This window comes from Rhodanobacter koreensis (assembly GCF_054782855.1).
Genome location: NZ_BAAGRR010000001.1, coordinates 1 through 55,268 on the forward strand (window position 1 = coordinate 1; position 55,268 = coordinate 55,268).

Below are 55,268 nucleotides of genomic sequence, written 5' to 3' on the forward strand. Positions count from 1 at the left end.
ACCTTCGTCAGCGCCGCCGTCAGCGTCGTCTTGCCGTGATCCACGTGACCAATCGTGCCGACGTTGACGTGCGGCTTGGTGCGTTCGAATTTACCCTTTGCCATGCGCGCTAAACCCCGATGGAGTCAATGAATTGAAAGGAACCCGCCCTTTTCGGGGCTGGCCGTGACCGGCCGTAACGAAATGGTGCTCATAACAGGAATCGAACCTGTGACCTCTTCCTTACCAAGGAAGTGCTCTACCGACTGAGCTACATGAGCAAAGTTTTAGCCATCCTCCATGATGGCAAAGAACAAACCAGCATCCATGCTGGACAATTCAAAAGCGTCGATCTATGCAGCAGTTGCTTCGATCAACAGCACCTGACACTTGCAGCGCAATGGAGCGGAAGGCGGGAATCGAACCCGCGTAATCAGTTTGGAAAACTGATGTTCTACCATTGAACTACTCCCGCCCTGCGCGGAACTCTTGCTGGTGGAGGGAGGTGGATTACTCCGGGCATCCTGCCCTCCGCCCCTCCGGGGCCGCGCCGCTTTCGCGTCGCGTTCAAAATCGCTCCCTGCGATTTTGTCGAACCACATCGGCGGATCTCATCCACCTCCATGGCCCTGCATGTCAGATCTCCGAAACTTGACTACCGACGGCACTCAAGCTGGTGGAGGGAGGTGGATTCGAACCACCGAAGGCGTAAGCCAGCAGATTTACAGTCTGCCCCCGTTGGCCGCTTGGGTATCCCTCCAACAAAGAACGCGTATTGTGTGGATCAGGCCCCAAACTGTCAACACCTTGGGGGGCCAAATCCGCATGTAAACGGCAACTAATGGTGGATTTACCGCATCAGCTTCAGCCCACCGATGCGGCGCGCAGGTCAACCAGCTTCTCCATTCCCTTGGACAGCTCCAGCAGCTGCCTTGCCTGTGCCTGCAGTTGGCGCTCGCTGTCGTTGCGCGGCTCCCAATGCGGCACCGGAGTGGGCTTGCCATCCGGGCGGTCCAGCGCCACGAACACCATCACACAACTGGTGGCCAGCCGGTGCTCGTCCTTGCGCAGGTCACGCGCCAGCACGTCGACCGCCATGTGCATGCTGCTGGTGCCGGTATGGATCAGCCGCGCGCGCACCGTGACCAGGTCGCCGATCAGGATGGGGGCCACGAACTGGATGCCGCTGACCGAAGCGGTGACGCAATATGCCCCGCTCCAGCCCACCGCACAGGCATAACCCGCCTGGTCGATCCACTTCATCACCATGCCGCCATGCACCTTGCCACCGAAATTGACATCGGTTGGCTCGGCAAGAAAGCGGAACGTCACTTCACTCTGCTGACCTGGCATCAGTCTGCTGCCGTCTGGGGACAAGGTCCGGGAGCATGATTATGCCTCGACCTACAGCCACACCCCAGTCACCACACACCGCCTTGCGGCCGACATCGCTTCATGGCTAGATGCAGGACAGGATGGGGGAAGCCGCATGGTCTTGCGCAGCATTGCATCGCGAATGGCGCTATGGGTCCTCACTGGCTCGACCGTTGTGCTCGCTGCCGTTGGCATCCTGTTGCTCAGCCTTACCCGTACGCAGATCTTGCAGCATACCCATCACGAAGCCGCCGCCCTGGCTGCCGGTGCCGGTAGCGAGATCCAGGCCCGGATCGACCGCGTCGCCACCTCGGCACAGATGCTCGCGACGATCATTGCCACGCGCCAGGAAAGTGCCGAGCCGCTCTTGCGCGACACCTTGCAGGCCAATCACGACATGGACGGACTGGCTGCCGTCTTCAGACCCTCGCCTGACCCGCTCGACGCTCGCCCTTACTCGCCCTTCGTGAGCCGACTGGACAACGGGACGTTGGCCAGTCGCGACCTGTCCAGCGATGCCAAGCCTTATTGGAACAGCAACTGGTTCCTGGGTGGTCTGAGCTGTTCGGCTGGCTGCTGGCAGCGTCCGTTCTTGTCATTGTCACGGCAGCGGCAGTTGATCAACTACTCGGTCGCCATCAACCGTGAGGGGCACCCTGTCGGCATCATCAACGCCGACGTCACGCTCGACTGGCTGCACCAGATCCTCGGACACCTGGACAAGCCGGAAGGCGCCTATGCCTTCGTGCTGGACAGTGACGGCGACTACCTGGCGCACGACAATCCCGCCCTGGTGGGCAAGCGTGGCACGCCGGCGCTGCTCGACGTGCTGGCCAGCGACCGGGCCGAATCGGTACGCCTGTCGGCATCGCAGAACCCGCGGGTGCACGGCGCGGTATGGGTCTATTCCGCACCGATCGAAGGCACCCATTGGCGACTCGGACTGGTGATACCGGAGGTCCGGATCTACGCCAGCGTACGACGCATTTTCCTGTGGGGTCTTGCGCTCGGCATGCTGGCGCTGCTGGGCGTGGCCCTGATCACCTTGCTGACCGTCCGCCGCACCATGGCACCGCTGGGCGTGCTGGCCGACCGTGCCGAGCATGTCGCCCGCGGCGAACTGGATTTCGAGCTGCCGTCGACCAGTCGCCATGACGAAGTGGGACGTCTCACCCAGTCGTTCGACCAGATGCGCCACGAACTCGCGCTGCATCTGCAGGACCTCGCGCGGGTGGCACGGGAAAAACAGCGGCTGGCCAGTGAGCTGGAAATCGCCCACCAGATCCAGGTCGGCCTGCTGCCGAGCGAGCACTACCTCGACGCCGTCTGCGCCAACTTCGAACTGCACGCGGCGCTGCGCCCGGCACGGGCGGTCGGCGGTGACCTCTACAGCTACTTCATGCTCGACCCGCAACGCTTCTTCGTGATGGTCGGCGACGTCTCCGACAAGGGCATCCCGGCCGCCCTGTTCATGGCACAGACCATTACCCTGGCCAAGGCGCTGGCGCCTCGCGCACAGACTCCACAGCATCTCCTGCGGCTGCTCAATCTTGAACTTTGCCGGGGCAACGACAGTTGCATGTTCGTCACCCTGCTGTGCGGCTTGCTCGACACGAACAGCGGCGACCTGGTGCTGGCCAGCGCCGGGCACGAACCCCCTGTCCTGTGTGGCCATGGCGCGCCACGGCTGCTGGATTTCGCTACCGGTGCCGTGCTGGGGCTTTACGAGGATTCGGACTATCCGGAACATCTTCAGCGTCTGCGCCAGGGCGAGACCCTGCTGATGTATACCGACGGCATCACCGAAGCCAGCGACCATCAGCAGCAGATGTACGGCATCGAACGCACCGTGGCATGCCTTGCACAGGTGCCCGCAGCCGCCCCCACCGCGGGCTATATCGAACGGCTGCTGGGTGATGTTGATCGCTTCGTGGCCGGCGCCGCACAGGCCGATGACATCACCCTGCTGGCGCTGACCTGGCATGGCGCCGCGCAGTCGCATACCGAGGTATGCATCGCCAGCCGGCTGGAGGATGTATTCGCCGGGCTGGATCGCTGCGAGCACCTGCTGCAGGAAGCCGACGTCACATTCTCGTTGCGCTGCGACGTGCGTCTGGTATTGGAGGAACTCCTGGTCAACACGGTCGAGTACGGCTATCCCGACGGTCGTTCTGGCCAGATCCGCGTCCTGCTGCATCCCGGGCCGGATACCGTCACGGTCGAGTTGATCGATGACGGCATTGCCTTCGACCCGCTGCAGTCCGCCCTTCCGAGCCTCCCGGGCGACCTTGCCGATCGCGAGCAGATCGGCGGCCTCGGCATTCACCTCGCACGCTCCGTGACCAGCGAAATGCGCTATACACGGAACGCGCATGGCAACCACCTGCTGCTTCGCTTCATCCACCCGAACCAGGACGGATCTTCATCATGACGCTCAGTCTGCACAGTGAATTCCCGGCACCCGATCGTGTCATCGTGCAAGTCGGCGGTCGTCTCGACGCGATGACCTTCGGCGAACTCGACGAGGCCATGCCGGCCCTGCTCCGGCGGCTCGACGATGGCGGTACCGTGGTGATCGACCTGGCCGGACTCGAATATGTCAGCAGCGCCGGGCTGCGCAGTTTTGCCAAGATCCGCAAGAGCATGCGTGCCCGCGGCGGCCACACCTTGCTGCTGAACCCGCAGCCGCAGGTGCGCAAGGTGTTCGACATCGTCAAGGCGGTACCGGTGAGCGAGGTTTTCACCAGCACGCAGGAGCTCGACGCCTACCTGGACCGCATGCAGCGCCAGATCATCGAAGGCGACAGCGACGCCTGAGCAGCCTGGCTCCTGCCGTCAGCGCGACGCCGGTGGCAGCACCAGCGGATCACTGCTGTAGATCGCCACATGCGGCACGCCGTCGGCACCGATCCAGCCGCGGTACATGCCCTCGGTGTTGAACGGCATCGACACGCTGCCGTCGGCGCCCAGGATGATCGCCCCGCCATCGCCGCCCATCTGCGGAATCTCGTCGTTGATCACCGCCTTGCCGGCCCGCTCCGCGGATTCGTTCAACTCGGTCATGCGCAGGCAGATCTCGCGGGCCGCGGAAACGCGAATGTAATACTCGCCCCAACCCGTGCCGGATACCGCGCAGGCAGCGTTGGCGTAGGTACCCGCGCCGATGATCGGTGAATCGCCCACGCGGCCGTATCGCTTGTCGGTCATGCCACCGGTCGAGGTGCCGGCAGCCAGACGGCCTTCGTCGTCACGGGCAAGCGCACCGACCGTGCCGAAGTGCTTGAGCGCCAGCAGCCGTTCGGTCAGCGATATGCCGGCCGCATCGTCCTTCAACGCCTTCTGCAACTCCTGCCAGCGTCGGTCGGTGCGGAAGTACGACGGATCGACCAGCTTGAATCCCTGTTCCGTGGCGAAAGTCTCCGCGCCGTCGCCAACCATCATCACGTGCGGCGAATGATCCATCACCGCACGCGCCAGCAGGATCGGATTCCTGACCCGATGCACTCCCGCCACCGCACCGGCGGCCAGCGTCGAACCGTCCATGATCGAGGCATCCAGCTCGTTCTTGCCGTCATGGGTGAACACGGCGCCCCTGCCGGCGTTGAACAGCGGATCGTCTTCCAGCACGGTGATCGCCGCAGTCACCGCATCGGTCGCAGTCTTGCCGGCCTTCAGCTCGGCGTAGCCCCTGCGCAAGGCCAGTTCCAGCGCCGCACGCGCGCCGGCTTCGATCTGCGGTGTCATGCTTGCGCGTTCCACGCCCGCGCCACCATGAATCACCAGCAGCGGTGCGTGTTCGCCGTGCAGGGTCAGCTCGCCGTCGCGGACATCGGCGATCGCCTCGAACACCGGACGGCTGACCTTGAAATCCTTCAGGTCGATACGGCTTTGCGTACCCACGCCGGTGACATGCGTGCCGCGGTAGTCGAGCGGCTTGCCGGCCTCGATCCGATCAGGCGCACCCTTCGGCTGCACCAGCCAGGCGAACCCGTTGTCGATGGTGAAGAGCCGGCCGATGCCGTCGCCGTCGACGCACAGCGCCGCATCCTGGTCCACACCCAGACCGACGAGATCGGCGTGCCCGGCATGCCGCAGGTTGGCGACGAACGAGATCAGTCGCCCCAACCGGTCGCGCTTGTGGAAGTGCGTGTCGGTGACCACGTGCTGCATGTTCGGCAGGTGCATGAAATCGCCGACGAGAGTCATCGCCTTGCCAAGCGGATCGTGCATCGCCTCCTTCGAGGTGATGCTGCCGCCATCCATCGCTCCATAGGCGTAGGCGCCGAGGATGGCCAGTCCGGCGCTGGTGCCGCCGATCGGCTTGCCGTGCGCCACGTGCTCGTTCAGCACCACGTTCAGCGGCGTGCCTTTCCAGAAGTTCACGTAGTTGGACTGGTCGCCGCCGGCGATGAAGATGCCGTCGGCATGCCGCACGATGTCCAGCACCTTCGGATCACTGGCTGCTTCGCGATTGTGGAAAACGAGGGTCTGCACCGAAGCCACACCGCCGACCTCGGTGTAGAGCTCCTTCTGCATGTCGTCTTCGCCGGAGGCGCGGAGGATCACGAAATGACCGTGCCCACCCATCGCCGCGAACCAGGCGAATGCCTTGTGCGGCCACTTGCCCCCACCCATCAACATCAGGGCCGCCTCGGTGTGCCCTGGCGTCGGCGTTTTCAGATCGCCGATCTGGTAGTACTCGTAGCCCTGACGGACCGCTGCAGGATCCGGCGACACCGCTGCCGCTGCGCTGCAGGCCATCAGCAGACACAGGGAAAGCACCAGCGAAAAGCCGGTGCGGAAAAAGCGCTGCGAATGGCTGGGCGAAGTCATCGGTCAATGGTCCGTCGGGAGGAAGGCGAGTGGTTTTTCAAACGATGGCGCAACGCGAGCGATCGCGCGCAATGCATTGGTCGGGACGAACGAGCGACACATATCCCCCACCCGATGCACGTATCGCATGCCATCTGACCGGACCGGTGTCATAACGCTGTCATTGGCGCGTGGATTGGCGTTACTGTCGGCGGCGTGGACGACTCACTCGACAACTGGTTCATACGCGAAATCCTTGTGCACGAGCGCGCGCTGATGCGCTATCTGCTGCGCAGCTGGTACCGACGCGACGAAATTCACGACCTGCGCCAGGACATCTACGTGCGCGTCTACGAGGCCGCTGCGAAAGCGCGCCCGGCGATGCCAAAATCTTTCATGTTCACCACCGCGCGTCACCTGATGACCGACCGGCTGCGTCGCGCGCGCGTCGTCTCGATTGATGCCGTGGGTGATTTGGACGCGCTGAACGTCTTGGTAGATGAGATTTCACCGGAGCGCCGGTTGAGCGGGCGGCAGGAGCTGAAACAGCTGACCGACGCTTTCGACCGTCTGCCCGATCGCTGCCGCGAAGTGGTGTGGCTGCGCCGGGTCGAGGAACTACCGCAAAAGGAAGTGGCGCTGCGCATGGGCATCGGCGAGAAGACGGTCGAAAAGCAGATCGCCAAGGGCATGCGGTTGATCGCGGAATACTTTTACGGCGGTGGCCACACGCAGCACTGTTCGCGGCAACGCGTGGCAGCGGATGCCGAGCATGGAGATGGTCATGGCCAGCAGCAGGCAGATTGAACTGATCGCCTCCGCGTGGCTGGCCAGGCGCGACGGGGACAAGTGGTCCGCGCACGACCAGCTGCAGCTGGACGCGTGGCTGCGGGAATCCACCGCACACCGCGTGGCGTATCTGCGCCTGGACGCCGCGTGGCGTCAAAGCAATCGCCTGAAGGCACTCGGCGCCGGCATGCCTGCGGGCAGCGTGCCCGAGCGTGGAGTATGGGGACTGACCTCGCTTCCCGAATCGCGCGCGACACGATCCGAATCCGGAAGCGACGGTGAACCGTCCGCCCCGGCGAGAGTCGCTGCGGCGCATCGCTCCGGTGCTTCGCCACGCGCTGCTCACACGTTGCCGAAGAGCCGGCCGCGCCGACGACTGCTTCGCTACGCCACGGCCGGCTTCGCACTGATCGTACTGGCATCGCTGGCATTGGGCTGGCGGCACTACGCGGCAGTGGACCAGGCGTCGTATCGCACGGCCATCGGCGGTCTGCAGGATGTGCCGTTGCCTGACGGTTCGGTGATCACGCTGAGCAGCGACAGCCGCGTCCTGGTCACGCTTTCCCGCAATGAGCGCCACATCGACCTGCAGCAGGGCGAGGCGTTCTTCAAGGTCGCCAAGGATCCCAACCGTCCGTTCGTGGTCAGCGCCGGTGACCGCCGCGCGATCGCCGTCGGCACGCGCTACGACGTTCGCCGCGACGCGGCCGATCTGCGCGTCATCGTGACTCAGGGCGTGGTGCGCCTGGAGTCGGACAACGGGCCGGGCGGTCGCCGCTTGCCGACCACCCTGTTGCCGGCAGGCAGCATCGCGCTGGCCAGCGATGCCGGCGTGGTGGTGAGTTCGGGTTCGGTGCAGCAGGCTGAGGAATTCCTCAGCTGGCGCAGCGGCTTCCTCTCCTTCCACGACACGCCACTGGCTTCGGCCGCTGCGGAATTCAACCGCTACAACACCCGCAAGATCGTCATCGGCGACGCCTCGATCGGCGCCCTGCGGATCGGCGGCAATTTCCGCTGGTCCAATGCCGAGACGTTCGTACGGCTGCTGGAGCTGGGTTTCCCGGTACGCGCCGTGCACAGCAGGGACACCATCGTGCTGAAGAGCCGCTAGCGAACCTCGGACTTCACCGGCGACTTCGGAGCGTTGCGCGAACGAAGATAGTAACGGGCGGGATTTGCATCGCACGTTCGTCACGCTAATCAATCGGCGCCATCGTGCGCGCCGCCCTGGGGAGAGGGTGACCATGATCCGTTCGTTCCGCACCACCGTGCTTGCCTTGGCCTGCTCGCTATCCGTCGCTGCTTACGCGCAGACCAACGCTGTCCGGCCCGTCAGCATTCCCGCCGGGGATCTCGTCACGGCGCTCGACAGTCTGGCCCGGCAGTCCGGTGCACAGTTCATCTATCAGGCGGATCAATTGCGTGGCCTGCACACGCGCGGAGTCAGCGGCTCGCTGTCCACCGACGATGCGCTGAAGCGCCTGCTGGCCGGCAGCGGATTCGTGGTGCACCACGACGCGTCCGGCGCCATGGTCATCGTCAAGGGCAGCGACCCGCGCACGCCGCCGCCGGCACCTCGCCCGACGCGCGCTGCAGCACCCGCTACCGGTGCCAATCCCCAGGCCGCGACGAAGCTCCAGGCGGTCGTGGTCACGGGTTCGCGCATTCCACGCACGGAGATCGAGGGTCCGTCGCCAGTGACGATCATCGCCGCGCAGGACATCCACGACCGCGGCTTCGCCACCGTACCCGACATCATGAGTTCGCTCACCCAGAACCTCGGCGCACTCGACAACAACCAGAGCACCGACGGTTTCTCGCCAGGTGCGCAGGCGGTCGATCTGCGTGGCCTCGGCCCCAACCACACGCTGGTGCTGGTGAACGGGCGGCGCATCGCCGACTATCCGCAGGCCTATGGCGGCAACAGCAACTTCACCGATATTTCCAATCTGCCAACCTCGCTGATTGATCGCGTGGAGGTCCTCAGCGGCAGCGCCTCGGCGATCTACGGTTCCGACGCGATGTCGGGCGTGATCAACTTCATCCTGAAGAAGAAGGCCGATGGCACCACCATCGACTATCGCGTCGGCGATACACAGCACGGCGGTGGCAGTTCGCAACGGCTGCAGATCACCAGCGGTTATTCGTCCGGCAAGTTCGATTCGGTATTCGGCCTGGAACTCTACGAGGCCCAACCGATCTGGGATTACCAGCGCAGCTTCACCGACTCGCGCCTGGACAGCCCGGCCGATCGTTCCGATCTCGTGGCCGGCCAGGCCTTCGTTCGACAGGACGTCAACGGCAATTACATCGACCCGGGCAAGGCCACCTGCGACAGCCTGTCCCATCTGGATCAGGGCTCGATCTTCTACGCCTCGCGCAACGGGTATGCGCCCGACAACAACGGCGGTCCCGGCTACTACTGCGGGACCTACAAGGACGTCGGCTACGGCACGCTGGAGAACGGACGCAAGTCCGCCAACTTCTTCGGCTCGGCCACGTACCACTTCACCGACCACCTGGATCTGTTCCTCGATGTGCTGGCCGGCACCTCGCACCAGGACAGCTACAACACACCGCTGAAATGGGAGAACTGCGAAAAACTCAACGGCGACTGCGCCAACACGCCGTTCTACAACGCGGCCACCGGTCAGATCGAGCAGTGGCAACGCAACTATTTCACCATCGAGGAAAACGGCGGCCAGGGGCCGGGCGAAATCCGCAACATCAACAACACGCTGTCGCTGACCACCGGCCTGAAAGGCACCTTCGGCAGTGACGACCAATGGAATTACGAGGGCTCGTTCGGCCATTCGCAGAACCAGCTCAAAAGCAAATGGCCGGCACTGATCGCGGCCAAGGCGCAGGCACTGTATCTGGGCCCCTCGCTGGGCGTGGATCCGGACAGCGGTTATCAGATCTACAACGCGCCACCGAGCCGCCTTTACACGCCATTGACCGTGGCGCAGTTCCGCTCGATCACCCAGGACTCGATCGACACTGACAAGAGCCGTTCGGAAGACTGGTCTTTCACGGTCAGCAACACCGAGCTGTTTCGTCTGCCGGCGGGGCCGGTCGGTTTTGCCGGCGTGGCCGAATACGGCAACCAGTATTTCGGCTTGAAGCCCGATCCACTCTCGCTTGACGGCAGCTATTACGGTCTGCACAACGCTGTGGCGGTCGGTTCGCGCGACCATTCCGGTCTCGGCGTGGAATTCAGCGTGCCGGTATTCTCGCAGTTGCTGGTCACCGCAGCGGGCCGCTACGACAAATACGAGTACGGCTCCAACTCGTCGGGCAAAGGGACCTATGCGCTGGGCTTCGAGTATCGCCCGTTCAAGACGTTGTTGCTGCGCGGCTCGCTGGCCACCGGCTTTCGCGCGCCGGATCTTTCGTATCTCTATGCCGGCGACAGCGGCTCCAGCTCCAGCGGCACCGACTATTACCTGTGCCGTCGCGACGAACCCGGAAGCGGCCCCGACTACAACAACAACTGCACCAACGGCAATGTCGACTTCAACGGCCGCAGCCACGGCAGCACCACGCTGAAGGACGAAACCAGCAAATCCTTCACCTATGGCTTCGTGTACTCGCCGATCCCCAACCTGGACTTCAGCGCCGACTACTACAACATCAAGATCAACAACGAGGTCGAATACCAGGACAGTGACATGATCCTGCGCGAGGAGGCGGATTGCCGCCTGGGCGTGAACGTCAACGGCGCCCCGGTGGATGGCAATTCGTCGCTCTGCAAGCAGGTCGAGAGCCAGGTCGTGCGTAATTCACCGACCGCCGCTTTCAACCCGAGCGGCATCACTTCGGTAATCGTGCTGCCGATCAACGCCGCGATAGATCACACATCGGGCGTCGATTTTGACTCACACTACCGCCTGAGCACCGACCGCTTCGGCCGTTTCGATTTCAGCGTCGGCGCCACCTACGTGATCATGCACCGGACGCAGCTCTCGCCCGATTCGCCGGTCGACAACGAAATGACCGATCTCTACTACTACCTGATCCCGCGCACCAAGGCCAACGCGTCGGTGACCTGGACCTACCACGATTTCAGAGCCACGCTGTATGGCTCGCGCCTGGGTGGCATACCGAACTACGACGGTACGCTGCGCCTTGCTCCGACCTTCAACTACAACCTGACCCTCGGCTACAACATCACCAAGAACTTCAACGTATCGATGGTCGTCGACAACCTGTTCGACGCCAAGCCACGGCGCGACCCTACCTGGACCAGCTACCCGTACTACTACATTCCCTGGAACAACCCGATCGGCCGCGCCTTCTTCCTCGAGGCGAACATGAAGCTGGGTAGCCATAGTGAGTGAAGCGGAACTTGCACGAGATGGCCTTGAACGGCACCTCGCACAGCGACCAGCCACGCGATCCGCACGACATGTTTTGCTCTGGATGGTCTTTGCCATGGCGTATCCCGCAGGAGCGGTGGCAACGGCGCCGGTTTTCCAGCTAAGCGACCTGCAGAAGATCGTGGCCCTCCACGATCCGCAGATTTCCCCGGACGGGAAACAGATCGCCGTCGTCGTCTCCACGCCAAACTGGAAAACCGACAAAGCCAGCAACGAGATCGACCTGGTCGATGTCGCGCACGGCGCACGCCGCACGCTCATCAAGAATCGCGAAAGCCTGTCCTCCCCGCGCTGGTCGCCGGACGGTACGCGGCTGGCATTTTTCGCCAAGGATCCGAAGACCAAGCAGACCCAGATCTTCGTGATGTCGATGAATGGCGGCGGCACGCAGCGCGCGACCGACAATAAGCAGGGCGTGGATGACTACGCGTGGAGTCCGGACAGCAAACGCTTCGCCTTCATCGCGCAGGATCCGCCGCTCGACGCGGACGCCATCAAGGCGCACAACAAGGTGTTTCAGGTCACCAACGGTCATTTTCTGCTGACCAAGAACGTGGCGCCCTGGCACTTGTGGGTGGTGCCGGCCGCAGGCGGCAGAGCGATGCAGCTGACCAAAGGTGATTTCAGTCTCGGCACCGATCAGGGCGGCACCACCGCGCCGGCCTGGAGCCCCGACGGCAAGCGCATCGCCTTCACCAGGATTCCGGGCGTGCATTGGGCGTCGGGGTTTCGCTCCGTCATCGCCGAAGTGGATGTCGCAAGCGGTGATATTCGGACGCTGGTTTCCGCGCAGGGCTCGGACCATCCCGAATTTTCTCCGGTGGGCAACGCCTATGCGTTCTCGCGGCCGCGCAATGGCGACCAGAACAACGGCGACGCGGTGTACGTGAATCTCGACGGCAAGACCGACGATGCGACCGCGACGCTGGCGCGGCATTTCACTACTTACCGGTGGATGCCGGACGGCCGCGTGCTGATTGCCGCCGGCGGGCTTGGAACGCATACGGTGCTGTGGGAGCAACCGCTGTCGGGCCAAGCCCGGCTGCTCGATCTCGGTGAGGTGGAAGCAAACGACGGCCTCGGCACGACGACCAGCAACGACACCACCAGCATGAGTGTCTCCAGCACCGGCGCCATCGCTTTCATCGGCACCACCGCCAATCACCCCAGCGAGTTGTACGTGCTGGATTCGGTGAATGCCAAGCCGCGCCGGCTCAGCAACGTCAATGCTTTTATCGACAGCCTGGACCTGGGCCGCACGGAATCCATCGAATGGAATGGACCGGACGGCTTTCACGAGGATGGCGTACTCGTCTACCCCGTCGGTTATCAGCCGGGCCGCAAATATCCGCTGGTGCTGGTGATTCACGGCGGCCCCACGATCGCCACCAACGCTGGTTTCCAGCGGCTGGCGCAACTGCTGGCGGCCAAGGGTTTCCTGGTATTCCAACCGAACTATCGCGGCAGCCCGAATCTGGGTGACGCCTATCAGCACGGCATTTATCGCAACACCGGCGACGGCCCAGGCAAGGATGTCATGGCAGGGCTCGCCGCGGTGGAGAAACTCGGCATGGTGGACGAGAGCCGCATCGGCGTGTCCGGCTGGTCATATGGTGGCTACATGACCGCGTGGCTCACCAGTCATTACGATGTGTGGAAAGCTGCCGTCGCGGGTGCCCCGGTCACCGACTGGCTGATGGACAACAGCATCTCCTATTACCAGGAGGGCGACGCCTATCTGTTCGGCTCATCGCCGTGGACGGACGAGGGCTGGGACATATGGCGCGCGCAGTCGCCGATCACCTATGTGCGCAACGTCAAGGCACCGACCCTGATCCTGGGCGACGTGATGGATACGAACGTGCCGATCGTGAATGCCGAGGAGTGGTATCACGGGCTGCGCGACAACGGCGTCGCCGTCGAGTTCTACGCCTACCCTGAAACATCGCACTTGCCGCACGACATCGTGCAGGTCAGCGACGTCTATCGCCGCTGGGTGGGCTGGATGGAGAAATACCTCAAGTAACGGCCGCGGAACCGGAACCCGCGGCGCGACGACTCTTCAGACGTTGAAGCGGAAGTGCAGCACGTCGCCTTCCTTGACCAGATAGTCCTTGCCTTCCAGCCGCAGGCGGCCGGCTTCCTTGGCACCGCCCTCACCCTTGTACTTGATGAAATCGTCGAACGCGACCGTCTCGGCGCGGATGAAGCCGCGCTCGAAGTCGGTGTGGATCACCCCGGCCGCCTGCGGTGCTGTGGAACCGCCCTTCACCTGCCAGGCGCGTACTTCCTTCTCGCCGGCAGTGAAGTACGTCTGCAGACCGAGCAGCTTGTAGCCGGCGCGAATCACCCGGTTCAGGCCCGGCTCGTCCAGGCCCATGTCCTTCAGGAATTCGTCGCGATCGGCATCTTCCAGCTGCGCCATTTCCTCCTCGATCGCCGCACACACCGGCACGACTTCCGCACCTTCGGTGGTCGCGCGCGCGCGTACCGCATCGAGCAGCGGATTGTTCTCGAAGCCGTCGTCGCTGACGTTGGCGATGTACATCAGAGGTTTCAGCGTGAGCAGGAACATATCGCGCACCAGCGCCTTCTCTTCGGCATCGAGGCCGATCGAGCGCGCGGAGCGGCCGTCGTTGAGCGCAGCGAACAGTTTCTGCAGCACCGGCTTCTTCGCCAGCGCCTCCTTGTCGTTGGCCTTGGCGGCGCGCTCGACCTTGTTCAGCGCCTTCTCCACCGATTCGAGATCGGCCAGCGCCAGCTCGGTGTCGATCGTCTCGATGTCGGAGATCGGGTCGACCTTGCCGGCGACGTGGATCACGTCGCCCTCGAAACAGCGCACCACATGCGCAATCGCGTCGACCTCGCGGATGTGCGCGAGAAACTTGTTGCCGAGGCCTTCGCCCTTCGACGCACCGGCAACGAGGCCGGCGATGTCGACGAATTCCATCGTGGTCGGGATGATCTTCTGCGGCTTGACGATCTCCGACAGCTGGTTCAGCCGCGGATCGGGCACCGGCACGATGCCGACGTTCGGCTCGATCGTGCAGAACGGAAAGTTCGCTGCCGCGATACCCGCCTTCGTCAGCGCGTTGAACAGGGTGGACTTGCCGACGTTAGGCAGGCCAACGATGCCGCATTTGATGCCCATGATGATTCCGGTTGGGAAACGGTAGACGCAAGGCGGATCGAAGGTTCCGGCTTGCGTCTCGCGTCTGCTGCTCAAAAAGGTGGAATTACTTGCGTCCGGTGTCTGCCGGTGTATGCAACTGCTGCATGGCTTTCTCGAACTGGCCATCGACCGCGAGCGGCAGCACGTCCAGCGCACGGGCAATGCCGTCGAGGATCGCATCCTCGTCCTGCACCGATGGCCGGCCCAGCACCCACGGCGTGACCTGGTCGCGATGGCCGGGATGACCGATGCCCACGCGCAGGCGATGGAACTTGCCGTGACCCAGATGCTCCATGAGGTCGCGCAGGCCGTTCTGGCCGCCATGGCCGCCGTCGAACTTCATGCGCACGGTGCCGGTGGGCAGATCCAGATCGTCATGCGCAACCAGACACTGTTCCGGCTCGATCTTGTAATAACGCAGCGCCGAGATCACGGCGATGCCGCTCTTGTTCATGAAGGTGGACGGTTTGAGCAGCCAGACCGGCTCGCCCCCGATGCGCACCCTGCAGGTTTCGCCGTGCAGCTTGCCGTCGAAACCGAAACGCTCGCCTTGTCCACTGGCCAGGGCGTCAACAAACCAGAACCCGGCGTTGTGCCGGGTTCGGAGATATTCGGCACCGGGATTGCCCAGCCCGACGATGAGTCGCAAACCAGCCATGCGGACCAGCAGCCGTGACGACCCGCGCCCCGGTGGAGCGCGGGTCGACGCAGCTTACTTCTTGTCGTCCTTCTTGGCCGGTGCAGCGGGGGCAGCAGCCGCTGCCGGAGCAGCCTCACCCTCGGCAGGAGCTTCGTCGACTTCTTCCTGCACGGTATTCGCCGTGACCACGGCGATATCGTGGCTCTCGCCCAGGTGCAGCGCGACGATCTCGACATTCGCCGGCAGCTTCAGCTCCGACAGGTGAACGATGTCGCCCGGATTCAGCCCGCCCAGGTCCAGTTCGATGAACTCGGGCAGATCCTTCGGCAGGCAGGAGATTTCCACTTCGGTCAGATTGTGCGAAATCACCACGCCGGAGGTCTTGCCGGCGTTCGACTTCTCCTGGTTCAGGAAGTGCAGCGGCACGCTGACGCGGATCGCCTCGTTCTCGTTCACGCGCAGGAAGTCCATGTGCATCATCAACTGCTTGAACGGATGCTTCTGCCAGTCGCGCACCAGCACCTTCTGCACGTTGCCGTCGACGTTCAGGTCGAGCACCGAGGAGAAGAACCACTCGTGCTTGGCGGCGAGCAGGATGGTGTTGTGCTCGATCTGGATGCTCTGCGGAGCCTGACCGGCGCCGTAGACAACGGCAGGCACGAAGCTCGCATGACGCAGGCGGCGGCTCGCACCTTTCCCCTCGTCCTTGCGGCTCTGTGCCTTGATTTCATGAGTCTTGATCATTTCAGTACTGCCTTAAGTTGGTAGTAACCGCTTCGCAGCGGTCGAATGACTTTCCCGCGACCAGAAAAGTCCGTTACTTCCACGCGGCATCCATGCCGCGAAAAGCTGAACATCAAAACCGCCCGTCCTGGGCGGCCTTTCAAACCTCAATCCACGTACAGCGAACTCACCGATTCGCCGAAGGCGATCCGGCGGATGGTTTCCGCCAGCAGCTCGGCGACGGAGAGCTGGCGAATTTTCGCACAGGCCAACGCTTCCGGCCGCAACGGCAAGGTGTTGGTGACCACCAGCTGGTCGAGCTGGGAGCCTTCGATATTGCTGATCGCCGCGCCCGACAACACCGGGTGCACGCAGTAGGCGACCACCTTGCGCGCGCCGCGTTCCTTCAGCGCCGCCGCCGCCGCACACAACGTACCGGCGGTGTCGACGATGTCGTCGACCATCACGCAGGTCTTGCCGTCCACGTCACCGATGATGTTCATCACGGTGGACACGTTCGCCCGCGGCCGGCGCTTGTCGATGATCGCCAGATCGGCGTCATCCAACCGCTTGGCGATCGCCCGCGCACGCACCACGCCACCCACGTCCGGACTCACCACGATCAGGTCGTCCATGCTGTGATTGCGCCAGATGTCGGCCAGCAGCACCGGCGAGGCGTACACGTTGTCCACCGGCAGATCGAAGAAACCCTGGATCTGGTCGGCATGCAGGTCGACCGTCAGCACCCGGTCGACGCCCGCGGCGCCGATCATCCTGGCAGCCAGCTTGGCGGTGATCGGCACGCGCGCCGAACGCGGACGACGATCCTGACGGGCATAGCCGAAGTACGGGATCACCGCCGTGACGCTGGCCGCCGAGGCGCGCCTGAGTGCGTCGGTCAGGGCCAGCAGCTCGAACAGGTTGACCGCACTCGGCGCGCCGGTCGGCTGCAGCACGAAAACTTCCTGCCTGCGGACGTTTTCCTCGATCTCGATCTGTACTTCGCCGTCGCTGAACGTGCCGACCAGCGCCTTGCCGAGCGGCACGCCCAGGCGGTGGGCGACATCCTCGGCCAGGGCGCGATGGGCGTTACCGGTAAACAGCATCATCGGGGTGGACGTGTCCACGGTTGTTTCCTCGAATCCAACGACCATCATGAGTGGCTGGGGCGGCAGGATTCGAACCTGCGAATGCGGGAATCAAAATCCCGTGCCTTAACCAGCTTGGCGACGCCCCAGTATCTTGTTCGCTTGTACGTGTATCTGCCGACCGCTGCCATGTAACCAGCAGCTGTCGTTTTTCAGTATGCCGTCCGTATTGCCCGATTCATGCCGTGTGGCGCGCCAGTGCGTCCTGCAAGGGTGAAACATCGACACCCGCGGCGGTCCATGCCGTGAATGCGGTCGGACATTGTGCGGCTATCGCCACTGCCCGATCGAATGATTTCGCTTCCAGAAACACGCAGCCACCGCTGCCGGACAACCGCGCCTCACCGAACCGGCCCAACCAGTCCAGCGCAGCGGCCACCCGCGGATGCCGCGCGCGCACTACAGGTGCAAAGGCGTTTTCCGTCGTTTCGCCGGAAGCAAAGGATGAAATTGTCGCCCGCGGCGCATTTCGTGTCAATTCAGGGGCTTGAAAAAGCGCAGCGGTAGGTACTGCCTCGTGGGGATCAAGCACCACGTAATGGCGCCGCGGCAGACCCATCGGCGTGAGCTGCTCGCCGATACCCTCAGCCCAGGCCGAGCGACCACGCACGAACACCGGCACATCGGCACCCAGCTGGCGCCCGAGTTCGGCCAGCACATCCTCGGCCAGATTCAGCTGCCACAGCCAGTTCAGTGCCACCAGCACGGTCGCCGCATCGGAACTGCCACCGCCGAGGCCACCACCCATCGGGATGCGTTTTTCCGCTTCGATCTCGGCACCGGCTGCGACACCCGTTTGCGCCTGCAACAGGCGCGCCGCCCGCACCACCAGGTCGCTGGATTCGGGCACACCGGGCACATCGCGCGTACGCCTGATTTCACCGTCGTCGCGTATGCGCAAACGGATCTCGTCACCCCAGTCGAGCAGGCGGAAAACGGTCTGCAGCTCGTGATAGCCGTCCGGCCGTCGCCCGATGATGCGCAGGAACAGGTTCAGCTTCGCCGGTGCCGGCCACACCGTCCATTCGCCACGGGTCGGCGGCGACAGCGGTCGGCTCATGAACACCCGCAGGTCGTCGGGAAAACCATTCTCGCGGTCGCGCTGACGTGCAAACGCAAACATCGGCTCGTTCTTGTCGACCACCGCAAAGCCATGCCGTGCGTAGAACGGCGCATTCCACGGCACCTCCGCCAACGTGCCCAGGTCGACGCGCCGGTAACCGGCTGCTCGCGCCCAGCTGCAGGCATGTTCCAGCAGCGCGGCGCCGATGCCGCGCCGGCCGTACTCCGGCAACACGTCGATCTCGGCAATGCCGATGCCACCGTCGCCTACATCGGTATCAAGCCATACGAAACCGACCGGCATGCGTGTCGCGTCCAGTGCCAGCCAGACCAGTCCCCGGCTGATCGCCCGTTGCAGCAACTCCGGCGGAATCGATACCGCGGCGTAGGACGCCCATGCCGGATGACCGCGAAACAGCTGCACCGCGGCTCGCTCGATCGCACACACCGCCTCGGCTTGGGCCGGGTGCGCACGTTCAATGGAAAACGTCATGGGCCCGGGTCAGTTGAAATGCCATGACTCGACCGACAGGCGCACCGAATACGGTGGCTTGCCGGCGAACACCACCTTCGGCAACGGTGGCTGGCGTGCCTCGTCCCACCGACGATAGTCCACCGTCCAGCCGTCCTGCTGCAGCAGCGACGGCAACCGGTTCGTACCGAAACTCAGCTCGGCCGGACCGCTGTCGGCACGCAGCCCGAGCACCCATGCACGCAGGTCGCGCAACGGCACGTTCCAGCCCATCGCCCGCTGCATCAGCTCCTCGGCATCGGAACCATGCAGCGGACCGCCATCCACCCCTTCGAGCAGGGCGCCATCCGGACCGCCGCTCAGACGGAACAGGCTCTTGCCGGTGATCGGCGCACGCACCACGAAGTCGTAATGATCGCCATCCTGGGTCCAGGTGAGACTGCCGCTGCCACCACCACGGCCGTCGGAAACACCCAACTGGCCCTCCAGGGTCCAGTGGTTGGCACCAGCCAGCTGATGCTCCCGCGCCTGTTGCTGGCCGAGCAGGGCCGCATCGCCCTTCATGCGCACGGCTTGCGGCACACAGGCGGCCAGCAGCAGCGGCAGCGCCACCGCGAGAATGCATTGAGCAAATTTCATGGATTGAGCCGTTTGAGGGTGTTCTGCAGGCTGGTGCTGTGCGGATCGAGCTTGCGCACCTCGTCGAAGATCCGCTGCGCATCCTGCCGGTGGCCCTGCTTCCACAGCACTTCACCCAGGTGCACGCCGACATCGGCGTCCTTGCCAGCCAGCCACGCGCCCCGGAGAGTTTGCACCGCCTGGTCCAAGTGGCCCAGGCGATACTGCAGCCAGCCCCAGGAGTCGGCAATCGCCGGATCGCTGGGTTTGGCACTGCGGGCAACCTGCAGAAGTTTTTCGGCCTCGGGCAGGTCACGGTCGGCATCGGCCAGGGTGAAACCGAGTGCGTTGCTGGCATCGACATCGCCCGGCTTGATCTTCAGCAGGTGCTGGAAATCCTGCACCGCCTGATCGATCTGGCCCGCCTCGGCGTAGGCCAGGCCGCGGCTGTACAGCAGTCCAGGATCGTCCGGCACGACCTGCAGCGCACGGCTGAATGCCTGCTCGGCCTGCGCATACTTCTGCTCGCGCAGGTACAGCTCGGCATCGACCTGGTAGGCCTGCCGCAGCTGTTCGGGCTGATCGAGATAATCCATCTGCAGCTGGTCCAGCAACTGATGGGCGTCAGCCACTTTGCCTTGCGTATGCAAGATCAGCGCGCTGCGCAGATCCGCGTCGAACGCATGCGGATCACTGTCTCCGACCTGGCCATACCAGCTCAGCGCCTCGGCGTCGCGATGCTGCATCTCGGCCAGCTGGCCAAGCAGGTAGACGCTCTGTTCACGCACTTCCTGCGGCGCCTGCTGCAACTGCTGATACAGCGCCGTCAGTGCCTTCTCATCGTTGTTACGCGCAGCCAGCGCCGCACGCAGGGAGTAGATGTCGGCATTCTGCGGACCTTGCTCAAGCACCTTGGCAGCACCGGCATAGTCACCGGCCTGACTGAGCATGCTGGCGTAGGTCAGGCGCAACTGGGCATTCTGCGGCGCCTTGACGAGCGCTTTCCGCAATAGCGCACGGGCGCCGTCGTGATCGCCGTCGTTGAACTTCATCTGCGCCGCCCAGGCGTAGGTCTCGACACTCTTGAAGCGCTGCATCGCCGCTTCGGCGATCTGCATGGCGTAGGCGTGTCGGCCGAACTTGTCACCCAGCTCACTCATCGCCAGCCACGCCTGGGCATCGGCGGGCAGGCGTTGCGGGGTCGCCAGTGCTTCCAGCAAACGGGCCGCCTGCGCCTGATCGCGCGCGCCTACCAGTACGCGGCCGAACTGGCGCCACGCATCCTTGTCGCCGCTGCCGATCAGCAACTCCAGCTGGCGGCGGGCCTCGTCGGCATCGCCATGATCCAGCGCCAGCTCGGCACGCGCCTCGGCCATCCCTGCCGGCTTCGCGCCCAACGCCTGCCAGCGATCGAGTGCGCGTTGGGCGGCGGCGCTGTCGTGCACCGCAATGGCCAGTCTGGCCGCACGCTCGGCCACCTGCGGATCGTTGCTGAGTTGCATCGCCTTGTCGTAATAACCGGACGCCGCCTTCAGATCGGTATGGCCGAGCGCCATCTCGCCGGCCAGCAACTGCGCCAGCACGTCGTGATCGGCATCCGGAGTCACCACCACCAACCGCGCCAGTGGCTGTGCGGAGGCCGTGCCGGCCTGCCCCTGGTGCGAGGGCGCACTGGCGCACGCAGCCAGACCCAGCGCCAACGCCGTGACTGCCGTAAAATGCCGCAGTTGCTTGAACTTGGCCGCCCTGCTCCGCACACTACTCTCCAAATCTGTTTGCCTGTTTCGGCGCTGCCGGTCATCACGCCGGACGCTTCATCAAGCTTAGCCTACGCCGCCGACTACTGCCGCCGGGATGTTCTTTCTTACGCCATGCCGCTGATCGCCCTCGGGCTCAATCACCTCACCGCGCCTGTCAGCCTGCGCGAGCAAGTGGCGTTCGATGCGGACGCCGCCGGCACGGCCCTGCACGAACTGACCAGCGAACCGGGCGTCGAGGAGGCGATGATCCTCTCCACCTGCAACCGCACCGAGCTGTATGTCGGGGTGAGCGCCGGTGCCGAGGACATCCCGCAGGCATGGCTCAGTCGTCATCATCATCTGACCCCCGGCAAGCTGGACGAGTTCCTGTACCGGCACGACGAGCAGGACGCCGTGCGCCACATGTTCCGCGTCGCCACCGGACTGGACTCGATGGTGCTGGGCGAGCCGCAGATTCTCGGCCAGGTCAAGGACGCCTACCAGCAGGCGCGCGAGGCCCAGGCGCTGAAAGCACCGCTGGACCGCCTGCTGCAGCACACCTTCGCGGTCGCCAAGCGCGTGCGCACGGATACCCGCATCGGCGCGCATACGGTCTCCGTCGCCTACACCGCGGTACGGCTGGCCGAACAGGTGTTCGCCGATATCCAGCAGGCCTGCGTCCTGTTGATCGGCGCCGGCGACACGATCGAACTGGCTGCGCGGCACCTGGCCGAAAAACAGGTACGCCGGCTGATCGTCGCCAACCGCACACCGGAAGCCGCGCAGGAACTGGCGGGCCGCTACGGCGGCTACGCGATCGCGCTGGCCGATCTGCCGCAGCACCTGGCCGAAGCCGACATCGTGATCTCATCCACCGCCGCGCGGCAGCCGATCGTGACCCGCAGCATGGTCGAACAGGCGATGGCGTCGCGCCGGCGCAAGCCGATGTTCATGGTCGACATCGCGGTGCCACGCGACATCGAGTCCAGTGTCGGCGAACTGCCCGATGTATATCTTTACGGCATCGACGACCTGCGCCAGGTGATCGACGACAACCGCCGTTCGCGCGCAGCAGCCGCCCACGAAGCCGAGGCAATCATCGACCTGCAGGTGGATCGCTACATGGCCTGGCGCCGTGCGCTCACCCTGAAGAATCCCGCGCTGGACATGCGCCAGCATGCGGAACTCTATCGCGACGAGGTGCTGGACAAGGCCCGCGCGATGATCGCCCGCGGCAAACCGGCGGACGAGGCGCTGGCCTTCCTCGCCAATACGCTGACCAACAAGCTGCTGCACCACCCCAGTGCACGCCTGCGCGAGGCCGCCCTGAGCGGCGACCTGGACCTGCTCCACGCCGCCGGTCGGCTGTACGGGCTGGATGAAGAGCCAGGGTCGAGAGACGAGCCACGCGACTGGGACAGGTCCCGAAACAGGGATAAATCCCAAGACGGGGACAGGTAGCGAGGGCGGCTGGCTGCCGCTCACTCCACGTTGTCCGCAACGATGAAGGCCACCTGGCCTCATTGCCTGTCCCCCGCCATCCAGTCCTGCCACCATGACCCCATCGATCCGACGCAAGCTCGAAGCACTGGCCGAGCGCCACGAGGAAATCGGCCTGCTGCTGTCGCAGCCCGACGTGCTCGCCGACAACGCACGCTTTCGCGAACTCTCGCAGGAGTATGCCCAGCTCGAACCGATTGCCGCCTCGTTGCGCGAACACGATCAGGCCGGGCGCGAACTGGCCGAAACACGCGTCATGCTCGACGATCCCGAACTGCGCGAGATGGCCGCCGACGACGTGCAGCGGCTGGAGCAACGCCTGCTCGACCTGGATGGTGAACTGCAGTTGCTGCTGTTGCCGAAGGATCCGCGCGACGAGGCGAATCTCTATCTCGAAGTGCGCGCAGGTACCGGTGGCGACGAAGCAGCGATCTTCGCCGGCGACCTGTTCCGCATGTACCTGCGCTACGCGGAAAATCGCCGCTGGCACGTCGAGGTACTCAGCGAGCACGCCGGCGAGCATGGTGGCTACAAGGAAATCGTGGCCCGCGTCGAGGGCAAGGGCGCGTATTCGAAGCTGAAGTTCGAGTCCGGTACCCATCGCGTGCAACGCGTGCCGGAGACCGAATCGCAAGGCCGCATCCACACGTCGGCGGCGACCGTGGCGATCCTGCCGGAGCTGGACGAGATCGACGAGATCGAGATCAACCCGGCCGACCTGAAGGTCGACACCTTTCGCGCCTCCGGTGCCGGCGGCCAGCACGTCAACAAGACCGACTCGGCGATCCGCATCACCCACCTGCCCACCGGCACCGTGGTGGAATGCCAGGAAGAGCGCAGCCAGCACAAGAACCGCGCCCGCGCGATGAGCCTGCTCAAGGCGCGCCTGCTCGACGAGGCACAGGGCAAACAGGCCGCTGCGCAGGCACAGGAACGCCGTCTGCAGGTGGGCTCCGGCGACCGCAGCCAGCGCATCCGCACCTACAATTTCCCGCAGGGCCGGATCACCGACCATCGCGTCAACCTCACCCTGTACCGCCTGCCCGATGTGCTGCAGGGCGACCTTGAAGAGCTGATCGACACGCTCACGCGCGAACATCAGGCGGACGAACTGAAGTCCCTTGCCACAACCTGAGATTGGCAGGCACGGCAACGTCGGTTAGTTTCTGCGGATGAATACCGCCTCCACTTTCGAAATCAACACCGTACTGGATCAGCTGACCGAGCTGCTGCAGCACGACGCCAATGCCGACGCCGTGACCCTTGCCATCCAGGCACGCGCGCAGTTCCCGCACGAGCACGAGCTGGCCCGCCTGCACGGTATCGCCCTGCTTCGCTCGGGGCTGCGCAGCGAAGCACGGTCCACCCTGAAACAGGCAGAGGCGTTGTCGCCCGGCAGTATCGAGGTGCAATGCAACCTGGCCAGCATCGAAGTGGAGAGCGATGAAGCCGACGCCGCGATCGAGCGCCTGCGTACTGCATTGCGCCGTGCACCGGGTCACCCTGCGATCCTGCACGGCCTCGGCATCGCCCTGATGGCCGCCGCGCGCTACGCACAGGCACGCGAGTCCTTTGCGATGGCCACGCATGGCATGCCGGAGCACCCAGGCCTGCGCCTGAACCTTGCCGCAGCGGAACTGGAGCTGGGCCATGCGGAACAAGCCGAGGCGCATATACACGAAGCCCTGCAACTGATGCCGTCATTCGATGCTGCCTACGCCTTGCTTGGTCATGTGCGATATGCACAGGGTCAGCCGCGCGAAGCCGCACAGGCATGGCTGCATGCCGAAAAAATGGCGCCGGCAAACGTGCAATATACCTATCAGGCCGGCCTCATGCTTGACGAGGCCGGCGACCTTGCCAACGCTGCCGATGCTTATGAGCGTGCCCTGGCGTTGGATGCCGACTCCGGCCCGGCCTTGAGCCAGCTGCTGTTTGCCAGGCGTCGCCTGTGCGACTGGCGCGGGATGGATGAATTAAGCGGGCGCCTGCAACACGCGGTAACGGAACAAAGGCCCGGCATCAGCCCCTTCTCCTTTCTCGCCGAGGATGGCGACGCCGCTGCACAACGACTCTGCGCCACCACGTTTGCTGCAATGATCGATAAGCAGATGGCGCCATTGCGGCGACAGCTGGCGATCACCCATGTAACGCCGTCGCCGGACAGGCCGATTCGCGTGGGCTTCGTCGCCGATGGCTTTGGCGAACATGCCACCGGGCTGCTGGTGGTGGCGCTGCTCGAAGCGATGAGTGATAGCGGACTGGAGCTGCATCTGTTCGCCACCACGCCCGATGACGGCGGCAATATCCGGCAGCGGCTTGGTGTGGCAACCACGCTGCACGATGTCTCCGCGCTCAATCATGCGCAGACCGCGTTGCGCATCCACGAAACCGGTATCGAAATCCTGTTCGACCTCAACGGCTATTGCGGCAAGGACAACTCCAGACTGTTCGCACTATGTCCGGCACCGGTACAAGTGAATTGGCTGGCTTATCCCGGCACATCCGGAGCGCCATGGATGGATTACCTGCTGGCGGATGCCGTGGTGCTGCCCGATGAGCTGCGCAGCCATGTCAGCGAGAAACTGCTGAGGCTGCCACGCTGCTATCAGCCGAACGACACCACCCGCGTTCCCGCGCCGGCGCCTTCACGTACTGATTGCGGTCTACCCGAAAACGGTACGGTGTTCGCCTGCTTCAACAACGATTACAAACTGAATCCGGCAGCATTCGCGCGCCTCATGCTGATCCTGCAGCAGGTGCCTGACAGCGTATTGTGGTTGCTGGCCGGCCCGGAGGGTGCCGGAGAGCGGCTGCGCACCGCCGCCAGCGCACTCGACATCGCGCCGCAGCGACTGATCTTCATGCCACGCCTGCCACACGTCGATTATCTGGCGCGTTATGCCCACGTCGACCTGTTCCTCGACACGCTACCGTACAACGCCCACACCACGGCGTCCGATGCGTTGTGGGCCGGCTGTCCGCTGCTCACCTGCAGCGGCCGCACCTTCCCCGGCCGCGTCGCTGCCAGTCTGCTGCATCATGTCGGCCTGCCGGAACTGGTGACCCATGATGAAGACGCCTTCGTTGCAATGGCCACGCAGCTGGGCAACAACCATGAGGCACTCGTCACCTTGCGTCAGCATCTGGCCCGGCAACATGCGCACAGCCCGCTATTCGACATGCAGGGTTTCGCTGCGGACTTTCAGCGCGCCGTACAGGCCATGAGCGCCCGTTACCGTATCGGTCGCCCACCGGCCGATATCGATTTCTGAAACCGGGAGTACCGCCATGCCCAAGCAGGACAAGCACTACCGCAAGGCGATGGAAGAACTGCAACTGGAGCTGGTACGCCTGCAGCACTTCCTGAAAAGCAGTGGCAAGCGACTGCTGGTGATTTTTGAAGGGCGCGACGCCGCCGGCAAGGGCGGCACCATCAAGCACATCACCGAAATGCTGGATACACGCAGCTACCGTATCGTCGCGCTCGGAAAACCCAGCGAGGTCGAAACCACGCAGTGGTACTTCCAGCGCTATGTGGCGCACCTGCCGTCAGCTGGCGAGTTCGTGCTGTTCGACCGCAGCTGGTACAACCGCGCCGTGGTGGAACCGGCGATGGGCTTCTGCAGTACGGCGCAGTACGAAGCGTTTCTCGACGCCGTGCCGCCGTTCGAGAAACTGCTCACCGACGACGGCATCATCCTGCTCAAGTACTGGCTCGCGGTGGATCAGGCCGAGCAGGAGGAGCGTTTCAGCGAGCGCGCCGACAACCCGCTCAAGCGCTGGAAGCTGTCGCCGGTCGATCTGGAGGCACGCCAGAAATATGTCGAGATCGGCAAGCTGCGCGACACGATGATCAGACGCACGCACAGCAAGAAAGCACCGTGGTTCGTGGTCGACTTCAACGACCAGAAGCGTGGGCGGATCAACCTGATCCGGCACCTGCTGCAACAACTGCCGCTGCAGGATCAGCCGATCGCCAAGGTGAAATTGCCCAGGCTCAAGGGCGAGCCGAAGCTCGAGCATGTCACCGGCAAGGCGTTGTGGGTGCCGGATACGTTGTAGCGCTCAACCGGCATGGAATCCACGCAGGTTCTGCTCGGGCAGATCCTCACGGCTTACCGTATCCACCCGGGCTGCCGGTGGCCCTCGCCGCAACCAGTGCTCCAGGGCATCCAGCGCGTCCGTCGAGCCGCTGGCCAGCACTTCGACCCGACCGTCCGGCAGATTCCTCGCATGGCCTGCCAGAGCCAGTGCCAGCGCCTGTTCGCGGGTGCTGGCACGATAGAACACGCCCTGCACCCGGCCGCTGACGATGAACCGTACCGTTGGCATCACCGCATGCTCATCACGGCTGGCCGATGGCCGCACTCAGCGAAGCCGTAGTGACCGGGCCGACGAACGGTTTGGCCACCGTCCCGTCCGGGCGGATCAGGTACGTGGTGGGCAGGCCGCGCGGCTCGTCGAAATCCTTCGGCGGCTTGTCCAGCGTGACCTGTGCGATCGGATACACCACCGGATGCTTGGCGACGAAGGCCTTGATGTCAGCCAGTTCGCTGTCGTCGTACGCCAGTCCGATCGCGGTGACATTCTTGTGGGTGGCGACGAAGTGCGAGATATCCGGCATCTCCTTGATGCACGGCACACACCAGGTCGCCCAGAAATTGATGATCACCCAATGCCCGCGCTGCGCGGCAAGGTCGAAGGTCTTGCCGTCAAGCGTGGTGACCTTGAGCGAAGGATGCGCCGGCATCGCGGCATGCGCAGGCGCGGCAAGAGCCAGCACGAAGGCCAGCACAGCGAACGGTTTGAACAGAGTCATGCAGTTTCCTCGGATTCGTCGGTTGTCGGCGCCGGAAACGCCAGATGGAGCCGCATGCCCAACTGGGCGCGCAGTGTACCGGCTGCCTGGGCAAGCAGGTCGATCAGTTCGGCAGGAAGATCGAGGCCCAGCTGCACCGCTTCCTCGGCAGGCTGCAGCGGTAGACGGTAACCGGCATGGGCGTAGACACGCAGCAGATCGGTACTGTCGAGACTGCGGCAGAGCAGCCAGCCACAACCCTCGCCGCGGCGGATCAGTTCGGCACGCTGCAAGTCGTCGAAGTAGGCGGCAATCAGGCTGCTGCGCAGATACGGGTCGTGTACACGCACATTGGCCGGATCGACGCTGGTACCGGCGCGCTGGGCTTCGACGAAATGCCGCAGCACCACCATCAGGCCGAGGAACTCCGAACCTTCCGGCAAGGTCCGGTTCGGCGCCTGGTATTCGAAGGATGAGATCGACGCGGCAATGGACGCACAAAGGATCACGATAATCCACGACAGGTAGATCCACAGCAGGAAAATCGGCAGCGCCGCCAGTGCACCATAGATCTGCTTGTAGGTATGCGCGCTGTGCACGAACCAGCGAAACCCCCAACGCGCGATCTCGAACAACACCGCGCCGAGCAGCGCCCCGATCGTGGCGTCCCGTCGTGATACGTGCCGGTTCGGCACCACCGCGTACAGCAGCCACAACGTGATGAAAGTAGCCACGAAGGGCAGCACCCGCAGCAGGCGTCCCCCCAGCCCGAGTTGCACGGCAGTGCCCTGCAGCATCGGCAAGGCGGTGATGTAGGAACTCACCGCCAGGCCACCCACCACCAGGATCGGCCCCAGGGTCAGCGCCGCCCAGTACAGCAGCAAGCGCGAGACCCAGCCACGCGGCCGTTGCACACGCCAGATACGGTTCAGGCGGTCCTCGATGCTGACCATCATCGCGATGGCGCTGAACAGCATCACCAGAATGCTGATGCCGGTCAGCCCACTGGCGTTCTTGGCAAAATCCTGCAATGCCGCCTGTACATGATGGCCGGCCGCCGGCACGAAGTTGTGGAACACGAAATCGAGCAAGGTATCGCGGGCGCTTGCGAACACCGGAAACACCGAGAACATCGCCAGCGCCGCCACCATCAGCGGCACCAGCGAGACCAAGGTGGTGTACGACAGCGCACCGGCCGTCTCGAAACACTTGTCGTCGACGAAGCGCTGCCAGAGAAAACGGCTGAAGCTCGATGTGCGGTCGCGGTCGTAACGCAAGGCCATGAATATCCCTCGTGGATCGCCGTCGCACCGATGGCGTGACGGCAACATCGGCGGCATCACTCGTTACACTAGCGCATCGCCACTGAATGCCCCAAATGCATGGACATCCTCGTTCTGTACTACAGCCGCAGTGGTCATACTGCCCAGCTGGCGCGCCTGATCGCCCGCGGCATCGAGGAAGTGCCCGGCATGCGCGCACGCCTGCGCCAGGTGCCGCCGGTAGCGCCGGTGACCGAAGTGGCACAACCGCCCGAGCCCGAGGACGGCGCACCCTACGTGCAGAAGCAGGACCTGCTCGACTGCGTGGGCCTCGCCATGGGCAGCCCCACCCGTTTCGGCAACATGGCCGCACCGCTGAAACACTTCCTCGATTCGACCGGCGCCGAATGGGCCAGTGGCGCACTGGTCGGCAAGCCGGCGGCGCTGTTCACCTCGACCAGCACCATGCACGGCGGCCAGGAATCCACCCTGCTGACGATGGCGCTGCCACTGTTGCATCACGGCATGCTGCTGCTCGGCGTGCCGTATACCGAGCCGGCACTGACCACCACGCAGAGCGGCGGCACGCCGTACGGCGCGAGCCATGTCGCCGGTGCCAAGGGCAACAACCCGATCAGCGAACACGAACGCGAACTGGCCCGTGCACTGGGTCGTCGACTCGCCGATACCGCACGCAAGCTGACGGCCGGCTCATGAGTAAACGCCTCCCGCTGCCGACGGAGCAACGGCTCGGCTTGCTCGCCTGGACCGCACTGGTCGTGCTGCAGTTGGTCTGGCATGCGTGGCTGTTCCCACCGCAGCTCATGCCGGTATGGCTGGTGTTGGCGATCACGGTCATTCCGCTGCTGCTGCCGCTGCTGGCGATCCGCGATCCACGCCGTGCCTTGCTGTGGGTCGGCATCCTCAGCCTGTTCTATTTCTGCCACGGCATCGCCGAAGGCTGGAGCTCGTCCAGCGAACGCTGGCTGGCTTTCACTGAAATCGTGCTCACCCTGCTGCTGATCGGGACACTGGGTGCTGGCGTCAAGCGCAAACAGCACGATGGAAATCCGATCTGACGCTTGAATCAGGGGCGCCGGTACACGAGACAACCATCCTCACCCAAACACCACCATGCTCTGCCGGCTCAAGGCCACCGGCTCGCCGCGCGGTCCCCACAGCATCACGCTCTGGTTGGTGTAGCCGTCGCGGGCGGCGATGAGTTCGGCGTCGACGCGCCAGTTGTCCATGCCCAGGTCGTCGTAGCGGTCGCGCAGCAGTTCGATCATCCAGGTGAGCGAGCTGCCGGGCGTCGGCACGTCGAACATCGACAGTGCGATCGGCGGGATGAAATCGGCGAAGGCGAGTACGTGGGTTTCGTCGACCCGGCCTTCGTCGCGCAATGAAAGCAGCACCACGTTTTCGCGCTGACGGCCGCCGTCGAATGGCAGATCGCCGCGCAGCCAGCGTGCGCCGAAGTGCTGGGTGAAAGCCGGCATGCGGCCTTCGACGTAGCGCAGCTCCTGCGCTGTCGCATTCGCCACGGGCAGCTGCCCGGGCTGGAAATCGAGTACCGACGGCCGCGCGCTGCCGAACACGCCGATCAGCCGGCAAAGCGTCTGCTCGCCGTCACACAGGCTGGCTTCGACCTGGGTCACGTTGCGGCCTTCGCGCAGGCGCTGCGCGCGAATGGCCACCACACCGGCCGGTACCGGCGCCACGAAGGTGGTCTGCAGGCTGCGCAAGGGCATGTCCGCGGGCACCAGTTCGCGCATGGCACGCACGGCCAGTGCCGCCTGCAGGCCGCCGAAGGCGCTGCGCCCCTGCAGCCAGTCCTCGCTCACTGTCGCCTGCCAGTGGTCGTCGCGGCGTGTCACCGTCTGCATTGCCTTGGAGAACTGCATAGGTTGCGCCTGCCTTGTGTGACGGGCCCCTGATGATGCCAGCACAACGCTCCATCTGTGCATGTCTATACTCGGCCCATCGACTCTGGACGGAGCGCGCCATGGCCTTCCTGCAGGATCCACCACGACTTCCACATCCGTATCGCAACGACCGCTCGCTGCTGGCCCTGCTCGACCGCGCCCTGCCAGCCGACCGGCGTGCGCTGCTGGATGCCGACCTGGATGCACTGGGCGACCATGCGCAACAGGCATGGCAACGCGCCTGCACGACGGCACGCCGCAAACCCGTACTGACGCAGTGGGATGCATGGGGGCGGCGCGTCGATCGCATCGAGCTGACGACGGCCTGGCAGGAAGGTCCGCAACTCATCGCACGTCATGCCGTGCTCGCCGCCGGCCATGCCGACAGCGAACATGCGCGGCTGGAGGAGTTCGCCCGCGTCTACCTGTATCACGTCGCCAGCGAGTTCTATACCTGCCCGCTGGCGATGACCGATGGCGCCGCCACTGCGTTGAAAGCCTCCGGCAACCATGCATTGATCGAACGCGCCTTGCCGCATTTCCTCAGCCGCGACCCTGCATCACTCTGGCTCAGCGGCCAGTGGATGACCGAGAACGCCGGTGGTTCCGACGTGGGCCATACCGAAACGATCGCCCGACAGGATGCCGATGGCCGGTGGCGGCTATACGGCCGCAAGTGGTTCAGCTCCGCCGTGGTTGGCGAGGCCGCGCTGGCGCTGGCACGGCCGGAAGGCGCAGGAACGGGTACCGCGGCGCTCGCGCTGTTCTATGTCGAGACGATGGATGGCGAACGGCGCAAGCCCGAACTCGTCATCGATCGCCTGAAGGACAAGCTCGGCACGCACGAACTGCCTACTGCGGAAATCCATCTCGACGGCCTGCCCGCCTGGCCGTTGGGCGAACTCGCCCACGGCGTGCGCCAGGTGGCGCCGATGCTCAACGTCACGCGCACCTGGAATGCGATCTGCGCGATCGCCAGCATGTCGCGCGCGATCAGTCTGGCGCGCGATTACGCCACGCGCCGGCAGGCGTTCGGCCGTCCCTTGATCGAGCAGCCGCTGCATGCGCAGACGCTGGCCGACATGCAGGCCGAGTTCGAGGGTGCGTTCGCGCTGGCGTTCGAAGTCGCACATCTGCTCGGCCGGGTCGAGCACGGCGCGGCGGCACCACACGAGGCAGCTGTGCTGCGCCTGCTCACGCCGCTGGCCAAGCTGTGGACCGGCAAGCTGGCGGTGCAACTGTGTTCGGAGGCACTGGAGTGCTTTGGTGGCGCCGGCTACATCGAGGACACCGGCCTGCCGCAACTGCTGCGCGATGCGCAGGTGTATGCGATCTGGGAGGGCACGACCAACGTGCTGTCGCTGGACAGCCTGCGCGCGCTGGCCGGCGACAACCTTGTCGCCTTGCGCACGGCGACCGACGGCTGGCTGGATGGCAACGACGACATGCACGCCGCCAGCGCGATCCGGCTGACCCTGGGCGCGGCCTCACGCTGGCTCGAGCAGCACGCAGCCGCCCGCGATACCCTGGAAGCCGGTGCTCGCGGCCTCGCCTTCACGCTGGCGCGTTGCGCCGCTGCGGCATTGCTGGCACGTCAGGCCAGCTGGTCGAACCGGGGCAGCGATCCACGCCCGGCCGCAGCGCTGCACCGCTTCGTCGGCCATGGCCTCGACCGGCTGGTGGCACCGGATGCGGACAACACCGCATTGCTGCTGGGCTGAAGCCGCTCCCGCAGAGAGTCGACGCAACCGGCGAACACCCACACGGGCTAAAATGCCGCGTCTTCACTTCCCTGGCTCACCGACATGCAGCACCTGACCATCGTCACCACCGGCGGCACCATCGACAAGATCTACTTCGACGACAAGTCGGACTACAAGATCGGCGCGCCGCAGATCGGCGAGATCCTCGGCCAGCTCGGCGTGGCGTTCCAGTTCGACGTCATCCCGATCCTGCGCAAGGACAGCCTGCACATGGGCGCCGAGGACCGTGCGCTGGTGCGTTCCACGATCGAGGCACAGCCGCATCGCCACGTGCTGGTCACCCACGGCACCGACACCATGGTCGAGACCGCGCGCGAGCTGTCGAACATCAAGGGCAAGGTGATCGTGCTGACCGGCGCGCTGAACCCGGCACGTTTCCAGGGCTCCGACGCGGTGTTCAACATCGGCTGTGCGGTGGCCGCGGTGCAGACCCTGCCTGATGGTGTCTACATCGCGATGAACGGCCGAGTGTGGGATCCGGCGAAAGTGCGCAAGAACCGTGATGCCAACCGCTTCGAGGAAGCGACCGGCTGAGAACTCTCGCGAGATTGTTCCTTCACCCTGGCCCTCTCTCCGGCGGGGAGAGGGAGAAAACTCACAACATGCCGGTTTCCAGCTTGGCCGCGTCGGACATCATCGAGTGGCTCCACGGCGGATCGAACACCAGGTCCACGTCCGCCTCGGTGACCGTGGGGATCATCTCCAGCTTGGTGCGGGCATCGTCCACCAGGATGTCGCCCATGCCGCAGCCGGGCGCGGTCAGCGTCAGTTTCACGTAGACCTTGCGCTCGCCGGTGGCGGTCTGCTCCAGGCTGAGGTCGTAGACCAGCCCCAGCTCGACCACGTTGACCGGGATCTCCGGATCGAACACGGTGCGCAACTGGTCCCACGCCAGTTTTTCCACATCCGCGTCGGTGGCGTCGGCGGCCACCTCGATCGGCGCCGGCGGCTCCTTGCCCAAGGCATCGGCATCCTTGCCAGCGATGCGGAACAGATTGCCCTCCACATACACGGTGAAGCTGCCGCCCAGCGCCTGGGTTATGTAGCCGATCTGGCCCGCCGGCAGGCTCACCACGTCGCCCTGCGGCACCATCACCGCGGCGCAGTCGCGCAGCAGGGTGAAGGGTTCGCTGCTCAGACTGAAACCACTCATGCCACTTGCCAATCCCGTATCTGCGGGCACGACCGTGTGTCGAACCCAAGTTGTCTATTATGCCGCCCGCTGACCGGGCTCGCTTGTTCCAGATCAGGCCGGAACCCTCGAACTCAAGGGTTCGCAGCGTCGGCACCCGGCTGCTGCGGGCCGATGGCACGCTATGATGGCCGCTTTGCCCATGGACAAACGCATGTTTCCAGCTGTCCCGTCGTACGGTCGCCGATGAGCGCGCGCACCGTGTTGCTGTTCGTGTTCGCCCTGTTCAGTACCGTCATGCTGGGGCTCGCTGCCGGTGCATGCTGGATGGTCGTGACGCTGTACCTGGGTCACCCGCTGCCGTGGCTGGCGCTGTTGTTCGGCGCCCTGCTGGCCTGGGCGATACGCCATGGCGTGCGTCCACCGGGCCCCGGCGCCGCCATGCTGGCGGCGCTGGCCACCGCGCTGGCGGCGGTCTACGTCAGCATGCTGATCGCCGCCGTGCAGATCGCCGGCAACATGGGCATGGGTCTGATCGATGCGTTGCGCACGGCCGGTTTCCGCATGCTGTGGCAACTGGCACGGCTGGCATTGTCGCCAGCGGATATCGGCTGGGCCACGTTGGCCGTGCTGCTGGCCGCATGGCTGGGCTGGCGTTCGCCGCGAAAGCGCGCGCCGACCTTCGCTGCCGGCAAATGACTCAGGTATCCAGCGTCTTCAGCTCGGTCACCAGCTGCCCGGCCGCGGCCTGCCCGTCGCCGTAAAGCATGCGGGTGTTGTCCGCATAGAACAGCGCGTTCTCGATGCCGGCGAAACCGGTGCCCTTGCCGCGCTTGACCACGATCACATGCCTGGCCGCGCTCACGTCGAGGATCGGCATGCCGTAGATCGGCGAGGCCGGATCGGTCTTTGCCAGCGGATTGACCACGTCGTTCGCACCGATCACCAGCGCCACATCGGTGGTCGGGAACTCGGGATTGATGTCGTCCATGTCGGCAATCAGGTCGTACGGCACGCCAGCCTCGGCCAGCAGCACGTTCATGTGCCCAGGCATGCGGCCGGCCACCGGATGGATCGCGAACTTCACCTTCACCCCGCGCTTGATGAGCAACTGGGCGAATTCCCACACCTTGTGCTGCGCCTGTGCCACCGCCATGCCGTAGCCGGGCACGATCACCACACGCTCGGCGTAGGCCATCATCACCGCCGCGTCGCTGGCCTCGATCGGTTTCTGTGCGCCCTCGATCGCCTGCGCTTCGCCACCACCGGCACCGAAGCTGCCGAACAGCACGTTGCCGATCGAACGGTTCATCGCCTTGGCCATCAGCTGGGTCAGCAAGGTACCCGCCGCACCGACCACGGTGCCGGCGATGATCATCGCCTCGTTGCCCAGCACGAAACCCTCGAACGCCACCGCCAGGCCGGTGAAGGCGTTGTACAGCGAGATCACCACCGGCATGTCGGCGCCGCCGATCGGCAAGGTCATCATCAGCCCGAACAGCAGTGCCAGGGCGAAGAACGCCACGATCAGCGGCAGGCTGGCATGGCCGCTGGCCAATGCGATGCCCGCCACCACCGCCGCTGCCAGCAACAGCATGTTGACCACGCGCTGCCCAGGAAACACGAAGCGCTTGTCCAGCCAGCCCTGCAACTTGGCGAATGCGATCAGCGAGCCGGAAAAACTCACCGCGCCGATCAGCGCACCCAGCACGCCCAGCGCCAGTTCGACCGGGGACAGCAGGTTGACCGCGGGAAGCGTCGATACCGCGTTGATCGCCCAACTTTCCGGCCGCAGCGGTGAGGTGTCCGGGACACCGACCGGGTGCAGCAGCGTGAAGTTGCGCACGTAGCCGATCAGCTCCACGGCACCGATCGCCGCCGCGGCGCCACCGCCCATGCCGTTGTACAGCGCCACCATCTGCGGCATCGCCGTCATCGCCACGCGCCGGCCGCTCCACCAGGCTGCGCTGACGCCGATCAGCACCGCGGCGACAATCAGTGGAAGGTGGTGCATGTCCGGCAGGAAGAACGTGGCCAGCACCGCCAACAGCATGCCGTAGCCCGCCCACACGATGCCGCCGCGTGCGGTGCGCGGCGAACTCATGCGTTTCAGGCCCAGGATGAACAGCAGCGCAGCGAGGAAATAACAGGCCTTGATAAGGTCCGGCAGCCAGCTCATCACTTGCTCCCCTTGCCGGTATCCGGCTTGCTGGACCTGAACATCTCCAGCATCCGCTCGGTCACCACGTAACCGCCCGCGGCGTTGCCGGCACCCAGCAGGACGCCGATGAAGCCGATCGCGATCTCGAACGGGGTCTCGGCGTGGCCTAGCGCAATCATCGCTCCAACCAGCACAATGCCGTGCACGAAGTTGGAGCCGGACATCAGCGGCGTGTGCAGGATCACCGGCACCCGCGCGATGATTTCATAGCCGGTAAATGCGGCCAGCATGAAGATATACAGCGCCAGGAAACCGTCGATCATGACCCCACCCCGCCAAGACTCAGTTGTGTCTGCATCATACGGGTGCCGGTCAACCCGTGCGAGCCTGCCGCGTTGAACACGGGAGTCGAACCGCTGGAGCCTGAGGATGCGCCACCTGACGATGCGGAGGCCGCGGACATGAGCAGCATGGCCGGCACCCTCGGCACGGAGCTGCTGGACGAGGCCACGCGTGAAACGCCCGCCACACTGGACGCGTTCCTGGCCCAGGTGGAGCGCCGTGCGTTCCGCATGGCCGAGCTGCAGCTGCGCCAGCGCGAGGACGCGATGGATGCCGTGCAGGACGCCATGCTGCGGCTGGTCCGGCATTACCGCGACAAGCCCGCTGCGGAGTGGCCGCCACTGTTCTGGGGCATCCTGCGCAGGCGCATCGTCGACCTGCAGCGCCGCCGCAAGGTGCGCTCGATCGTGGTGGGCTGGCTCGGCGGTGGGCGCGACGACGACGGCGACGAACTGCCCGTCTGGGAACCTGCCGACCAGGGCCCCGGCCCGCTCGACCGGCTACATGACGAGCAGTCATATGCCGACATGGCAACTGCGGTGAGGCAGCTGCCGCAACGCCAGCGCGAGGCCTTCATGCTGCGCATGCTGGAAGGGCTGGACGTGGCGGAGACCGCGCAGGCCATGGGCTGCTCCGAAGGCAGCGTGAAAACACATCTGTCGCGCGCGATGCATCATCTGCGCGATCAACTGGAGGACTGGCGATGACCTCGTCCGATAAAAACCGGCCGGACAACCGGCAGCACAAACCGCTCGAACAACGTGCGCGTGAGCTTTATCACGAGGCCGCCCAGCGCGTCGATCCGGTCACCGCCGGGCACCTGCGCGCGGCACGACGGGAAGCACTGGCCGCCGCGCAGACGCCGCAGCGCCACACCGCCCGCTGGCTGATTCCGACCGGCGCGTTCGCGGCCATCGTTCTGGCCGCCTTGATGGTGTGGCAGCCCCTGCCTCATCGTGGTGCGGCACCATCGAACCAGGCCAGCAACGCGCCCGAGCAAGCCGCCGAAATGGACAATGAACTACCACCCGATGCCGACAAGACCGACCCGAACCTTTACCAGAACCTGGATTTCTATGGCTGGCTGGCTGCCAACAACAGCCAGAACAGCCAGCCGGCAAATCGCTGAGTCATGACCAAGTCCCGCCCCTCGACCCTGCCATTACTGTTCGCCGCGATGCTGTTCGGCAGCATCGCCTGTGCGCCTGTGAATGCGCAGAATGCGCTGCCACCGCACCCGTGGAACAGCCTGAGCCCGGCACAGCGCGATGTTCTGTCGCCATTGCAGGAAAAGTGGGACACCATGCCGCCGCGCAAACAGGCAACCATGCTGAAACGCGCCGAGCAATGGACCATCCTGCCACCGCGACAGCGGGAAGAGGTCCGCGAGCGCATCGCCCGCTGGCAGTCGATGACACCGCAGGAACGCCGACAGGCACGCGAGAACAGGCGCCAATTTCAGCAGCTGCCACCGGAGCAGCGGGCGAAACTGCACGCTGCGTTCGAGCGCTTTCAACAGCTGCCACCGCAACAGCGTGAGCAGCTGATCAAGCAGTGGCACGCCATACCTCCGGCGAAGCGGCTGCAGTGGATGAATCAGTCGGGCCACGGCGGAAGGCAGCTGCCGCAGAGGCCTGACAGGCCATGACGACAATCACCCCGCCTTGCACGGGGTGATTGTTTCAGCCGTTCAACCGGCCAGGCGGGTTTCGCCCGCATGGCTGATGCAGCTCTTGGCGACCAGCTCGTCGCCGAAGTCCGGTTGCAACACCCCATCGCGGATCAGCAGCTCGACGAAGTTGTAGACATTGCGCGCGTACATTTCCGACGCATGCAGCGGTGCACCGGCCGGCAGGTTGAGCGGGCCGAGTATCACTACACCGCCATGCTCGACCCGTTCGCCCGGCCGGGTCAGTTCGCAATTGCCACCGCCCTCGGCGGCCAGGTCGACGATCAGCGCCCCCGGCTTCATGCCTTCCACCATGGCCGCACTCAGGATCTTCGGCGCCGGCCGTCCCGGCACCGCCGCGGTGGTGACGATCACGTCGACCGACTTCAGATGCTCGGCCAGCGCCTGCTGCTGCACCGCGCGCTCCTCCGCCGACAGCTCGCGAGCATAACCGCCGCTGCCGGCCGCGCTCACCCCAAGATCGAGGAACTTGGCACCCAACGACTCCACCTGCTCGCGGGTTTCCGGGCGCACATCGTAGCCTTCGGTTTGCGCACCGAGCCGGCGCGCGGTGGCGATCGCCTGCAACCCGGCCACGCCGGCGCCGATCACCAGCACCTTGGACGGCCGGATCGTACCGGCCGCGGTGGTCAGCATGGGAAAGAATTTCGGCGACGCCTCGGCCGCGATCAGCATGGCACGGTAGCCGGCCACTGCCGCCTGCGAGCTCAACACATCCATCGCCTGTGCACGGGTGGTACGCGGCAGCAACTCCAGCGAAAACGCCGTCAGCTTGCGTGCGGTCAGTGCAGCGACCCGCTCGGCCGCGCCATGGGGGCGCAACTGGCCGACCACCACGCTGCCTTCGCGCAAGGAAGCAAACGCCGCATCATCGGGTGGCAACACGCAAGCGAGCAGGTCAGCCTGCGCCAGCACGCCGGCAGCATCGGCAAATTCGACCTCGGCATAACTGCTGTCGGGAAATCCGGCGGCACCACCCGCGTCGTGCTCCAGCAGGACGCGCAGCCCCTTGCCGTGAAATTTTTTCGCCATCTCCGGCGTGATCGCCACGCGCCGCTCTCCGGCAGCGGTCTCACGCAAAGCAGCTACGGTGATCGGCATGGTGCAATCCCCTCGACAATGGTCCGGACATCTTAGCGGCACTTGGGGCAACGTTTTGATCCCACGTCACCCAAAAGAGTAAGCTGGCCCGCCGGCACAAGCGGCCCATGCCGCCCGGGGTCATCGCTGGAGATCCCGATGCCCGTATCACCCAACGCTTTCGATGACTTGCTGGCACTCGCACGTAGCGCGCGTGAACAGGCCTATGCGCCGTATTCGCACTTTCAGGTCGGTGCCGCGCTGCTGACTCGCGACGGTCGCCGCTTCGGCGGCTGCAATGTGGAGAACGCCGCCTACGGCCTGTGCAACTGTGCCGAACGTACCGCCCTGTTCGGCGCAGTCGCAGCCGGCTGTCGGCCCGGCGAATTCGCCGCACTGGCGGTGATCGCCGATACCGACGGCCCGGTCAGCCCCTGCGGCGCCTGCCGCCAGGTGATGGCCGAACTGTGCGGCGATGCCATGCCGGTACTGCTGGGCAACCTGCGCGGCGACGTGCAGGAAACCACCGTGGGAGCACTGTTGCCCGGATCTTTCAAGCTGCCGCTTACGGCGTGATATTCAGCGCGGCCGATTCAGGCGGTCGCGCCAAACGCCGGATAAACCGCAACGCAGTTGCGCCCACCCGACTTGGCTCGATACAGCGCAGCATCGGCCTGCTCGATCAGCTGCTCGGGCGAATCCTGCCCCGCCCCCCCGAAACCGGAGACACCCAGGCTGACGGTCAACCTGACCGTCTCGCCACCGGCCTGGAACGGATCGGACTCGACGCGGCGGCGTATGCGTTCACCGATAGCCTCTGCTTCCGGCCGCCCGGCATGGAGCAGCAACACCACGAACTCCTCGCCGCCCCAGCGCGCCAGAATGTCGCCCGGCCGCAGTTCGTACTGAATGCGTTCGGCGACGATTCGCAGGCAGGCGTCGCCGACAAGATGCCCGTGATGATCATTGACCACCTTGAAATGGTCGAGATCGAGAAAGATCAAGGACAGCGATTGTTGCGCCTGCCGTGCTGCAGTCAGCGCTTCGGCCATGCGTACCATCAAGGCGCGGCGGTTGTGCAGTCCGGTCAGCGCATCGTGCTGCGCCTCGTCGCGCGCGCGGTCGCGTTCACGACGTATTTGCAGCGTGGACACGCCCAATCCGAGTGTCAGTACCAGGCTGGACAACGACAACGATGCCGGCAGGACGAATTCAAGCCAGCCGGGCAGCGGGGTCGCCAGCAGCAATTGCGCGGCACGCAGCGCGGTGAACACCGATTGCGGACTCCATGCAAGCAAAAAGATGCCGGCCGCCACGCTGCCGCGGCGCCATGCCACGACTACCGAGAGGATCGCCACTGCGCCGCAGATCAGGAACAGCATGTTGCCGATATCCGGCTGCAGGCTGTTTCCGGCGTGAAAACTCATCGGCAGCAACGAGGTCAGCGTCAACACTACCCACGGCGCCCGCAACCCGGACAGCACGCGCGCAAAATGCGGCGCGATGCGCCGCATATCGCAGAACTCGATGAGAAACGACAGCGCGAATGGCGTACTCAGGGCCGCCACAAACCACAGTACACGGATGCCCAACGGTTCCAGCCATTGACTGCCTGGCAATAGATAAAGATCGCCGGTAGACACCAGCAGATAGAGAAACTGCGGCGCCAGGTAGCCGACAAAGAACCCGTACAGCTTCTCGCGCAAAGCCAGCCAGAGTGTCAGTCCGACCAGGATCATGGTGAGTTGCACGGCTTCGAAGAATGTCATCAACCGCGTCCAGCGGATATCGGCCGCCTGATAGACCTCCTCCGGATACACCTCGGCACTGAATGGCATGCGCTTGCTGGAAGCCGACACGCGGAGATAGATGCCCTGGGCGGCACCGAGATTTCGCGGCAGTTCGAAAACCAGCGCGCGACGCGAGAAACGCGGATCACGACCGCTTTGCGCGTGGTACTGGATCAGCGGCCGAAAGTCCGGCGCAGCGAACAGTGTCACCGGCTGAAAGCGTGCGCCCTGTATCACCAGCAATGGCGGGCTGCGTTCACGCCAGTCTGCCGTGAGCTGCAGGCGATACCAGCGCGCAACTCCCCTGTCGAAAACCAGCCCACCGAGCTGAACGGGCTTGAAAGCACCATCCAGTGCGCCCGCCGTCACGTTGGCGGCGACAGGATCAATCCCCGCCGGCAGCACAGCCGCACGCAAGCTCACGGCGCCGGACTCGGCATTGGCACGCGCAACTTCTGGTGGCGCGAAAGCCAGCAAGCTGAATGCGGCCAGGCAGATCAGCAATCGCTTCATGGGAAGCCCCCGGATGCCCGCATCGTACGCCCGATTTGTGGCACGCCAAAGTCCCGCCTGTACGCAAAACCAGGGAGAGGTGCTCCCGTACTGATCGCACAGCATTCGCTTGCCGGCTAGCATGGGCAAGTCCATCCATTCGGTCTACTCCATGCCCGGCTCGTTAACCCTGCTCCAGCAACGCCATTCCGTACCCTCGCGCCAGCTCGGCGAGCCGGCACCGGACGAAGCGACCCTGCATGCCCTGCTGGAGGCCGCGATCCGCGTCCCCGACCACGGCAAGCTGGCGCCGTTCCGGCTGATCCGCCTGCAGGGCGGGGCGAAACTGAAATTCGGAGAGCAGCTGACTTCCATCGCGATCCGCAACAGCCCTGACCTGTCCGAAGCCAAGCTGGAGAAGGAGCGTCTGCGCTATACCTTTGCCCCGCTGGTGATGGTGGTGGTCGCCTGCCTGCACGCCGACAGCAAGGTGCCCGAGATCGAGCAGAAACTCTGCGCCGGCAATGTGGCCTATAACATTCTTCTGGGCGCGTATGCGCTGGACTACGGTGCGCAGTGGCTGACCGGATGGGCGGCTTATGACCGCGAGGTTGCGGCGATCCTCGGACTGGCGGAACACGAGCACGTGGTCGGCTTCGTGCACCTGGGCACGCGGCAGATCGATGTGCCCGACCGCGATCGCCCGGTGCTGACCGACCTGCTGGGCACATGGACGCCGTGAACGCATCGGCGAATGGACTTCCAGCCGTCCATCTGGTCGACGGAAGCCTGTATGTGTTCCGGGCATGGCACTCGATGCCGGACGAGTTCTTCGACGCTGACGGCCATCCGGTCAATGCCGTGCACGGCTATACCCGTTTCCTGTGCGAACTGCTGGAACGCGCACAGCCCGATCACATTGCAGTGGCGTTCGACGCCTCGCTGACCAGCTCGTTTCGTAACACGATCTACCCGGCCTACAAGGCCAATCGCGAGCTGCCGCCGCCAGACCTCGAACGGCAGTTCGTGCAGTGCCGCGCCGTCACCGAGGCGCTCGGTATCCACGTGATGATCGATCACAGCTTCGAGGCCGACGACCTGATCGGCAGCACGGTGTGGCACCTGCGCGCGCAGGGCTGGCGCAGTGTGATCGTTTCCGCCGACAAGGATTTCGGCCAGTTGCTGGGCGAGCATGACGAGCAATGGGACTACGCCCGCAACCAGCGCTGGGGACCGGTCGGCGTGCACGAAAAGCTCGGCGTACACCCCCAGCAGGTGGCCGACTATCTCGCCCTGTGTGGCGATGCGGTGGACAATATTCCCGGCGTACCCGGCATCGGCGCGAAGACCGCCGCCGCCCTGCTCAGCCACTTCGGCAGCCTGGACAACCTGCTCGACCGCATCGACGAAGTAGCCTTCCTGCGCCTGCGCGGTGCTGCCACCTGTGCCGTGAAGCTGCGCGAACATGCCGAGCAGGCCCGGCTCTATCGCCGACTTACCCGCATCGCACTGGATGCGCCAGGCGCAACTACCATCGAGGCGCTGCTGCGCCGGCGCAACGAGCCCGGCACGTTCGACGCACTCTGCGAACAATTGCGTTTCGGTGCCTTCACCCGCAGCCGGCTGCGTGCCCTGTTGCGCTGATCGTGGCACGCCGGTTGTCGTCATCGCCGGGGCACGTCACCATGTGTGCTGTCTTCGGATCGGTGGCTGCCCATGAACAACCTCGCAAACCGCATTCCCGTCGACGCCGACGCTCCGGTGGAAACGTTGTACGAAGGCCGCTGGCTGAGCCTGCGCAAGCGCGGTCGCTGGGAATACGCCGAACGCAACAACCCCGGCGGCGCGGTGATCATCCTGGCGGTGACGCCGGACGACAAGGTGCTGTTCGTCGAGCAGTACCGTGTGTCGATCCTGCAGAACACCATCGAAATGCCGGCTGGCCTGGTCGGCGACATGGCCGGTCAGGCCGACGAAAGCGTACAGCTGGCCGCGCAGCGCGAACTGGAGGAGGAAACCGGTTACCGTTGCCGATGCGTCGACTTCGTCCACCGCGGTCCGTCGTCGTCCGGCATGAGTACCGAGATGATCGCGTTCGTGCGTGCCTGGGACCTGGAGAAGGTGGGTCCGGGCGGCGGTGACGAAACGGAAAACATCGTGGTACACGAAGTCCCGCGCCTCGAAGCGGGCACCTGGCTGTTCGCCCGCGCCGCGGAGGGCTATTCGATCGATCCGAAACTGTTTGCCGGATTGTGGTTCATCGAGCACGCCAGACCGGGCGATGGCCTAGACATGCACTGAACGGGTGCTGCGGGCATTGCCCGATTCGCAAGGCATCGCGGGAATTTCCGCGCGGGATCCAGAGCGCTCCTAAAGATATCGGCAGCCCTGCCGATCTTGAGGATGTCGGCCTACATCGGCTTCCCCGCTCGGCTCTTTGCATCGATGGATTCCTGCCCATGAAAACTCTGCTTGTCTCAGCCCTTTTGGTCCTCGCTCCGCTCGGCGCCCATGCCACCTGCGCCCCCACCGATTTCGAGATCAAGGATTTCAACACCGGGCATACCGGAGCTGGCGCGACGCTCAAACTCAGCCTCAGCGGCCAGCTGGTCAACAAATGCGCAGCGGCTTCGGCCGCGCAGATTCGTATCGAGGCAAAAGATGCCAGCGGCAATGTGCTGCAGACCAAGCAAGGCTGGCCTGCCGGCACCACGAACATCGCTCCGGGCCAGGCAGCCAGCTTCGACCTCGGCCGACAGTTCCGCTTCCAGCCGGAAATGGCCAGCTACAGCGTCACCGTAGTTGCCGTGCGTACCTGGTAAGCCGCAGGCAGCGCACCGGACAAACAAGGCTCCGCAAGGAGCCTTGTTGCTATCCGGCTTGCTTGTCCTGATCCAAATATCGGTGGACCACGACAGAGTGCGACCATCCGCAAGCCTGATCGGCGACCTGCCTCGTTACGCTCGAAACCCCGGACTCGACCCTGGATATGGCGCCGCACTGCGTACGCAAGGCGTACCGGCGCTGGCAGGTCAGTGCAATACGAACAGCTTGTCAAAACCTGCCACCCGCAAAGTGCTGCGCAACTCGCAGTCGGCATTGACGATGCGGATTTCGGCACGATCCGCGCCGGCATGTTCGCGCAGCAGCAGCAGCATGCCCAGCGCCGAGCTGTCCATGCTGGTCACACTGCCGAGATCGACGACATAACTGCGCGCGACGGCACCCTTGCCCAGACAGGCTTCGTGAAAATCGCGGTGAATGCTGAAGTCGAAGCGGTCGCCCAGTTGCAGGGTCAGGCAATCGTGTTCGCTGTCGTGATGGACGATCATGGCGTACTCCTCAAAACAATTCGATTTCGCCGGCATCCATCGTGCTCTGCAATGCCGGACCGCGTGAACGCAGACGCGCCTTCTCGCGCTGGATCGCCAGCCGGCTGCGCACCCGCTGGGCATGTTCGATCAGGGTATCCGCATCGACCGGGGCACAGGCCAGTTCGCCGATATCGTGGGTGCACTCGGCCACCACCTCCTGCAGCTCGACCAGTCGGGTACGCGTCTGCCGCAGCAGCTGGCTCAGGATGTCCTCGAACTGCAGCGAACGAATGGTGGTGGACACGTCGCTGCCGAGCCCACGGTTGATCTCGACCACCTGGTCGGCGACCGCACTGGTCCGCGCGTCGCTCTCGGTGACATGGGCCATCATTGCGTCGATGCCGCCCTTGGCCGACAACGCCACGTTCAGATCCTGCGAGGCCATGGTGCCGACCAGTCCGCGCAGCTGTTCCATGGAGATGCGTGCGCGCTCGACGTGGCTGCCGATCTGCTCGTTGAACTGGTTGGAATGGCTGGCCAGGTTGCGGATCTCGCCGGCGACCACCGCAAACCCGCGACCGGACTCGCCCGCGCGTGCCGCCTCGATGGCGGCGTTGAGCGCCAGCAGGTTGGTTTCCTCGGCGATCGTGTTGACGTTCTTCAGCAGGCCGAACACCGCATCCATTTCCCTTGCCATGCCGTCAATGCGATAGACGATACGCAGGCTCTCGCGCGACATCTGCACGATCATGCCGACAAAGTGCTGCAGCAGGTCACCGGTACGGGCGGCAAAATCCTGTATCGAAACGCCGCCGTTCTGCACGTCGATGATCTGCTTGAGCAGCGACTGCTGGAGTTCGGTCTTGCGCGACAGGCCGTCGAAGCCACCGCCCAGTTCGGACACTGCATCGCGCAGCAGATCCAGTCCCTGATGCAGCTCGCGGCTTGCATGACCGAGTTCATCAACCAGCGCACTGCGCACGTCCTCCAGCGCCTCGCGCACCGGCGCGGTGTTGTCGATCACCTCGACCGGTGCCACGGGCACGGCGTGGCGGCGACTCTCGACTATCCATGCTGCAGTGAGCGCAACCACCAGTACAGGCGCCAGCCAGTCCGGGTGCCACAGCAGCGCGCACACCAGCGCCACCGTACTGGCAAGCCAGCCGTACAGCGGCTTCTGAGCGGTGAAGCGAACAAGTTGAGCAATGGCAACCATGGGCCAGTATCCGTCGGTCAGGCGCGCAGGGCGCCATCGTGGGGTTGAAACGCGAGCTTGAGCAGGCGCTCGGCAATATGATCCAGCGGCAGCATTTCGCGTGCTGCGCCCAGCTTCCAGGCAGCACCGGGCATGCCCCATACCACCGAGCTGTCCTCGTCCTGTACCAGGGTGGCCGCACCGCCCTGCTGCAATTCGAGCAGGCCGCGCGCGCCGTCATCGCCCATGCCGGTCAGCAATACCGCAATGGCAGCGGCGCCGGCGCTGGCCGCCATCGAACGGAACAGCACGTCGACACTGGGTTTATGCCGGTTTACCGGCGGGCCGTCATGCAGCCGGCACACATAGCGGGCGCCGTCCCACATCATCAGCAGGTGGTGGCCACCCGGAGCAATGTAGGCGTGACCGGACTGGATCGGCTGGCCGTCGCGCGCTTCGCATACCCGCATCGCCGAACAGCGATCCATGCGCTCCGCAAACGGCCCGCTGAATGCGGCGGGGATGTGCTGGGTAACCAGGATCGGAGGCGCATCCGGCGGCATCGATTCGAGCACCACGCGCACCGCCTCGGTACCGCCCGTCGATGCACCGATGGCGATGATCGGGCTGCCGCCACGGGTACCCGCGGCCTGCACTCGCGGCAATACGGCATCGGCCGACAGCCGCGGTGGCACCTCAAGCTTGCGCACCACGGCACGCGCACGTGGCCGGGCCCTGGCAGCAAGTTTCACCTTGGCGCAGATCTCCTGCGCACCGTCGCCGAAGCTGTTGGCGAGGTCGCTGCTGGGTTTCGCGAAGAAATCCACCGCACCCAGTTCAAGCGCGCGCAAGGCAACTTCGGCCCCCTGTACGGTCAACGACGACACCATCACCACCGGCATCGGCCGCAGCCGCATCAGGTTCTCCAGAAAGGTGAGGCCGTCCATGCGGGGCATCTCGACATCCAGCGTGAGCACGTCCGGATCGAGCTGCTTGATCTTCTCGCGCGCGATCAACGGATCTGCCGCGGTGCCGACCACTTCAATCGCCGGATCGCAGGCAAGCATCGCCGTCAGCAGCTTTCGCACCAACGCCGAATCGTCGATCACCAGAACACGCACTCTTTCCATCACTGTCCATCTCGCCTTGCTGAAGCTTCCGGGCCACATCGCGTACCGCAGCCACCTCATCGAGGCCATGCTGCCGAAACTGTCCGCTAGAAAAGCTCGACCTCACCCTTTATCGGGTCATTTGCCAAACGCTTGAGGTAATTGCGCTCGCCTGCCACCAGCGCCAGATCGTCGTGGCGCCGCAGCAGCCGCACGCGCACCCTGCCGCTGAGCGGAAAGAACTGCACCTGCCGCGGGTAGACATCACCCAGATCCGATGCGCACAGGTTCAGCTTTTCGGTGGCGATGTAACGCTGCACGAAATCGATGTTGCGCTGACCGATGTCGGAAAGCTGCGCCAGCACACGGCCGCCGCCAAACACCTTGACCTGCAGCTCGCTCCGTTGGCCGCCTGCGCCGAGGATCGCGTTGATCAGCTGCTCCATGGCATCGCTGCCATAACGTGCCGCACGCCCCACGGTGGCGGACCAGCTGTCGCGCTCACCCAGCGGCTCGGGCAGCATGAAGTGATTCATGCCGCCAATGCCACGGCGATCATGGATGCAGACCGAGACGCAGGAACCGAGCACGGTGGTAATCAGCTCCTCCTGCGTACTGACGTAGAACTCGCCGGGCAGCACCTTTGCCATCACGCAGGACTGCGCCGGATCCCAGTAGCGTCGCACGTGCTCGAAGCCCGGCAGCGCCGGAGCGAAACCCGGGCTGTCGGGCCGTCTGAAATGCAGCAGGGTCATCAGCCAAGCTTCCGGTAAACCGTCCGGCCGATCAGCTCGAAGTCATCGTTGATGCCGTGCAACGATTCGGAGTGGCCAAGAAACAGATAGCCGCCCTTGGGCAGCAGCTCGGCATAGCGACGGAACAGCCGCTGCTTGGTCGGTTGATCGAAATAGATCACCACGTTGCGGCAGAAAATCGCATCGAACGGCCCGCGCATCGGCCACTCGTGCAGCAGGTTCAGCGGCTGGATCGCCACCAGCTCGCGCAAGCGCGGATGCACACAGGCCAATCCCTCGTATTCACCGGTGCCGCGCAGCATCCAGCGCCGGCAGCGCTCCGCGCTGATGCCGGCAAGCCGCTCCAGCGGGTACACGCCCCCGCGAGCGGTTTCCAGCGCCTGCGGTGACAGGTCGGTCGCCAGGATTCTGGCATCCAGCGCGCTGCCGTGCTGCTCGATCGCCTCGGCCAGCACCATCGCCAGCGCATAGGGCTCTTCGCCGGTGGAACAGCCGGCCGACCAGATGCGCAGGCGATCCCCCTCGCGACGCTTGTCATGCAGCCAGCGCGGCAGCAGTTCGTTGACCAGGAACTCGTAGTGATGCGCTTCGCGGAAGAACGCCGTGACGTTGGTGCTGATCGCGCTGGCCAGCTCGCCCAATTCGCTTAGCGGATCGCGCCGAAGCAATTCGCAGTAACTGCCGAAACTCTTCAGACCCAGCGCGCGCAGTCGACGCAACAGACGGCCCTGGACCAGCTGATGTTTGTGCTCACCCAGCGAAATGCCGCACTGCTCCAGCACAAAGCCGCGCAGGAACTGGAACTCGGCATTCCCCAGTACGGGCCCGTTGCTGCCGATGGCAGCCACGCCGTCGTTGAGCATGCCGATCGCGGCGTTCACTCAGAACTCCTTCCACACACCGGCCGCAGTGTCGGCCTCCGCCACCGCCCGTGCCGGCCGGACCGGTACCGACGGCGCATTGCGCACGGCAGCAAAAACAGCCTCGGCTTCGGCCGCCACGGCCCGCGCGCGCAATGGCGCAGGTTCCGCCACGGCCACGGCCTCATGCTCGTTCAGCTGAAAGAAGCCGACCTGGCGGGTAAGTTCGCCGGCCTGCTCCTGCATGGCGCGGGCGGCCGCCGCCGCTTCCTCGACCAGCGCAGCGTTCTGCTGGGTCATCTCGTCCATCTGCATCACGGCATTGTTGACCTGGTCGATGCCGGCCGATTGCTCCTGGCTGGCCGCGGCGATCTCGGCGACGATGTCGGTGACCTTCTTCACGCTCTCGACAATCTCGGCCAATGCCTTGCCCGACTGGTCGACCAGCTCCGAACCGCTGCGTACCTTCTCCGCGCTGTCTTCGATCAGCCCCTTGATCTCCTTCGCGGCGCCGGCGCTGCGCTGGGCCAGGCTGCGCACCTCGGTAGCCACGACCGCGAAGCCGCGGCCCTGTTCGCCGGCACGCGCAGCCTCCACCGCCGCATTCAGCGCCAGCAGATTGGTCTGGAACGCGATCTCCTGGATCAACCCCACGATGTCGGCGATCTTGCGGCTGGAAGTGTTGATGTCGCGCATCGCGACAATGGCCCGTCCCGCCACCTCGCCACCGCGCTCGGCCTGTTCGCGCGCCCCGCGCGCCAACTGGTTGGCATGGCTTGCGTTCTCCGCGTTCTGCTTGACGGTGGAGGTCATCTGCTCCATCGACGAAGCGGTCTCCTCCAGCGAAGAGGCCTGCTCCTGGGTGCGCTGGCTGAGATCGTCATTGCCGTGGGCAATCTGCTGTGCCGCCGTGCTGACGGCATCGGAGCCGCGGCGCACTTCGCCAACGGTAAGCGCCAGGCGGTCGTCCATCGCCCGGAACGCTTCCAGCAGGCGGCCAAGCTCGTCCTTGCGACGATTGACGATGCGGTGTCCCAGTTGTCCCTGCGAAATCGCATTGGCCACGCGCACGGCCCGATTGAGGGTGCCGACGATCGAGCGGATCAGGAAGAATGCCATCAGCACGGCCAGCAGCATGCCGGCGCCCAGCGCCCCGAATGTCATGATGCGGATGCGCTGATAGCTGGCCAGGCTCGATTCGTACTGCTGCCGGCTTTCCTCGATCTGCATGGTGATCAGCTTGTCCATTTCCGAACTCATGATCGCCACGTTCGGCAGCACATCGGAATACAGTTCGCCGCTTGCGTCATCATCAGCCTGATTCAGGGCATCCGTGATTTCCTTCATGGACGTTGCCACGTCGGCGCGGGCACTCTCGAACGCCGCCCACTGCTTCTTGACCGCAGGCGTCATGGCCGTGGCGTTCAGATCCTTCAGCAGCGCGGCATCTTTCGCCCCGGACTGGGCAATTTCGTCCAGCTTCTGCTTGACGATCGCCTTGTCGCCCTTGTGGAAGGCCGCTTCGCTCAGCGCAATGAAGTCGCTCAACGAATTGCGTGCAACTTGATTGATATCCGTCAGCGGAATCAGTTCATCGTGGTAGATCCGCCGTGCGCTCTCGTTCGCGCTGGCCATGCCACCAAGCCCGATCCACGCGCCCACCAGCAGCATCACGCACAACAGGCCTAGTACCCCGATCAGGCGCGCCTTGACGGTCAACGCTGACAGGCTGGTAACGCGAGCCATGAAAGTCTTCATCTTCATCTTGATTCCCGGGTCAGGCGGCAACTTCAACTTCCTGGACGGCCGGCAGGGCCGCATCCAGCGTTTCCACGTCCTCCGGACGCATGAGCTTTTCCACATCCAGCAGCATCACCATGCGTTCGGCATGGGTGGCAAGGCCTTTCAGATAACGGGTATCCACCACCGTGCCCATGTCGGGCACCGGGCTGATCGCCGCCTGATCGATGTCGACGACATCGGAAACACCATCCACCACGATGCCGAACAGGCGCTCGGCAATGGCGACGATGATCACCACCGTGGTATCGCCATAGCTTTCGCGCTCCAGTCCGAAGCGCAGGCGCAGATCCATGACCGGCACGATCGCTCCACGCAGATTCAATACGCCCAGCAGATAGACCGGCGTCTGGGGAATGCGGGTCACCCTGGACCAGCCGCGGATTTCGCGTACGGCCAGGATATCCACGCCATACTCCTCGCCCGCCAGGGTGAAGGTGAGCTGCTGCATGGGGGATGCCGCACCTTGATTGCTTTCGTGCATGGACTCTTGCCTCGTGACGGACGTCTGCTGACGCCTTGCTGCTCTATCTGTGTCGGCGCCGCCAGCGGAAACTTGAACAACTGCCGCGTGCCGATGTGTTGCCGTCGCGCAAGCAGCGGGCGCATCGCCCACGTGCGGCGGACAACGCAACTGCCAGCTGGGTATCGCCTGCCGCGGTGACAGGTGGTGTTGCCGATCAGGCTGCCTTGCTGCGCTGCCCCAGCCGCACCACACCGCCCACGTCGACAATCAGCGCGACCGAACCGTCGCTGAGAATGGTGGCGCCGGACACGCCCTGCACGCGGCGGTAATGGGCTTCGAGCGACTTGATCACGGCCTGTTGCTGGCCCAGCAGCTCATCGACCAGAAGGCCGACGCGCCGCCCGTCATCCTCCACGACCACCACGATGCCGCGCTCGACATCGGTCACTGCATCCGCACAGGCGAACGCCTGATGCAGCCTCACGATAGGCAGATAGGCATCGCGAAAATGGAACACCTCGCCACCGCTGGCGATCTTGCGCACCATCTCCGTGCGCAGTCGCAGCGACTCGACGATCGAGGTCAGCGGCACGATGTAACGCTCGGCACCGACCGCCGTGGCCAGGCCGTCAATGATCGCCAGGGTGAGCGGCAGGGCGATCGTGAACGTGCTGCCCTTGCCGCTGATGCTGCGCACGCCGACGCTGCCACCGAGATCGCGCACGTTGCGCCGCACGACATCCATGCCGACACCGCGGCCGGAAAGGTCGGTAGCCTTGGCTGCCGTGGAAAATCCCGGTTGGAAAATCAACTCGGCCACCTCGGCATCACTGAGTTCCTGGCCGGCGTCGATCAGGCCATTCTGCTGCGCCTTGGCGACGATCGCGGCATGGTTGAGGCCTGCACCGTCATCACTGATCTGCACCACGATGTTGCCGCCTTCGTGGTAGGCATTGAGCTTGAGCGTGCCGGTTTCGGACTTGCCGGCGATCCGGCGTTGCTCGGGCGACTCCAGTCCGTGGTCGATCGCATTGCGCACCAGGTGCACCAGCGGATCGCCGATCTTTTCAAGCACCGTCTTGTCCAACTCCGTGCCTTCGCCGTGCAACTCCAGCTTGACCCGCTTGTCGAGCTTGCGCTCCAGATCATGCACCAGCCGCGGAAACCGGTTGAACACCGAGCCGATCGGCAACATGCGGATGCGCATGACGCTTTCCTGCAATTCGCGCGTGGTGCGTTCAAGCTGTACCAACCCTTCGCGCAGCCGCTCCAGTTGCGACACGTCGAATGTCTCGCCGATTTCGCTGAGCATCGACTGGGTGATCACCAGCTCGCCCATCATGTTGATCAGCGCATCGACCTTGTCGATGCCTACGCGGATCGAGCTGCCTTCGCTGGATGCGGCCGGTGTTTCGCGAACCTGGCGTGGTGCGGCGACGGATTGCACTTGTGCCGCAGCAGATGCAGTCGGCAGCGACTCATTCATGGCCATCGCGATGACGCTGGCTGCCGGTGCCTTGACCAGCGGCTTGATCACCAGCTCGCAATCACCGTCGAGCCAGTCGAACACCGCGTCGATATCGCCGCGCGCAATGGCTCCATGCAGACGCAGATCCCAGCCCAGATAGCACTTCGTGGGGTCGAGTGCGACCAGCTGTGCCGGCGCGCCATCGACAATGTACGCACGCACCACTTCCAGCCGGCCCAGTTGCTGCAGTTCCCGGAACAGTCGCAGCGGGTCGTTGCCGGTCTGCAGCAGATGCGGCAGGGCGACAAACCCGATTTCCCAACCGTCGGCGGCAGCCTTCGGCGTGGCGACCGCGGCCCTTTCGGCGGCCTTGCCACCGACCAGCCGCACCAGCTCGGCACGCAACGATTCGCTCTCGGCATCGGCCGCCGGCTCGGCATGGCGCGAACGACCAAGCATGGCGCGCAGGCAGTCGACCGAACGCAGCAGCAGTTCGATCAGTCCGGTTTCCACCGCGCGCCGTTCGCTGCGGACTTCCTCCAGCAACGACTCGGCCACATGGGTGAATGCGGCCACGTCGGTAAAGCCGAAGGTGGCCGCACCGCCCTTGATGGAGTGCGCGGCACGGAAGATCGTATGGACCAGCTCGGTATCGGCCGACCCCGAATCCAGTGCCAGCAGGGCCGCTTCCATCGCATCGAGCCCTTCCAGACTTTCCTCGAAGAAAGTCTTGTGGAATTGAGTCAGGTCGACTGCGCTCATGGTTGTCCTCAGCCCAGCACGCGCTTGACGGTCGCCAGCAGCTGCTCCGGATCGAACGGCTTGACCAGCCAGCCGGTAGCGCCGGCAGCCTTGCCTTCCATTTTCTTCTCGGTATGCGATTCGGTGGTCAGCATCAGGATCGGCACACCCTTGTACGCATCCAGCGTGCGCAGCTCGCGCACCATCGCAATGCCGTCCATCACCGGCATGTTGACGTCGGCCAGTACCAGATCGAACGTGCCGGTGCGGGCCGCATCCAGCGCCAGCTGGCCGTTCTCGGCCCCAGTCACCTCATGCCCTGCTCCACGCAGAGTGAAGGCCACCATGTCGCGCATCGAAGTCGAGTCGTCTACCGCAAGAATCTTTGCCATGCTTCCACCTCGTGTCAGGCCGGTGTCGCCACCGGCATTTCCAATATCTGTGCCAGCCCCAGCAAAGCGGCCGCTTCATTCAGGGCGTCACTCGTGCCGCACCAGCTCAACTTGCCGCCACGCGCACCGAGTTCGCGCTGGAACAGCGTCAGCAACTGCAGTGCCGCCGTATCGGCACGTTCCACCGCGCGACCATCCAGCACGATCTCGCCTGCATCCAGCACATCCAGCAATGTCTTCATCAGCGAAGCCTGGGCTGCCATGCGGCAATCCGCCGGAAGCGTCAGCACGATCGGCTCCACGCGGACGACTGCTTCCGACCCTGCGGCCATGGCTGTCTGCGGCAGATCCGACTTCGCTGCCTTCACACCCGCTTGTTTGCCGCCCATGCCATCACCCCGCTGCACTGTGTGCGTTGACGAAGGGCTTATCGGCCGGCGCGACAATCGCTTTAGCGCCGCGCCATCGGCTCGACGGGATCGGCGCCGTGCGCGCGGGCACCAGCCAGCAGGCATCGGACGCGCAACCCTCAAGTTTTCCCGCGTGGCGCCGATGCCCTTCTGGACGGACCCATTTCGGCTCGCGGGCAAACCCGCGCAGGACTTCCTCTTGATCATCCAACCCACCAGCGTTGCCGCCCTCACATGGGCCGGTGCTGCCTCCGGCACCAGTGCGCAGAGCTGGCGCATCGGCACCGTGCTGTCGGCGCGGCCGCTGGGCGTCAACCCGCAGGGGTTGCTGGTGTTGCAGGTCGGCAGCCTGACCGTGGAGGCGGAGGTACCCGGCAGCCAGCTGCCTGCCCAGTTCCAGGTGCGTGTGCTGACTCTTGGAGCGCAACCCCAGCTGGAAGTGCTCCTGCCCCACCCTGCCGACCCGACATTCCAGCGCGTGCTGCGCGAACGGTTGCCGCAGCAGAATGGTTACGCGCCGCTGCTGGCCACACTCGGCGCGCTGGCGCAACGGCCGATGATGCGCCAGCTTCCGCCCTACCTGCGTACCGCGCTGGCCCTGCTCGAACACGCCATGCGCACGCCTGCCGACGTCACTACCGGCGAGGGCCTGCGCGTGGCGATCAGCCGCAGCGGCCTGTTTCTCGAATCGCAATTGGCCGACCCCCAGGCCAACTTGACGGCACTGGCCGAGGAGGACTGGAAAAGCGCACTGCTGCGGCTGGTCGGGCTGCTCGATCGACAGTCTCCTTCGCCACCCTCCCCGAACCGCAGCGACACGGCACCACCCCTGCTTCAACGCGGCCTGCAGGCACAGGCACGATTGCCGCTGCCGCCTGCGTCCGACGCCGACGACGTGGATCTGCTGCTCAACCAGCTGCACGGTGACGTCAAGGCTGCGCTGGCGCGGGTGGAAGTGGCCCAGCTGGAAGCGAGCACGCTGCCGGCCTGGATGATCGAGATTCCGCTGCAAGGGCATGACGGGCGCGACGTGCTGCAGCTGCAGTTGGAGTTCGTCACCGATGCCACCGATGGCAGTCATGGCTGGACTCTGGGCTTTGCGCTTGATCTGCCTGCACTTGGGCCCGTGCATGGCGAACTGCAACTGCGCGAACCGCGACTGTCGGTACGCCTGTGGGCCGAGCGCGCGGAAACGGCACAACGGCTGGAACGCCAGTTCACCCCTCTGCGCCAGCGACTGGCCGCCTGCGGCGTACTGCTCGATCAACTGAGTTGCCAGACAGGCCTGCCGCAGCCTCACAACCGGCATAGTGCCGTGCTGCTGAAGGCAACTGCATGAGCACACCAGCACCTGCCCAGCGCAGGGTCAGCCTGAAACTGGCCAGCGGCGCGAACGAGGTCAAGGCGATGCCGGCCGAATCGCTGGACAGCCTGCTTGCACGCGCCAGGGCGCTGGGTCTGCCGTTGCACCACGATCCGCAGATCGCCGCCTTGTTGGCAGCGCTGCGCCTGCGTGACGACGTTCCGGCATTGCTCTATGCCGCGGCCGCATCGGTGCTGGCCGCGGTCTACGATGCGGCCGAAGAATAGCCGGTGATGAACAGCACGATGCGGCTCAGTGACCGGCAGGATGCAGTTGCCGGATCAGTCGGGCCTCATCGCGGGACAGGCCGCAACGTGCAACCATCTGCTCGACATCCGCACCTTCGCGCGCCAGTTGCTGGGCCAGTTCATAAGGCGTCAGCGAGGCCGCTGCCGGCTGTTGCTCGAACACGGCCATGCGTTGTTCCATGCGCCCCAGTGCACTCACCACCATCGACGTCGGCACGTCGGTCTGGACCGCGTGGGACACGCTGCGGGTCAGGTTGACGATGTCTTGCTTCAGCCGAAGCGACTGCCGCCACAACTGGAGC

General features: G+C 64.6%; 55 protein-coding genes, 4 tRNA genes, 1 other RNA gene and 1 pseudogene (1 of these 61 running past the window's edge). 25 read left to right on the forward strand and 36 right to left on the reverse strand.

Annotation, left to right across the window (positions count from 1 at the left end):
* The 6 genes from ACYVKM_RS00005 to ACYVKM_RS00030 all read right to left on the reverse strand — a co-directional run.
* A partial coding sequence (locus ACYVKM_RS00005; protein ID WP_082559638.1) for a GTP-binding protein occupies positions 1-104 on the reverse strand: 104 nt, incomplete at its 3' end.
* 80 nt (positions 105-184) lie between these two features.
* Positions 185-260 (reverse strand) — tRNA-Thr (locus ACYVKM_RS00010).
* A 120-nt stretch (positions 261-380) separates the two neighbouring features.
* Positions 381-454 (reverse strand) — tRNA-Gly (locus ACYVKM_RS00015).
* Between the two features lie 18 nt (positions 455-472).
* Positions 473-615, reverse strand: a non-coding RNA gene (locus tag ACYVKM_RS00020) — RtT sRNA.
* A gap of 38 nt (positions 616-653) precedes the next feature.
* Positions 654-739, reverse strand: a tRNA-Tyr gene (locus tag ACYVKM_RS00025).
* Between the two features lie 104 nt (positions 740-843).
* Positions 844-1,332, reverse strand: a complete 489-nt coding sequence (locus ACYVKM_RS00030) for an acyl-CoA thioesterase (protein ID WP_460874945.1) — start codon at positions 1,330-1,332, stop codon at positions 844-846.
* Positions 1,333-1,495: 163 nt separating this feature from the next.
* Between ACYVKM_RS00030 and ACYVKM_RS00035 the strand changes: the two genes are divergently transcribed.
* Both ACYVKM_RS00035 and ACYVKM_RS00040 read left to right on the forward strand, forming a co-directional pair.
* Complete coding sequence (locus ACYVKM_RS00035) at positions 1,496-3,784, forward strand: SpoIIE family protein phosphatase (protein ID WP_460874946.1); 2,289 nt, start codon at positions 1,496-1,498, stop codon at positions 3,782-3,784.
* Complete coding sequence (locus tag ACYVKM_RS00040) at positions 3,778-4,170, forward strand: STAS domain-containing protein (RefSeq protein ID WP_460876459.1); 393 nt, start codon at positions 3,778-3,780, stop codon at positions 4,168-4,170. Before ACYVKM_RS00035 ends, ACYVKM_RS00040 begins: the two co-directional genes overlap by 7 nt.
* Before the next feature lie 18 nt (positions 4,171-4,188).
* Here ACYVKM_RS00040 and ACYVKM_RS00045 read toward each other — a convergent pair whose 3' ends face one another.
* Positions 4,189-5,202, reverse strand: coding sequence for an isoaspartyl peptidase/L-asparaginase family protein (locus ACYVKM_RS00045; RefSeq protein ID WP_460876461.1), 1,014 nt, complete (start codon positions 5,200-5,202; stop codon positions 4,189-4,191).
* A 177-nt stretch (positions 5,203-5,379) separates the two neighbouring features.
* A pseudogene (locus ACYVKM_RS00050) lies at positions 5,380-6,186 on the reverse strand (cyanophycinase); the annotation flags it as partial.
* Positions 6,187-6,441: 255 nt separating this feature from the next.
* On the opposite strand from ACYVKM_RS00050, the gene ACYVKM_RS00055 reads away from it, so the two are divergent.
* From ACYVKM_RS00055 to ACYVKM_RS00070, 4 genes are all read left to right on the forward strand, one after another.
* Entirely contained in the window at positions 6,442-6,972 is a 531-nt protein-coding gene (locus tag ACYVKM_RS00055) for an RNA polymerase sigma factor (protein WP_460874947.1), read from the forward strand.
* Positions 6,950-8,065 carry a FecR family protein gene (locus ACYVKM_RS00060; RefSeq protein WP_460874948.1) on the forward strand — a complete coding sequence of 372 codons (1,116 nt, stop codon included), beginning with the start codon at positions 6,950-6,952 and terminating at the stop codon, positions 8,063-8,065. The genes ACYVKM_RS00055 and ACYVKM_RS00060 overlap by 23 nt, the downstream gene beginning before the upstream one ends.
* 133 nt (positions 8,066-8,198) lie before the next feature.
* Complete coding sequence (locus ACYVKM_RS00065) at positions 8,199-11,294, forward strand: TonB-dependent receptor domain-containing protein (RefSeq protein WP_460874949.1); 3,096 nt, start codon at positions 8,199-8,201, stop codon at positions 11,292-11,294.
* A gap of 94 nt (positions 11,295-11,388) precedes the next feature.
* Positions 11,389-13,359, forward strand: a complete 1,971-nt coding sequence (locus ACYVKM_RS00070) for a S9 family peptidase (RefSeq protein ID WP_460874950.1) — start codon at positions 11,389-11,391, stop codon at positions 13,357-13,359.
* 36 nt (positions 13,360-13,395) lie between these two features.
* Here the strand turns inward: ACYVKM_RS00070 and ychF are convergent, their stop codons facing one another.
* The 8 genes from ychF to ACYVKM_RS00110 form a co-directional block, all read right to left on the reverse strand.
* The gene (ychF, locus tag ACYVKM_RS00075) at positions 13,396-14,484 is read right to left on the reverse strand and encodes a redox-regulated ATPase YchF (protein ID WP_460874951.1); all 1,089 of its coding nucleotides are present in this window, start codon (positions 14,482-14,484) and stop codon (positions 13,396-13,398) included.
* Between the two features lie 85 nt (positions 14,485-14,569).
* A complete protein-coding gene (gene pth / locus ACYVKM_RS00080) occupies positions 14,570-15,163 on the reverse strand; it encodes an aminoacyl-tRNA hydrolase (protein WP_460874952.1) in 594 nt (197 codons plus the stop codon).
* Positions 15,164-15,217: 54 nt separating this feature from the next.
* Complete coding sequence (locus ACYVKM_RS00085; RefSeq protein ID WP_460874953.1) at positions 15,218-15,889, reverse strand: 50S ribosomal protein L25/general stress protein Ctc; 672 nt, start codon at positions 15,887-15,889, stop codon at positions 15,218-15,220.
* A gap of 146 nt (positions 15,890-16,035) precedes the next feature.
* Positions 16,036-16,977 carry a ribose-phosphate diphosphokinase gene (locus tag ACYVKM_RS00090; RefSeq protein ID WP_460876463.1) on the reverse strand — a complete coding sequence of 314 codons (942 nt, stop codon included), beginning with the start codon at positions 16,975-16,977 and terminating at the stop codon, positions 16,036-16,038.
* 51 nt (positions 16,978-17,028) lie between these two features.
* A tRNA-Gln gene (locus tag ACYVKM_RS00095) sits at positions 17,029-17,105 on the reverse strand.
* Between the two features lie 89 nt (positions 17,106-17,194).
* A complete protein-coding gene (ispE, locus tag ACYVKM_RS00100; RefSeq protein WP_460874954.1) occupies positions 17,195-18,571 on the reverse strand; it encodes a 4-(cytidine 5'-diphospho)-2-C-methyl-D-erythritol kinase in 1,377 nt (458 codons plus the stop codon).
* A 9-nt stretch (positions 18,572-18,580) separates the two neighbouring features.
* Positions 18,581-19,189 (reverse strand): lipoprotein insertase outer membrane protein LolB, encoded by a 609-nt coding sequence (gene lolB, locus ACYVKM_RS00105; protein WP_460874955.1) that lies wholly within the window; start codon positions 19,187-19,189, stop codon positions 18,581-18,583.
* Entirely contained in the window at positions 19,186-20,925 is a 1,740-nt protein-coding gene (locus ACYVKM_RS00110) for a tetratricopeptide repeat protein (protein ID WP_460874956.1), read from the reverse strand. Before ACYVKM_RS00110 ends, lolB begins: the two co-directional genes overlap by 4 nt.
* A gap of 114 nt (positions 20,926-21,039) precedes the next feature.
* Here ACYVKM_RS00110 and hemA point away from each other — a divergent pair, with 114 nt between their 5' ends.
* The 4 genes from hemA (at position 21,040) to ppk2 (ending at position 26,472) form a co-directional block, all read left to right on the forward strand.
* Positions 21,040-22,368: a glutamyl-tRNA reductase gene (gene hemA / locus ACYVKM_RS00115; protein WP_460874957.1), complete on the forward strand. Its 1,329-nt coding sequence runs from the start codon at positions 21,040-21,042 to the stop codon at positions 22,366-22,368.
* Between the two features lie 94 nt (positions 22,369-22,462).
* On the forward strand, positions 22,463-23,542 hold the full coding sequence (gene prfA / locus ACYVKM_RS00120; RefSeq protein WP_460874958.1) for a peptide chain release factor 1: 1,080 nt from the start codon (positions 22,463-22,465) through the stop codon (positions 23,540-23,542).
* A 37-nt stretch (positions 23,543-23,579) separates the two neighbouring features.
* Entirely contained in the window at positions 23,580-25,682 is a 2,103-nt protein-coding gene (locus tag ACYVKM_RS00125) for an O-linked N-acetylglucosamine transferase, SPINDLY family protein (protein ID WP_460874959.1), read from the forward strand.
* 16 nt (positions 25,683-25,698) lie between these two features.
* Positions 25,699-26,472 carry a polyphosphate kinase 2 gene (gene ppk2 / locus ACYVKM_RS00130; protein WP_460874960.1) on the forward strand — a complete coding sequence of 258 codons (774 nt, stop codon included), beginning with the start codon at positions 25,699-25,701 and terminating at the stop codon, positions 26,470-26,472.
* 3 nt (positions 26,473-26,475) lie between these two features.
* Here ppk2 and ACYVKM_RS00135 read toward each other — a convergent pair whose 3' ends face one another.
* From ACYVKM_RS00135 to ACYVKM_RS00145, 3 genes are read right to left on the reverse strand one after another with little or no spacing between them, the layout of a single operon-like run.
* Positions 26,476-26,742: an acylphosphatase gene (locus ACYVKM_RS00135; RefSeq protein WP_460874961.1), complete on the reverse strand. Its 267-nt coding sequence runs from the start codon at positions 26,740-26,742 to the stop codon at positions 26,476-26,478.
* Positions 26,743-26,755: 13 nt separating this feature from the next.
* Positions 26,756-27,229: a TlpA family protein disulfide reductase gene (locus tag ACYVKM_RS00140; RefSeq protein WP_460874962.1), complete on the reverse strand. Its 474-nt coding sequence runs from the start codon at positions 27,227-27,229 to the stop codon at positions 26,756-26,758.
* Entirely contained in the window at positions 27,226-28,491 is a 1,266-nt protein-coding gene (locus tag ACYVKM_RS00145) for a YihY family inner membrane protein (RefSeq protein ID WP_460874963.1), read from the reverse strand. Before ACYVKM_RS00145 ends, ACYVKM_RS00140 begins: the two co-directional genes overlap by 4 nt.
* Positions 28,492-28,590: 99 nt before the next feature.
* Between ACYVKM_RS00145 and wrbA the strand changes: the two genes are divergently transcribed.
* Complete coding sequence (wrbA, locus tag ACYVKM_RS00150; RefSeq protein ID WP_460874964.1) at positions 28,591-29,187, forward strand: NAD(P)H:quinone oxidoreductase; 597 nt, start codon at positions 28,591-28,593, stop codon at positions 29,185-29,187.
* Positions 29,184-29,549, forward strand: a complete 366-nt coding sequence (locus ACYVKM_RS00155) for a DUF2069 domain-containing protein (protein WP_460874965.1) — start codon at positions 29,184-29,186, stop codon at positions 29,547-29,549. The genes wrbA and ACYVKM_RS00155 overlap by 4 nt, the downstream gene beginning before the upstream one ends.
* 39 nt (positions 29,550-29,588) lie before the next feature.
* Here ACYVKM_RS00155 and ACYVKM_RS00160 read toward each other — a convergent pair whose 3' ends face one another.
* The gene (locus tag ACYVKM_RS00160; protein ID WP_460874966.1) at positions 29,589-30,374 is read right to left on the reverse strand and encodes an acyl-CoA thioesterase; all 786 of its coding nucleotides are present in this window, start codon (positions 30,372-30,374) and stop codon (positions 29,589-29,591) included.
* Positions 30,375-30,475: 101 nt separating this feature from the next.
* Here ACYVKM_RS00160 and ACYVKM_RS00165 point away from each other — a divergent pair, with 101 nt between their 5' ends.
* Positions 30,476-32,116 carry an acyl-CoA dehydrogenase family protein gene (locus ACYVKM_RS00165; protein ID WP_460874967.1) on the forward strand — a complete coding sequence of 547 codons (1,641 nt, stop codon included), beginning with the start codon at positions 30,476-30,478 and terminating at the stop codon, positions 32,114-32,116.
* A gap of 84 nt (positions 32,117-32,200) precedes the next feature.
* On the forward strand, positions 32,201-32,692 hold the full coding sequence (locus tag ACYVKM_RS00170; protein ID WP_460874968.1) for an asparaginase domain-containing protein: 492 nt from the start codon (positions 32,201-32,203) through the stop codon (positions 32,690-32,692).
* Positions 32,693-32,753: 61 nt separating this feature from the next.
* Here the strand turns inward: ACYVKM_RS00170 and sufT are convergent, their stop codons facing one another.
* Positions 32,754-33,311 carry a putative Fe-S cluster assembly protein SufT gene (gene sufT / locus ACYVKM_RS00175; protein ID WP_077442305.1) on the reverse strand — a complete coding sequence of 186 codons (558 nt, stop codon included), beginning with the start codon at positions 33,309-33,311 and terminating at the stop codon, positions 32,754-32,756.
* A gap of 225 nt (positions 33,312-33,536) precedes the next feature.
* On the opposite strand from sufT, the gene ACYVKM_RS00180 reads away from it, so the two are divergent.
* On the forward strand, positions 33,537-33,989 hold the full coding sequence (locus ACYVKM_RS00180) for a hypothetical protein (RefSeq protein ID WP_460874969.1): 453 nt from the start codon (positions 33,537-33,539) through the stop codon (positions 33,987-33,989).
* A gap of 1 nt (position 33,990) precedes the next feature.
* Here ACYVKM_RS00180 and ACYVKM_RS00185 read toward each other — a convergent pair whose 3' ends face one another.
* A complete protein-coding gene (locus ACYVKM_RS00185) occupies positions 33,991-35,469 on the reverse strand; it encodes an NAD(P)(+) transhydrogenase (Re/Si-specific) subunit beta (protein ID WP_460874970.1) in 1,479 nt (492 codons plus the stop codon).
* Entirely contained in the window at positions 35,469-35,774 is a 306-nt protein-coding gene (locus ACYVKM_RS00190) for an NAD(P) transhydrogenase subunit alpha part 2 (protein ID WP_460874971.1), read from the reverse strand. Before ACYVKM_RS00190 ends, ACYVKM_RS00185 begins: the two co-directional genes overlap by 1 nt.
* Positions 35,775-35,912: 138 nt before the next feature.
* Between ACYVKM_RS00190 and ACYVKM_RS00195 the strand changes: the two genes are divergently transcribed.
* The 3 genes from ACYVKM_RS00195 to ACYVKM_RS00205 are packed head-to-tail and all read left to right on the forward strand — an operon-like array spanning position 35,913 to position 37,441.
* Positions 35,913-36,500 (forward strand): RNA polymerase sigma factor, encoded by a 588-nt coding sequence (locus tag ACYVKM_RS00195; protein ID WP_460874972.1) that lies wholly within the window; start codon positions 35,913-35,915, stop codon positions 36,498-36,500.
* On the forward strand, positions 36,497-36,922 hold the full coding sequence (locus ACYVKM_RS00200; RefSeq protein ID WP_460874973.1) for a hypothetical protein: 426 nt from the start codon (positions 36,497-36,499) through the stop codon (positions 36,920-36,922). The genes ACYVKM_RS00195 and ACYVKM_RS00200 overlap by 4 nt, the downstream gene beginning before the upstream one ends.
* A gap of 3 nt (positions 36,923-36,925) precedes the next feature.
* Positions 36,926-37,441, forward strand: coding sequence for a DUF3106 domain-containing protein (locus tag ACYVKM_RS00205; RefSeq protein WP_460874974.1), 516 nt, complete (start codon positions 36,926-36,928; stop codon positions 37,439-37,441).
* Between the two features lie 42 nt (positions 37,442-37,483).
* Here ACYVKM_RS00205 and ACYVKM_RS00210 read toward each other — a convergent pair whose 3' ends face one another.
* Complete coding sequence (locus ACYVKM_RS00210; RefSeq protein WP_460874975.1) at positions 37,484-38,584, reverse strand: NAD(P) transhydrogenase subunit alpha; 1,101 nt, start codon at positions 38,582-38,584, stop codon at positions 37,484-37,486.
* A 138-nt stretch (positions 38,585-38,722) separates the two neighbouring features.
* Here ACYVKM_RS00210 and cdd point away from each other — a divergent pair, with 138 nt between their 5' ends.
* Complete coding sequence (gene cdd / locus ACYVKM_RS00215; protein WP_460874976.1) at positions 38,723-39,139, forward strand: cytidine deaminase; 417 nt, start codon at positions 38,723-38,725, stop codon at positions 39,137-39,139.
* A 17-nt stretch (positions 39,140-39,156) separates the two neighbouring features.
* On the opposite strand, the gene ACYVKM_RS00220 is transcribed toward cdd, so the two are convergent.
* Positions 39,157-40,866, reverse strand: coding sequence for a diguanylate cyclase (locus ACYVKM_RS00220; RefSeq protein WP_460874977.1), 1,710 nt, complete (start codon positions 40,864-40,866; stop codon positions 39,157-39,159).
* Between the two features lie 151 nt (positions 40,867-41,017).
* Between ACYVKM_RS00220 and ACYVKM_RS00225 the strand changes: the two genes are divergently transcribed.
* The 4 genes from ACYVKM_RS00225 to ACYVKM_RS00240 all read left to right on the forward strand — a co-directional run bounded on the left by ACYVKM_RS00225 (position 41,018) and on the right by ACYVKM_RS00240 (position 43,667).
* Complete coding sequence (locus ACYVKM_RS00225; RefSeq protein WP_460876465.1) at positions 41,018-41,587, forward strand: nitroreductase family protein; 570 nt, start codon at positions 41,018-41,020, stop codon at positions 41,585-41,587.
* Positions 41,575-42,489: a 5'-3' exonuclease gene (locus ACYVKM_RS00230; RefSeq protein WP_460874978.1), complete on the forward strand. Its 915-nt coding sequence runs from the start codon at positions 41,575-41,577 to the stop codon at positions 42,487-42,489. The genes ACYVKM_RS00225 and ACYVKM_RS00230 overlap by 13 nt, the downstream gene beginning before the upstream one ends.
* Positions 42,490-42,561: 72 nt before the next feature.
* Entirely contained in the window at positions 42,562-43,146 is a 585-nt protein-coding gene (locus ACYVKM_RS00235; protein ID WP_460874979.1) for an NUDIX hydrolase, read from the forward strand.
* A gap of 158 nt (positions 43,147-43,304) precedes the next feature.
* A complete protein-coding gene (locus ACYVKM_RS00240; protein WP_460874980.1) occupies positions 43,305-43,667 on the forward strand; it encodes a hypothetical protein in 363 nt (120 codons plus the stop codon).
* 210 nt (positions 43,668-43,877) lie between these two features.
* Here the strand turns inward: ACYVKM_RS00240 and ACYVKM_RS00245 are convergent, their stop codons facing one another.
* The 10 genes from ACYVKM_RS00245 to ACYVKM_RS00290 all read right to left on the reverse strand — a co-directional run bounded on the left by ACYVKM_RS00245 (position 43,878) and on the right by ACYVKM_RS00290 (position 53,334).
* Positions 43,878-44,177: an STAS domain-containing protein gene (locus tag ACYVKM_RS00245; RefSeq protein ID WP_460874981.1), complete on the reverse strand. Its 300-nt coding sequence runs from the start codon at positions 44,175-44,177 to the stop codon at positions 43,878-43,880.
* A gap of 10 nt (positions 44,178-44,187) precedes the next feature.
* Complete coding sequence (locus ACYVKM_RS00250; protein WP_460874982.1) at positions 44,188-45,375, reverse strand: methyl-accepting chemotaxis protein; 1,188 nt, start codon at positions 45,373-45,375, stop codon at positions 44,188-44,190.
* Positions 45,376-45,392: 17 nt separating this feature from the next.
* The gene (locus tag ACYVKM_RS00255; RefSeq protein ID WP_460874983.1) at positions 45,393-46,484 is read right to left on the reverse strand and encodes a protein-glutamate methylesterase/protein-glutamine glutaminase; all 1,092 of its coding nucleotides are present in this window, start codon (positions 46,482-46,484) and stop codon (positions 45,393-45,395) included.
* Positions 46,485-46,570: 86 nt separating this feature from the next.
* Positions 46,571-47,218, reverse strand: coding sequence for a chemoreceptor glutamine deamidase CheD (cheD, locus tag ACYVKM_RS00260; protein ID WP_460874984.1), 648 nt, complete (start codon positions 47,216-47,218; stop codon positions 46,571-46,573).
* The gene (locus ACYVKM_RS00265; RefSeq protein ID WP_460876467.1) at positions 47,218-48,081 is read right to left on the reverse strand and encodes a CheR family methyltransferase; all 864 of its coding nucleotides are present in this window, start codon (positions 48,079-48,081) and stop codon (positions 47,218-47,220) included. The genes cheD and ACYVKM_RS00265 overlap by 1 nt, the downstream gene beginning before the upstream one ends.
* An 18-nt stretch (positions 48,082-48,099) precedes the next feature.
* A complete protein-coding gene (locus ACYVKM_RS00270; protein ID WP_460874985.1) occupies positions 48,100-49,842 on the reverse strand; it encodes a methyl-accepting chemotaxis protein in 1,743 nt (580 codons plus the stop codon).
* 13 nt (positions 49,843-49,855) lie between these two features.
* The gene (locus ACYVKM_RS00275) at positions 49,856-50,362 is read right to left on the reverse strand and encodes a chemotaxis protein CheW (RefSeq protein WP_460874986.1); all 507 of its coding nucleotides are present in this window, start codon (positions 50,360-50,362) and stop codon (positions 49,856-49,858) included.
* A gap of 196 nt (positions 50,363-50,558) precedes the next feature.
* Complete coding sequence (locus ACYVKM_RS00280; RefSeq protein WP_460874987.1) at positions 50,559-52,574, reverse strand: chemotaxis protein CheA; 2,016 nt, start codon at positions 52,572-52,574, stop codon at positions 50,559-50,561.
* Between the two features lie 8 nt (positions 52,575-52,582).
* On the reverse strand, positions 52,583-52,945 hold the full coding sequence (locus ACYVKM_RS00285) for a response regulator (RefSeq protein ID WP_460874988.1): 363 nt from the start codon (positions 52,943-52,945) through the stop codon (positions 52,583-52,585).
* Positions 52,946-52,959: 14 nt separating this feature from the next.
* A complete protein-coding gene (locus tag ACYVKM_RS00290) occupies positions 52,960-53,334 on the reverse strand; it encodes an STAS domain-containing protein (protein WP_460874989.1) in 375 nt (124 codons plus the stop codon).
* A gap of 220 nt (positions 53,335-53,554) precedes the next feature.
* Between ACYVKM_RS00290 and fliK the strand changes: the two genes are divergently transcribed.
* Positions 53,555-54,694 carry a flagellar hook-length control protein FliK gene (fliK, locus tag ACYVKM_RS00295; protein ID WP_460874990.1) on the forward strand — a complete coding sequence of 380 codons (1,140 nt, stop codon included), beginning with the start codon at positions 53,555-53,557 and terminating at the stop codon, positions 54,692-54,694.
* Positions 54,691-54,945: a flagellar biosynthesis protein gene (locus ACYVKM_RS00300; RefSeq protein ID WP_460874991.1), complete on the forward strand. Its 255-nt coding sequence runs from the start codon at positions 54,691-54,693 to the stop codon at positions 54,943-54,945. The genes fliK and ACYVKM_RS00300 overlap by 4 nt, the downstream gene beginning before the upstream one ends.
* A gap of 25 nt (positions 54,946-54,970) precedes the next feature.
* Here the strand turns inward: ACYVKM_RS00300 and ACYVKM_RS00305 are convergent, their stop codons facing one another.
* On the reverse strand, positions 54,971-55,268 hold the 3' portion of the coding sequence (locus ACYVKM_RS00305; RefSeq protein WP_460874992.1) for a DUF2802 domain-containing protein. Its footprint extends 62 nt past the window's final position; the window shows 298 of its 360 coding nt (coding positions 63-360); its start codon lies off the right edge, out of view; its stop codon occupies positions 54,971-54,973.

Coding starts and splice junctions, on each gene's coding strand:
- ACYVKM_RS00030 (WP_460874945.1), bottom strand. CDS start 1,332: ATGCCAGGTCAGCAGAGTGAAGTGACGTTCCGCTTTCTTGCCGAGCCA.
- ACYVKM_RS00035 (WP_460874946.1), top strand. CDS start 1,496: ATGGCGCTATGGGTCCTCACTGGCTCGACCGTTGTGCTCGCTGCCGTT.
- ACYVKM_RS00055 (WP_460874947.1), top strand. CDS start 6,442: ATGCGCTATCTGCTGCGCAGCTGGTACCGACGCGACGAAATTCACGAC.
- ACYVKM_RS00060 (WP_460874948.1), top strand. CDS start 6,950: ATGGCCAGCAGCAGGCAGATTGAACTGATCGCCTCCGCGTGGCTGGCC.
- ACYVKM_RS00065 (WP_460874949.1), top strand. CDS start 8,199: ATGATCCGTTCGTTCCGCACCACCGTGCTTGCCTTGGCCTGCTCGCTA.
- ACYVKM_RS00070 (WP_460874950.1), top strand. CDS start 11,389: ATGGCGTATCCCGCAGGAGCGGTGGCAACGGCGCCGGTTTTCCAGCTA.
- ychF (WP_460874951.1), bottom strand. CDS start 14,484: ATGGGCATCAAATGCGGCATCGTTGGCCTGCCTAACGTCGGCAAGTCC.
- pth (WP_460874952.1), bottom strand. CDS start 15,163: ATGGCTGGTTTGCGACTCATCGTCGGGCTGGGCAATCCCGGTGCCGAA.
- ACYVKM_RS00085 (WP_460874953.1), bottom strand. CDS start 15,889: ATGATCAAGACTCATGAAATCAAGGCACAGAGCCGCAAGGACGAGGGG.
- ACYVKM_RS00090 (WP_460876463.1), bottom strand. CDS start 16,977: ATGATGCTGTTTACCGGTAACGCCCATCGCGCCCTGGCCGAGGATGTC.
- ispE (WP_460874954.1), bottom strand. CDS start 18,571: ATGACGTTTTCCATTGAACGTGCGCACCCGGCCCAAGCCGAGGCGGTG.
- lolB (WP_460874955.1), bottom strand. CDS start 19,189: ATGAAATTTGCTCAATGCATTCTCGCGGTGGCGCTGCCGCTGCTGCTG.
- hemA (WP_460874957.1), top strand. CDS start 21,040: ATGCCGCTGATCGCCCTCGGGCTCAATCACCTCACCGCGCCTGTCAGC.
- prfA (WP_460874958.1), top strand. CDS start 22,463: ATGACCCCATCGATCCGACGCAAGCTCGAAGCACTGGCCGAGCGCCAC.
- ACYVKM_RS00125 (WP_460874959.1), top strand. CDS start 23,580: ATGAATACCGCCTCCACTTTCGAAATCAACACCGTACTGGATCAGCTG.
- ppk2 (WP_460874960.1), top strand. CDS start 25,699: ATGCCCAAGCAGGACAAGCACTACCGCAAGGCGATGGAAGAACTGCAA.
- ACYVKM_RS00135 (WP_460874961.1), bottom strand. CDS start 26,742: ATGCCAACGGTACGGTTCATCGTCAGCGGCCGGGTGCAGGGCGTGTTC.
- ACYVKM_RS00140 (WP_460874962.1), bottom strand. CDS start 27,229: ATGACTCTGTTCAAACCGTTCGCTGTGCTGGCCTTCGTGCTGGCTCTT.
- ACYVKM_RS00145 (WP_460874963.1), bottom strand. CDS start 28,491: ATGGCCTTGCGTTACGACCGCGACCGCACATCGAGCTTCAGCCGTTTT.
- wrbA (WP_460874964.1), top strand. CDS start 28,591: ATGGACATCCTCGTTCTGTACTACAGCCGCAGTGGTCATACTGCCCAG.
- ACYVKM_RS00155 (WP_460874965.1), top strand. CDS start 29,184: ATGAGTAAACGCCTCCCGCTGCCGACGGAGCAACGGCTCGGCTTGCTC.
- ACYVKM_RS00160 (WP_460874966.1), bottom strand. CDS start 30,374: ATGCAGTTCTCCAAGGCAATGCAGACGGTGACACGCCGCGACGACCAC.
- ACYVKM_RS00165 (WP_460874967.1), top strand. CDS start 30,476: ATGGCCTTCCTGCAGGATCCACCACGACTTCCACATCCGTATCGCAAC.
- ACYVKM_RS00170 (WP_460874968.1), top strand. CDS start 32,201: ATGCAGCACCTGACCATCGTCACCACCGGCGGCACCATCGACAAGATC.
- sufT (WP_077442305.1), bottom strand. CDS start 33,311: ATGAGTGGTTTCAGTCTGAGCAGCGAACCCTTCACCCTGCTGCGCGAC.
- ACYVKM_RS00180 (WP_460874969.1), top strand. CDS start 33,537: ATGAGCGCGCGCACCGTGTTGCTGTTCGTGTTCGCCCTGTTCAGTACC.
- ACYVKM_RS00185 (WP_460874970.1), bottom strand. CDS start 35,469: ATGAGCTGGCTGCCGGACCTTATCAAGGCCTGTTATTTCCTCGCTGCG.
- ACYVKM_RS00190 (WP_460874971.1), bottom strand. CDS start 35,774: ATGATCGACGGTTTCCTGGCGCTGTATATCTTCATGCTGGCCGCATTT.
- ACYVKM_RS00195 (WP_460874972.1), top strand. CDS start 35,913: ATGAGCAGCATGGCCGGCACCCTCGGCACGGAGCTGCTGGACGAGGCC.
- ACYVKM_RS00200 (WP_460874973.1), top strand. CDS start 36,497: ATGACCTCGTCCGATAAAAACCGGCCGGACAACCGGCAGCACAAACCG.
- ACYVKM_RS00205 (WP_460874974.1), top strand. CDS start 36,926: ATGACCAAGTCCCGCCCCTCGACCCTGCCATTACTGTTCGCCGCGATG.
- ACYVKM_RS00210 (WP_460874975.1), bottom strand. CDS start 38,584: ATGCCGATCACCGTAGCTGCTTTGCGTGAGACCGCTGCCGGAGAGCGG.
- cdd (WP_460874976.1), top strand. CDS start 38,723: ATGCCCGTATCACCCAACGCTTTCGATGACTTGCTGGCACTCGCACGT.
- ACYVKM_RS00220 (WP_460874977.1), bottom strand. CDS start 40,866: ATGAAGCGATTGCTGATCTGCCTGGCCGCATTCAGCTTGCTGGCTTTC.
- ACYVKM_RS00225 (WP_460876465.1), top strand. CDS start 41,018: ATGCCCGGCTCGTTAACCCTGCTCCAGCAACGCCATTCCGTACCCTCG.
- ACYVKM_RS00230 (WP_460874978.1), top strand. CDS start 41,575: ATGGACGCCGTGAACGCATCGGCGAATGGACTTCCAGCCGTCCATCTG.
- ACYVKM_RS00235 (WP_460874979.1), top strand. CDS start 42,562: ATGAACAACCTCGCAAACCGCATTCCCGTCGACGCCGACGCTCCGGTG.
- ACYVKM_RS00240 (WP_460874980.1), top strand. CDS start 43,305: ATGAAAACTCTGCTTGTCTCAGCCCTTTTGGTCCTCGCTCCGCTCGGC.
- ACYVKM_RS00245 (WP_460874981.1), bottom strand. CDS start 44,177: ATGATCGTCCATCACGACAGCGAACACGATTGCCTGACCCTGCAACTG.
- ACYVKM_RS00250 (WP_460874982.1), bottom strand. CDS start 45,375: ATGGTTGCCATTGCTCAACTTGTTCGCTTCACCGCTCAGAAGCCGCTG.
- ACYVKM_RS00255 (WP_460874983.1), bottom strand. CDS start 46,484: ATGGAAAGAGTGCGTGTTCTGGTGATCGACGATTCGGCGTTGGTGCGA.
- cheD (WP_460874984.1), bottom strand. CDS start 47,218: ATGACCCTGCTGCATTTCAGACGGCCCGACAGCCCGGGTTTCGCTCCG.
- ACYVKM_RS00265 (WP_460876467.1), bottom strand. CDS start 48,081: ATGCTCAACGACGGCGTGGCTGCCATCGGCAGCAACGGGCCCGTACTG.
- ACYVKM_RS00270 (WP_460874985.1), bottom strand. CDS start 49,842: ATGAAGATGAAGACTTTCATGGCTCGCGTTACCAGCCTGTCAGCGTTG.
- ACYVKM_RS00275 (WP_460874986.1), bottom strand. CDS start 50,362: ATGCACGAAAGCAATCAAGGTGCGGCATCCCCCATGCAGCAGCTCACC.
- ACYVKM_RS00280 (WP_460874987.1), bottom strand. CDS start 52,574: ATGAGCGCAGTCGACCTGACTCAATTCCACAAGACTTTCTTCGAGGAA.
- ACYVKM_RS00285 (WP_460874988.1), bottom strand. CDS start 52,945: ATGGCAAAGATTCTTGCGGTAGACGACTCGACTTCGATGCGCGACATG.
- ACYVKM_RS00290 (WP_460874989.1), bottom strand. CDS start 53,334: ATGGGCGGCAAACAAGCGGGTGTGAAGGCAGCGAAGTCGGATCTGCCG.
- ACYVKM_RS00300 (WP_460874991.1), top strand. CDS start 54,691: ATGAGCACACCAGCACCTGCCCAGCGCAGGGTCAGCCTGAAACTGGCC.